This is a genomic window from Nocardioides sp. T2.26MG-1 (assembly GCF_950101795.1).
Classification (GTDB): domain Bacteria; phylum Actinomycetota; class Actinomycetes; order Propionibacteriales; family Nocardioidaceae; genus Nocardioides.
In genome coordinates, this window is sequence record NZ_CATNLZ010000035.1 from 223,250 (window position 1) to 266,147 (window position 42,898).

The window sequence follows — 42,898 nt, forward strand, 5'->3', positions numbered from 1 at the left end:
CAAGCTGGCCGCCGCGCAGGCGGTCGCGATGCTCGATCTCGAGCACGAGTCCCTGCAGGAGATGCAGCCCGCCTGACCGCGGGCTCGAAAACCGGGTGTCCGTGAGGACGTCCGGGACTAGTCTCACCCCCTTGTGAGCACCCTGGTCGAGATCGTCGCACCCCGTCGGCTCGGCACCGGGTTCCGATGGCTGCTGGCCTCCTCGTGGATCAGCAACCTCGGCGACGGCATCGCGATCGCGGCGGGTCCGCTGCTGGTCGCGTCGCTGACCCATGACCCGTTCCTCGTCGCACTCGCCGCGCTGCTGCAGTGGCTGCCGCCGCTGGTCTTCGGGCTGTACGCCGGCGCGCTCGCCGACCGGCTCGACCGCCGCCTGATCGTGGTGACCGTCGACCTGCTGCGGGCCGCCGTGCTGGCGCTGTTGACGTTCGCGATCGCCACCGACGTGGTGTCGATCGCACTGGTGCTGGTCGCGATGTTCCTGCTCGGCACTGCCGAGGTGTTCGCGGACAACACCTCCTCGACCCTGCTGCCGATGCTCGTGCACCGCGACGATCTCGGCATCGCGAACGCCCGGCTCACCTCGGGCTTCATCACCGTCAACCAGCTGGCCGGGCCGCCGATCGGCGCGGCGCTTTTCGCGGCCGGGCACGCGGTGCCGTTCGTCGCGCAGGCGGTGATGGTCGCGCTGGGGGCGATGCTGGCGGCCCGGATCGTGCTGCCGCCGCACGGCCAGGCCCACGAGGAGCGCACTCGCCTGCGCCAGGACGTGGCCGAGGCGTTCCGCTGGGTGCTGCGCCACCCCGCCGTACGCACGCTGGTGCTGACGATCTTCGTCTTCAACATCACCTTCGGCGCGGCTTGGTCGATCCTCGTCCTCTACGCCACCCAGCGGCTCGGGATGGGGGAGGTCGGCTTCGGGCTGCTGACCACGGTCTCGGCCGTCGGCGGGCTGATCGCGACCCTCTGCTACGGCTGGATCACCCGTCGGGTGAGCCTCGCGAACCTGATGCGCGTCGGGCTGGTCTTCGAGACGTTCACCCACCTCGCGCTGGCGCTGACGACCCGGCCCGTGGTCGCGATGGTGATCTTCTTCTTCTTCGGCGCCCACGCGTTCATCTGGGGCACCACCTCGACCACCGTCCGGCAGCGGGCCGTGCCCTCCGAGCTGCAGGGCCGGGTCGGCAGCGTCAACCTCGTCGGCGTGTTCGGCGGGCTGGTGATCGGCTCCGGCATCGGCGGCGGGCTCGCCCAGCACTGGGGGGTCACCGCGCCGTTCTGGTTCGCGTTCGCCGGGTCGGCGGTGTTCGTGGTGCTGATCTGGGGGCAGCTCTCGCACATCGCCCACGCCGACGGGCGGGAGCAGCCAGCGGCCGCCTGAGGGTGGTTGCATGGCCCCATGCACCCGCTGACCGACCTGTCCGACCTGGCCGAGCTGGTCGACGCCCTGCCCAGCGGCGCGGTCGTCACCGAGCCGGACGCGATGGAGAAGTACCGCTTCGACTGGTCCCGCGACCAGACCGCGGGACACCCGCTCGCGGTCGTCCGCGTCGAGGACGCCGCACAGGTGCAGACCGCGGTGCGGTGGGCTGCGGAGCACCGGGTGCCGGTGGTCCCGCGGGGCGCCGGCAGCGGCCTGTCGGGCGGCTCGACCGCGGTCGAGGGCGGCCTGGTGCTCAGCCTCGAGCGGATGCGCGCGATCGAGATCGACGTCGACTGCCGGGTCGCGGTCGTCGAGCCCGGCGCGCTCAACGCCGAGGTCAAGGCCGCCGCCGCGGAGCACGGGCTCTGGTACCCGCCCGACCCGTCGTCGTACGAGATCTGCTCGGTCGGCGGCAACGTCGCGACCAACGCCGGCGGCCTGTGCTGCGTGAAGTACGGCGTCACCACCGACTACGTGCTCGGCCTCGACGTCGTCCTCGCCGACGGCACGCTGGTCACGCTCGGCGGCAAGCGGATCAAGGACGTGGCCGGGCTGAGCCTGCTCAAGCTCTTCGTCGGCAGCGAGGGCACGCTCGGCATCGTCACCCGCGCGCTGCTGCGGCTGGTGCCGGCCCAGGAGGCACGCTCGACGCTGGTGGCGGCCTTCGGGGACGTCGGCGCCGCGGCGCGGGCCGTCGTCGCGACCGGGCGGCGGATCCGGCCCTCGATGATGGAGCTGATGGACCAGGCGGCGGTGAACGCCGTCGAGGACCACCGGCCGATGGGGCTGGACCGCACCGCCGGCGCACTGCTGGTCGCGCAGTCGGATGCCCCTGCGGCCGCGCGCGCCGTGGAGGTCGAGACGATGCGGGCGGCGTGCGAGGCGGCCGGTGCCACGGAGGTCTTCGTCACCGACGACCCGGACGAGGGCGAGCTGTTCGTCGCCGCCCGTCGCGCGGCCTTCCCCGCGATCGAGGCCCGCGGTGCGCTGCTGCTCGAGGACGTCGGCGTACCGGTGCCGCAGCTGCCCGCGCTGCTGGCGGCGATCGAGACGATCGCGGCCGAGCACGGGGTCGAGATCCCGGTCGTCGCCCACGCGGGCGACGGCAACACCCACCCGATCATCGTCTACGACGCAGGAGACGCCGACTCCGAGCGCCGCGCCCGCGCGGCCTTCGACGACGTCATGCGGGCCGCGATCGCCCTGGGTGGGACGATCACCGGCGAGCACGGCGTGGGCCGGGCCAAGAAGGCGGCGCTGCCCGACCAGCTCGGCCCCGAGGTGATGGCGCTGACCCGCCGGGTCAAGGACGCCCTCGACCCGCTGGGGATCCTCAACCCGGGCGCGATCCTCTAGCGTCGGGGCCATGATCCACGACCGCCACCTGTTCGGCCCCGGACCCACGAACCCCTACCCGGAGGCGACGCTCGCCCTCGGCGCCCCGATCCTCGGCCACCTGGACCCGGCGTTCCTCGAGCTCATGGACGACACCTGCGCGATGCTCCGCCAGGTGTGGGGCACCAGCAACGCCCGCACCCTGCCGATCTCGGCGACCGGCTCGGCCGGCATGGAAGCGGCGTTCGTCAACACCGTCCACCCCGGCGACGTCGTGGTCGTGGCCGTCAACGGCCTGTTCGGCCAGCGGATGTGCGACGTCGCGGCCCGCTGCGGCGCCGAGGTCGTGCCGGTCGAGCACGACTGGGGCCAGCCGGTCGACGTCGAGCGGGTGCTCGCCGCGCACCCGGCCCCGGCGATCATCGCCGCCGTGCACGCCGAGACCTCGACCGGTGTGCGCTCCGACATCGCCGCGCTCGGCGCCGGGAAGGGCGACGCGCTGCTGCTGGTCGACGCCGTCACCAGCATCGGCGGCATCGAGCTGCGCGCCGACGACTGGGGCGTCGACGTCGGCTACGCCGGCACCCAGAAGTGCCTCGGCGTCGCACCCGGCCTCGCGCCGTTCACGATCAACGACCGCGCCTTCGCCCGCCGGGTGGAGAGGCCGCAGTCGTGGTACCTCGACCTCGGCCTGCTCGGCGGGTACGTCGGCGAGGCCAGTGGGTCCGGCGGCCGGACCTACCACCACACCGCGCCGGTGGCGATGGTCGCGAGCCTCCATGCCGGGCTGACCCGGATCCTCGACGAGGGCCTCGAGGCCGTGTGGGCACGGCACGAGGCCGCCGGGCGACAGCTCCAGGACGGCCTGGAGGAGATGGGGCTGGAGCTGTTCGCGGCCGAGGGGCACCGGCTGCCCGAGCTCACCACCGTCAAGGTGCCCGAGGGCGTCGACTCCGCCGCGGTGCGCCGCTACCTGCTCACGAACCACGACCTCGAGATCGGCGCCGGGGCCGGGTCGTTCGCCGCGAGCGTCTGGCGGATCGGCCTGATGGGTCCCAACGCGCGCCCCGACCGGGTGCTGCTCGTGCTCGCGGCCCTCCGGGACGCGCTCGGCCGCGTCTGAGGCCCCCTGGGACCGACCCCGGAGCCGTCCGGCGGCGTACTCCCTGACGATCGGGCCCCCTGGGAACGCTCCCAAAGGGCCCGATCGTCAGGGACTACCGCGCCGAGACGCGCTCAGCCACGCGTGACGGTGATGCCACGGATCGGCGGGTGGGCCCGGTATCGTGAGCCGCGCTGAGCTTCCCCCAAGCCGCGGCTGCCATGATGGGCGGCCTTCGTCCTCAGTCGCACCGACGAGTCGCCGTGCCCGAACGAGCTGGGAGCCCGCGTTGTACCTGAAGAGCCTGACCCTCAAGGGGTTCAAGTCCTTCGCCTCCTCGACGACGCTGCAGCTCGAGCCCGGCATCACCTGCATCGTGGGCCCCAACGGCTCCGGCAAGTCCAACGTCGTCGACGCGCTGGCCTGGGTGATGGGCGAGCAGGGCGCCAAGTCGCTGCGCGGCGGCAAGATGGAGGACGTCATCTTCGCCGGCACCTCCGGCCGCCCTCCGCTGGGCCGGGCCGAGGTGCTGCTCACCATCGACAACTCCGACGGCGCGCTGCCGATCGAGTACGCCGAGGTGACGATCAGCCGCACGATGTTCCGCAGCGGCGGGTCGGAGTACGCCATCAACGGCAGCTCCTGCCGGCTGCTCGACGTGCAGGAGCTGCTCTCCGACAGCGGCATCGGCCGCGAGATGCACGTGATCGTCGGGCAGGGCCAGCTCGACACGATCCTGCACGCGACTCCGGAGGACCGCCGCGGCTTCATCGAGGAGGCCGCCGGCGTCCTCAAGCACCGCAAGCGCAAGGAGAAGGCGCTCCGCAAGCTCGACTCCACCGAGGGCAACCTCACCCGTCTCAGCGACCTGCTCACCGAGATCCGCCGCCAGCTCAAGCCGCTCGGCCGGCAGGCCGAGGTGGCCCGCAAGGCCGCCGGCGTGCAGGCCGACGTCCGCGACGCCCGGGCCCGCCTGATCGCCGACGACCTCGTCACCGCCCGCACCGCGCTCCAGCAGGAGCTCGCCGACGAGTCGATCCTCGTCGAGCGCCGCGAGCAGGTGGAGGCCGAGATCGCCAAGGCCCGCGAGGTCGAGGCGGGACTCGAGGAGGCGCTGCGCGAGGACCTGCCGGCGCTGTCGCGGGCGCAGGAGACCTGGTTCGCGCTCTCCGGGCTGCGCGAGCGGCTCCGCGGCACCCAGTCGCTCGCCGCCGAGCGGGTCCGCAACGCCGCCGGCACCGCCGACGTCGAGGAGGCCCGCTCGGGACGCGACCCCGACCAGCTCGAGGCCGAGGCCGAGCAGGTGCGCGAGCAGGAGCGGCGGATCGCCGCGGAGGTCGACGAGCACCGGGTCGCGCTCGAGCAGGCGGTCACCGCCCGCCGGGCCGCCGAGGACGCCGCGGCCGAGGAGGAGCGCCGCATCGCCGGACTCCAGCGCGCCGCCGCCGACCGCCGTGAGGGCCTCGCCCGCCTGCACGGCCAGGTCAACGCGCTCAAGTCCCGCGCCGCCGCCGCCGACGAGGAGGTCGGCCGGCTCCGGCTGGCCCGCGAGGAGGCCGTCGCCCGCGCGGACCGTGCCCAGCGCGACTTCACCTCCCTGGAGACCAAGGTCGCCGGCCTCGACGCCGGCGAGGAGGGCCTCGACGCCGAGCACGAGGCCGCCGTCGCCGAGCTCGACGACATCGAGGAGCGGCTCGCCAAGGCCCGCGACGAGGCGCTGCAGGCCGATCGCGACCGTACGGCGCTCGCCGCCCGCAAGGACGCCCTCGAGATGGGCCTCAACCGCAAGGACGGCGCCGGCGCGCTGCTGGCCGCCACCGAGTCGGTCTCGGGCCTCCTCGGCTCGGTCGCCGCACTGCTCTCGGTGCGCAGCGGCTTCGAGACCGCGGTCGCCCAGGCGCTCGGGTCGGCCGCGGACGCGGTCGCCGTCACCGATGCGGACGCCGCGGTCCGCGCGATCGCCCACCTCAAGGGCGACGACCTCGGCCGCGCCGGCATGCTGCTCGGCGGGGGACCGGTCGCCGACCGCGACTGGCCGGGACTGCCCGCGAGCGCGACGTACGCCATCGACGTCGTCGAATGCCCCGACACGCTGCGCTCGGCACTGGACCGCCTGCTGTTCAAGGTCGCGGTCGTCGACGACCTCGACGCCGCTCGCGCACTGGTCGCCGACGCACCCGACATCACCGCGGTCACCCGCGAGGGCGACGTGCTCGGCGCCCACTTCGCCTCCGGCGGCTCCTCGAGCCAGCCGACGCTGATCGAGGTCCAGGCCGCGGTCGACGAGGCGACCGAGCAGCTCGCCGAGGCGGTCGCGTCCTCGGAGCGGCTCGGCTTCGACATGTCCCGCCTGGAGAGTGAGCGGCTGGAGGCCCGGAAGCGCGTCGACGTCGCGCTCGCCAAGCTGCACGAGTCGGACGCGACGCTGGCCGCGGTCGCCGAGGAGCTCGGCCAGTACGGCTCACAGGCGCGCGCCGCCCGCGGCGAGGCCGACCGGCTCGCCCAGGCCATCGAGAAGGCCGAGGAGGCGCGCGCCCAGGCGATGACCGGGCTGGCCGACCTCGAGTCGCGGCTCGCCTCCGCCGAGGACGCCCCCGACGAGGAGCCCGACACTTCTGTCCGGGAGCGGCTGGTCGAGGAGGCCCGCACCGCCCGGCAGGCCGAGATGGACAGCCGGCTGGCGCTGCGCACCTCCGAGGAGCGCTCCCGCGCCCTGCATGGCCGCGCCGACGCGATGGTCCGTGCGGCCACGGCCGAGCGCGAGGCCCGCGCCCGGGCCGCCGAGCGGCGCGAGCGCCTGATCCGCGAGGGCCGGGCCGCCGAGGCCGTCGGCGTCGCGGTCGGCTATGTCCTCACTCGCCTCGAGGTCTCCATCCACCGCGCGACCGAGGCCCGTACCGCGGTCGAGCAGGCCCGCAGCGGGCGTGAGCAGCAGCTGCTCACCGTCCGTTCCGAGCTGCGCCGCCTCGACAAGGAGCACGACGACCTCGTCAACTCCGTGCACCGCGACGAGATGGCCCGCACCCAGCAGCGGATGCGCATCGAGCAGCTCGAGGAGCGTGCGCTCGAGGAGCTCGGCCTCGACGCCGACGCCCTGGTCGCCGACTACGGCCCCGACCAGCTGGTCCCCTTCGTCGGCGAGGTCGAGGAGGGCCAAGAGCCCCCGGAGCCGGTGCCGTTCGTGCGCGAGGAGCAGCAGAAGCGGCTGCGCGCCGCCGAGCGCTCGCTGTCGATGCTGGGCAAGGTCAACCCGCTGGCGCTCGAGGAGTACTCCGCGATGGAGGAGCGTCACAAGTTCCTCACCGAGCAGCTCGAGGACCTCAAGAAGACCCGCAAGGACCTCCTCGACATCGTCCACGAGGTCGACCAGCGCGTCGAGCAGGTCTTCACCGAGGCGTACGCCGACGTGAGCACGGCCTTCGACTCGACGTTCACCCGGCTGTTCCCCGGCGGCGAGGGCCGGCTGGTGCTGACCCAGCCCGACGACATGCTCAACACCGGCATCGAGGTCGAGGCCCGCCCCGCCGGCAAGAAGGTCAAGCGGCTCTCGCTGCTGTCCGGTGGTGAGCGCTCGCTGGTGGCGGTCGCGTTCCTGGTCGCGCTGTTCAAGGCCCGCCCGTCGCCGTTCTACATCCTCGACGAGGTCGAGGCCGCGCTCGACGACACCAACCTGGGCCGGCTGCTGGAGATCTACGAGGAGCTGCGCGAGAACTCCCAGCTGCTCGTGATCACCCACCAGAAGCGCACGATGGAGGTCGGTGACGCGCTGTACGGCGTCACCATGCGCGGCGACGGCGTGTCGGCGGTGATCAGCCAGCGGCTGCGCGACGCCGAGTCGGCCTGATGGCCGACGGGGCGCGGCCGGCCCGGCCGACGCGGTCGGCGTACGTCCACTGGGAGCGGGCGACCACCCGCTGGGCCGACATCGACGTCTACGGGCACATGAACAACGCCCGCTACTTCGAGCTGATCGACACCGTCGTCAACAACCACCTGGCCGCCGCGACCGGCACCGACATCCGCCGGCTGCCGGCGATCGGCGTGGTCGCCGAGGTGTCGTGCCGCTACTTCGCCGAGGTCGGCTACCCCGCGCCGGTCGACCTCGGGCTGGTCGTCGAGCGGGTCGGCACCTCCTCGATCGTCTACCGCGTCGGCCTGTTCCAGGGCGACGGGGACCTGGCGGCGGCCGAGGGCCGGTTCGTGCACGTGTACGTCGACGACACCGACCCGGCGCGGCCGGTGACGCCGATCCCCGGTGTGATCCGGGCCGCGGTCGAGCCGCTCCTGCGCGCCTGACCGTCGCCCTACCAGGCGTGTGGCACGGTGATGGGAGGGGTACGGCGGTCGTGTCCCCAGTCTCGGAGGTGTGCCCCGTTGTTGCCGATCGTCGTCGTGATGATGCTGATCCTCGTGCTCGCCGGCCTGGTGGTGCTCTACGTCGCCTACCCGCATCGTGGCGAGCAGATCCCCGCCGCGCCGTGGCTGGGTGAGGCGATGACGAAGGCGGTCGAGGCCGCGCCCACGATCGCGCCGGAGGAGCACGACCCCGATGAGCGCCCCGACCTCCACAGCGCGCTGCGGGGGCGCCCGCAGGCCCAGCAGGCCCCGGACGACCGGACGCATCGCGCCTAGCCTCGATCGAGGCATCGTCGACGCGCTCTGGTTGGATTGACCGCATGGACGCCGTGCTGCTGCTGATCATCGCCATCGCCGTCGTGGCGCTGGGCCTCATCGCGACGGTGGTCGGCCTGGTCGTCACCCGGCGGCGGACGCCGGCGCCGCTGCCGAACACCCACACCGGGGTGATCGTCCAGACGCCCGAGGAGGCCGAGGCCGGCGCGCCGCCGGTCGAGGTGAGCGCACCGCCGGCGACGCTCGAGCCCGAGGCACCCGCCCCGGCCGCCCCGGGCCTCGAGAGGCCCGAAGGCACCGCCTCCCGCCTGGTGCGGCTGCGCCAGCGCCTGGCCGGGTCGCAGGGCGGCCTGGGCCGCGGCCTGCTCGCGCTGCTCTCGCGCGACCGCCTCGACGAGGACACCTGGGAGTCCATCGAGGACACCCTGCTCACCGCGGACGTCGGCGTGGCGCCGACCCAGGAGCTCGTCGAGCGGCTGCGCACCCGGCTCCGGGTCGAGGGCGCCCACGACGACCTCCGCGCGGTGCTGCGCGAGGAGCTGCTGACCCTGGTCGACCCGACGATGGACCGCCGGCTGCACGTGAGCGGTCTCGACGGCATGCCCGGCGTGGTGCTGGTGGTCGGCGTCAACGGCTCGGGCAAGACCACGACCGTCGGCAAGATCTCGCGGATCCTGGTCGCCGAGTACCGCAAGGTCGTGCTCGGCGCCGCCGACACGTTCCGCGCCGCCGCCGTGGAGCAGCTGGCCACCTGGGGGGAGCGGGTCGGCGTCGACGTCGTGCGCGGCCCCGAGGGCACCGACCCCGCCAGCGTCGCGTTCGAGGCGGTCAAGGAGGGCGTGGACACCCAGGCCGACACGGTGATCGTCGACACCGCGGGCCGGCTGCAGAACAAGGCCGGGCTGATGGACGAGCTCGGCAAGGTCAAGCGGGTGATCGAGAAGCAGGCGCCGGTCACCGAGGTGCTGCTGGTGCTCGACGCCACCACCGGGCAGAACGGGCTGATCCAGGCCCGGGTGTTCAGCGAGGTCGTCAACGTCACCGGCATCGTGCTCACCAAGCTCGACGGCTCCGCCAAGGGCGGCATCGTCGTCCAGGTCCAGCGCGAGCTCGGCGTCCCGGTCAAGCTCGTGGGCCTGGGGGAGGGCGCCGACGACCTGGCGCCGTTCGACGCCGGCGCGTTCGTCGACGCGCTGCTCGGCTGAGCCGGCCGCCGCCCGGCCGTAACACGGAAGTAACACCGACCAGGGACTCGTTGCATCGCTGCAACATGCGGTGGCGGACGTCGAAACCTCCGGCCAACAAGGTGTCTGCCAATGGGGCGGACCCCGGAGCGACAGTGCGGTCGTGGCCGTGACCGCCCTCCCGAGATGTGATCCCTGGAGGTTCCGTGGACGGCTATTACGCCTTCATGCTGGTGGCGACAGCCCTCGTCCTGATGATGACCGTTCCGGCCCTGGCGCTGTTCTACGGCGGCATGAGCCGGTCGAAGTCCGTGCTGAACATGATGATGATGTCCTACGTCTCCATGGGCGTCGTGGCCATCGTCTACGTGCTCTGGGGCTGGTCGATGACGTTCGGCCCGAACGACGTCGGGAGCCTGTTCGCCAACCCGTTCGACCTGTTCGGCCTCAAGGACGTCACCTCGGACGGCTACATCGCGGTCATGTTCCAGATGACGTTCGCCGCCATCACCGCTGCGCTCATCTCGGGAGCGATCGCGGACCGGGTGAAGCTGTCGTCCTGGATCGTGTTCCTGCCGTTCTGGGTGACGCTGAGCTACTTCCCGATCGGCCACATGGTCTGGGGCGGCGGGTTCATCTCCGACCACTTCGGCGCCCAGGACTACGCCGGGGGGACCGTCGTGCACATCAATGCCGGTGTCGCCGGTCTGGTGCTGGCGCTGGTGATCGGCAAGCGGGTCGGCTTCGGCAAGGAGCCGATGCGGCCGCACAACCTGACCCTGACGATGCTCGGTGCCGGCCTGCTGTGGTTCGGCTGGTACGGCTTCAACGTCGGCTCGATCGTCCTCAGCGAGGAGTCCCTGGCGGACCCGTCGGCCCTCTCGGCGCAGTTCCAGAGTGAGACCGGCGTGACGTTCCTGAACACGACGATCGCGACCTGCGCGGCCATGCTCGCCTGGCTGCTCGTCGAGCGGATCCTGCACGGCAAGGCGACCTCGCTGGGCGCCGCCTCGGGCATCGTGGCCGGCCTGGTGGCGATCACGCCGTCGTGCGGTGCGGTCGAGCTGCCGGGTGCGATCCTCATCGGCGCTGTGGCCGGCGGCGCGTGCGCCTGGGCGGTTGGTCTGAAGTTCAAGGTCGGCCTGGACGACTCGCTCGACGTCGTCGGCGTCCACCTGGTCGGCGGCGTGATCGGCACGGTGCTGATCGGCCTGGTGTCCTCCGCGGACGCCCCGGGCGGCATCGACGGCCTGTTCTACGGCGGGGGCCTGGGCTCCCTCGGCGACCAGGTCATGGCCGCGCTGATCGCGATCGTCTGGTCGGCCGTCTTCACGGGGCTCATCGCCTTCGCGATCAAGTTCACGATCGGCTGGCGGGTGCCGGAGGAGGGTGAGGTCGACGGCATCGACTTCGCCCAGCACGGTGAGACGGCGTACGACCTGCACAGCGGGCTCGGTAGTACGGGCACCTCCACCTCCGTGCTCGCCAAGAACACGGTCTCCGAAGGAGTCAACGCATGAAGCTCGTGACCGCGGTGATCAAGCCGCACAAGTGGGAGGACGTCCGCGAGGCGCTCGAGACCTTCGGCGTGACGGGCATGACCGTCAGCGAGGTCAGCGGCTACGGGCGCCAGAAGGGGCACACCGAGGTCTACCGGGGCGCGGAGTACGACATCGCGCTCGTGCCCAAGATCCGCATCGAGATCGTGGTCGGCGACGACGATGCCGACGACGTCGTCGGCATCGTGGTCAAGACCGCGCAGACCGGGCGGATCGGCGACGGCAAGGTCTGGGTCAGCCCGGTCGAGACCGTCGTCCGGGTCCGCACCGGCGACCGGGACGCCGCCGCACTCTGAGGCGGCCCTGGGATCGCTACCGGGACACCGTGCGGCCCGGCTCCCCGCTGGGGGGCCGGGCCGCGCTGCGCGATCCGGCATGATCGGCCCCACCTGCGTCCGGCCCCGTCCTCCGCCCCTGTCCTCCGCCCCGGTCCTCCAGCGGCCGGCCCCTCGAGGGAGTAGCCATGAAGCTCGTCACCGCCGTGATCAAGCCGCACAAGTGGGAGGCCGTCCGGGTCGCCCTCGAGACCGCCGGCGTCAGCGGCATGACCGTGAGCGAGGTCAGCGGCTACGGCCGGCAGAAGGGACACAAGGAGGTCTACCGGGGGGCCGAGTACGACGTGACGCTGGTGCCCAAGCTGCGCGTCGAGATCGTGGTGGCCGACGACGACGCGGCGCCGATCGTCGACGCGATCGTCGCCTCGGGGGCGACCGGCCAGATCGGCGACGGCAAGGTGTGGGTCTCGCCGGTCGAGTCCGTGGTGCGGGTGCGCACCGGCGAGCGGGACGAGGGCGCGCTCTGAGCGCCCGGGGGCCCGCATGAGCGCCGCGGACCGGGCCCAGCGGGCCGCTGCGGCCGACGCCCTGTGCTCCGGCGCCTACGCGGACTGCGGCGGGCCCGACGTCGGTGCCGCGCTCGTCGCGGTCGGCGGCTACGGGCGCGCCGAGCTGGCGCCGTACTCCGACCTCGACGTCGTCCTCGTCTCGGACGAGGGCGTCGACATCCGGTCGGTCGCCGAGCAGGTCTGGTACCCGCTCTGGGACTCGGGCGCCAAGCTCGACCACTCGGTGCGGACGCTGCCCGAGATGCTGGCGGCCGCCGAGGGCGATCTCAAGGTCGCGCTCGGGCTGCTCGACGTGCGCCACCTGGCCGGCGACCCCGCGATCACCATGCGGCTGCGGACCACGATGCTGGCCCACTGGCGGCGCTCGGCGCGCGAGCGGCTCCCGGCGCTACGGGACCTGGTGCGCTCGCGGCACGAGCTCGTCGGCGAGCTCGCCCACCTCTCGGTGCCCGACCTCAAGGAGGCGGAGGGCGGGCTGCGCGACGCCACCGTGCTCAAGGCGCTGGTCGCGACCTGGCTGGTCGACGTGCCGCACGTCGAGGTGGAGCGCACCCGCCTCGCGCTCCTCGACGTGCGCGACATGGTGCACGAGACCGCCGGCCGGGCCAGCGACCGGATCGCGCCGGAGATGTGGAGCGACGTCGCGCACCGGCTGGGTCTCGACGACGCCCGAGCTGCCCAGGTGCACGTGCGGGAGCTCGGGCGCCGGATCACCCACCTCTCGCACCTGACGTGGCGGCGGGTCGAGGCCGTGCTGGCCCGCCCGGCGTCGTACCGCGGGGCCCGGCGGCCCGCCCTCGCCCCGCTCGCGCCCGGGGTGGCGCTCTCGGCCGGCGAGGTGGTCCTGGACGCGCGGGCGCGGCCCGCGGTCGACCCGGCCCTGCTGCTGCGCGCGGCCGCGCTGGCCGCCGAGCACGACGCCGTGCTCGCGCCGGCCACCGCGGCGCGGCTGGTGCGCGAGTGTGCGCCGCTCCCGACGCCCTGGCCGACGGAGGTGCGTCAGCTGCTCGTGCGCCTGCTCGCCTCCGGCCGCGGGCTGCTCGGCGTGTGGGAGACGCTGGAGGAGACCGGCGCCCTGGACGGGTTCCTGCCGGAGTGGGAGCGGATCCGGCTGCTGCCGCACGCTTCCGCGATCCATCGGTTCACCGTGGACCGGCACGTGGTGGAGACCTGTGTGGAGGCGTCGACGCTGATCCGCTCGGTCGCCCGGCCCGACGTGCTGATGGTGGCTGCGCTGCTGCACGACATCGGCAAGGGCAGCCTGACCGAGCACAGCGTGGCGGGGGAGCCGATCGCGCGGGCCGCCGCCGAGCGGATGGGCTTCGCACCCGACGCGGTCGACCTCATCGCCCGGCTGGTGCGCCACCATCTGCTGCTCGCGGAGACCGCCACCACCCGCGACCCCGACGACCCCGCCACCGTCGAGCTCGTCGCCTCCCGCATCGGCTCCGCCGAGGCGCTCGGACTGCTCGTGGCGCTGACCGAGGCCGACGCCCGCGCGACCGCACCTAAGGCGTGGTCGTCGTGGCGCGCGGGACTGATCCAGGACCTCGCCCGCCGGGCGAGCGCCGCGCTGGACTCGGGCGAGCCGCTGCCCGCGATCGTCGTGGACGACGTCGACGTACCGCGCGAGGTGCGCCGCGGCTCCGCGTCGATCAGCGTCGAGGCTGCCGGAGACGGCTCGCGGGTCACCGTCATCGCCCCCGACCGGGTCGGCCTGCTCGCCGACCTGGCCGCGACGCTGGCCCTCCAGCGGATCCCGGTGCGGGCGGCGCGGGCGTGGGCGCAGGACCAGTACGGCGTGTCCGTGTGGGAGGTCGGGGAGCCCGACCTCGACCCGGCCGTGCTCCGGCAGCGCTACGAGGCCGTGGTCGAGGGCCGGGTCGACGCCGCCCGTCGGCTGCGGCCCACCGGCCCCGCCGCCGCGCTCGACCCGTCGGTGGTGATCCGGCCGGAGGCCTCGGACCAGTCGACGGTGCTCGAGGTGCGCGCCGCCGACCGTCTCGGCGTCATCCACCTGGTCTGCGCGGCGCTGGCCGCCCTGGACATCGCGGTGCGCTCGGCCCACGTCGACACGCTCGGGCCTCAGGCCGTGGATGTGTTCTACCTCCAGGAGGCCTCGGCCGGCGCGCTCAGCGACCAGCGGGCGGCCGAGGCCGCGCACGCCGTACGCGCCGCGCTGACGGTGGTGGGGTGAGGCTCGCGGGGTTCGGCTGCTGACAGCCGAACCCCGCACGACACGCCGAGCGGCACCGGCGTGTCGTGAGGGTTCCGGCTGCCAGGTGAAACCTGTGGGACTCCTGAGGCGGGCCTCCCCGGGCAGGATGCGCCCGCTCGACGACCCGCCGACTAGGCTGGGGCGCGCCAGACTTGCCGCCAAGCCCGTAGGACGCATCCTTGTTCGCCACACTCTCCGACCGGCTCGCCGACACCTTCAAGAACCTCCGGGGGAAGGGCCGGCTCTCCGAGGCCGACATCGACGCCACCGCGCGTGAGATCCGGATCGCCCTCCTCGAGGCCGACGTCGCGCTGCCCGTGGTCAAGGAGTTCGTCGGCGCCGTCAAGGAGCGGGCCCGCGGCGAGGAGGTCAGCGGCGCGCTGAACCCCGCCCAGCAGGTCGTCAAGATCGTCAACGAGGAGCTCGTCGCGATCCTCGGCGGCGAGACCCGCCGGCTGCGCTACGCCAAGACCGGCCCGACCGTGATCATGCTCGCCGGCCTCCAGGGTGCCGGCAAGACGACGCTGGCCGCCAAGCTCGCGCTCTGGCTCAAGGAGCAGGGCAAGAGCCCGCTGCTCGTGGCCGCCGACCTCCAGCGACCCAACGCGGTCAACCAGCTGCAGGTCAACGGCGAGCGCGCCGGCGTCCCCGTCTTCGCCCCCGAGCCGGGCAACGGCGTCGGAGACCCGGTCGGCGTCGCGCGCGCCTCCCTCGAGGAGGCCAAGCGCAAGCTGCACGACGTCGTGATCGTCGACACCGCGGGCCGTCTCGGCGTCGACGCCGAGATGATGCAGCAGGCCGCGGACATCCGCGACGCCGTGCAGCCCGACGAGGTGCTCTTCGTCGTCGACGCGATGATCGGCCAGGACGCCGTCGTCACCGCCCAGGCCTTCCTCGACGGCGTCGGGTACGACGGCGTCGTGCTCACCAAGCTCGACGGTGACGCCCGCGGTGGAGCCGCGCTCTCGATCGCCTCGATCACCGGCAAGCCGGTGATGTTCGCGTCCAACGGCGAGAAGCTCACCGACTTCGACCTCTTCCACCCCGACCGCATGGCCTCGCGCATCCTCGACATGGGTGACGTGATGACCCTGATCGAGCAGGCCGAGAAGGCCTTCGACCAGGAGCAGGCCGCCAAGGCCGCCGCCAAGCTCACCGGGCAGGGCGGCGAGTTCACCCTCGACGACTTCCTCGAGCAGATGCAGCAGGTCCGCAAGCTCGGCTCGATGTCCAAGATCATGGGGATGCTCCCCGGGATGGGCCAGTTCCGCGAGCAGCTCGAGAACTTCGACGAGCGCGAGATCGACCGCATCCAGGCGATCATCCAGTCGATGACGCCCGCCGAGCGCGCCAACCCCAAGATCATCGACGGCTCCCGCCGGGCCCGCATCGCCCGCGGCTCCGGTCGCCAGGTCTCCGACGTCAACCAGCTCGTCGACCGTTTCTTCGAGGCCCGCAAGATGATGATGTCGCTCGCCAAGGGCGGCTCCATCCCGGGGATGCCGGGCATGCCCGGGATGCCGGGCATGGGCGGCAAGCGGACCAAGGCCAAGCAGGCCCCCAAGAAGGGCAAGGGCAAGCGGGTCTCCGGCAACCCGGCCAAGGCCGCCCAGCAGGCGGCCGCCGAGAAGGAGAAGGCCAAGGCCGCCCAGGCCAACCCGTTCGGCACCCCCGCCGGCGAGGAGGAGCTGGACTACGAGAAGGCCGCCGCCGCCCTCAACCTGCCCCAGGACTTCTCCAGGTTCCTCAAGTAGTCGACTTCGTCGACTTCGGAAGGCGTCGTGGTCGCTGTGCTCCCCGTCCTCCTGTTCCGCCGAACCAGGCTCGCTTCGCTCGCGGTTCGGTGCGGCTGATGGCAACCACGCTCGTCGTCGACGCGGCCAACGTCGTCGGCAGCCGGCCGGACGGCTGGTGGAAGGACCGGGCCGGGGCGGCCCGCCGGCTGCACGAGCGGCTGCTGGTCGCTGACACGGCGTACGACGAGGTCGTGCTGGTCCTCGAGGGCGCGGCCAAGGCCGGGGCCAGAGCCGGCCGTGACGGCCACGTGCGCACCGTGCACGCCAAGGGTCACGGGGACGACACGATCGTCGAGCAGGCCCGGGCCGCGGTCGAGCGGGGCGGCCGGGTTGCGGTCGTGACCGCCGACCGGATGCTGCAGGCCCGCGTGCAGGGCGTCGGCGCGGTCGCGCTGGGTCCGTCCTGGCTGCTCGACCAGCTCTGACCCCCCCACCGTCGAGACACCCGGAACGGCTGCGACACGCCGGGCGGGGACAGCCAGTTGTGGTGTCTCGATGGTCCCGGCACCGCCCGGGGGGGCCGGGCTCAGCCCCTCAGACCGACACCCGCGCGATCGCCAGCGACACCGCGCCGACCACCTCGGCACGGTCGCCGAGGTCGCCCGAGACCACGGTGAGGGCGGCGGCGGTGTCCGGCTGGGCGAACCGGTCGACGGCCGCGCGGATGCCCTCGCCGAGCGAGGTCGACGCCCCGAGGGACCCGCCGACGACCACCAGCTCCGGGTTGAGGTTGTTGCACAGGTCGGCGAGGGCCCGGCCCACGGCCCGTCCCGCGTCGCTGAGCACGCGCCGCACCCCGGCGTCGCCGTCGTCGTCGAGGGCGAGGATGCGCTCGATCGAGAGGGGGACGTCGTACGCCGGCTGCAGGAGCGCCAGCAGCCGCGGCGCCGACACCAGCGTCTCCAGGCAGCCGCGGTTGCCGCAGCGGCACACCTGGCCGTCCTCGTCGACCTGGACGTGGCCGAGCTCGCCCGCGATGCCGCTGGCGCCCCGGTGCAGGCGCCCGCCGAGCACGATGCCGGCCCCCAGGCCGCTGGCGACCTTGACGTAGACGAGGTCGCTCGAGCCCCGCGCGGCCCCCTGGCCGAGCTCGGCGAGCGCGCCGAGGTTGGCGTCGTTGTCCGCGAAGACCGGCACGCCCAGCCGGCGGTGCAGCTCGTCGCCGGGGGTCAGCTCGCGCCAGCCCGGCAGGATGCCGGTCCGGATGCTCGCCGAGCGCCGGTCCAGGGGAGCGGGCACGCACATGCCGACCGCGTGCAGGTCGGACAGCTCGAGCCCGGCGGCCTGCAGCGCCTGCCGCACCATCCGGGCCGCCCGGTCGAGGGCGACCGCGCCGTCCTCGTCGACGTCGACCTCGGCGGTCTCCTCGGCCAGCACGGTGCCGACCCGGTCGGCGACGGCGACGCGGACGTGACCGTGGCCGATGTCGACCCCGGCGACGCCACCGGCCGGCGTGCTGAGCGCGACGAGCAGCGGCGGGCGGCCGCTGCCGCCCTTGTGCGGTCGGCCCCGGTCGGTCGTCTCCACCACGTGCCCGGTCGAGATCAGGTCACCGACCAGGCTCGACACGGTCGTGCGGGACAGCCCGGTGCCGCGGACGAGGTCGGCCCGGCTCATCGGCCCCTCGGCCGCGAGCAGGGAGGTGATCGAGCGCCGGTTCGTGTCCCGCAGACGCTCGAGGGAGCTGGTCATCGCCATGACCACCGAGCGTAGGCACGATTCGTCCGGAAGAAGAACAAACAAGCCCCTGTTACGCGATCTTTACGCATTGACTCGGAGTATTCGCCTTCCTACGTTGGGGATCGCTTACCACTACTTGCTCGGGCAAGGAGACCCCATGTCAAGCGACCCCACCCCCCGTCCCTCCTCTCGTCCAGCCCCTCGTCCGGCCCCTCGTCGGGCCCCTCGTCGGGCCTGGCGCCGCCGTCGTCCGGCGCTGCTCGCGGCGCTCGCCGCGGGGGCCCTCGCGGCCGTGCTCCTCCAGCCCCAGACCGCGGCCGACGCCGACGAGGCCCTGCCCTACCAGGACCCCGGCCTCCCCGTGCCGCAGCGGGTCGCCGACCTGCTCGGCCGGATGTCGCTCGCGGAGAAGATCGGGCAGATGACCCAGGCCGAGCGCGTCGACGTCGACGCCGACCCGTCCCTGATCACCGACAACCGGCTCGGCAGCGTGCTGTCCGGCGGCGGCTCGGTCCCCGCCGAGAACACCCCCACGGCCTGGGCCGACATGGTCGATCGCTACCAGCAGGCGGCGCTCGACACGCCCCTCGGCATCCCCCTGCTGTACGGCGTCGACTCGGTCCACGGCCACGGCAACCTGCTGGGCGCGACCGTGTTCCCGCACAACATCGGGCTCGGCGCCACCCGTGACCCGGCGCTGGTCGAGCGGATCGGCCACATCACCGCCGAGGAGACCCGGGCTAGCGGACCGCAGTGGGTGTTCGCGCCGTGCATCTGCGTGGCCCGCGACGACCGGTGGGGCCGCACCTACGAGAGCTTCGGCGAGACCCCGTCCCTGGTGACGTCGATGGAGACCGCGATCGACGGGCTGCAGGGCGCTCCCGGCCAGCTCGACGAGCCCGACCGCGTGCTCGCCACCGCCAAGCACTTCGCGGGCGACGGCCTGACGGCGTACGACGACTCGCTCGCCGACACCGGCTCCTACCCGATCGACCAGGGCATCGACCGGGTCACCCGCGCGGAGTTCGACCGGCTCGCGCTCGCGCCGTACGTCCCGGCGATCAAGGAGCACCACGTCGGCTCGGTGATGCCGTCCTTCTCCAGCACCGACTTCAACGGCGGCGACACCGACGACGCCGTCAAGATGCACGCCAACGCCGACCTGCTCACCACGTGGCTCAAGCAGCAGCAGGGCTTCGACGGCTTCGTGATCTCCGACTGGCGCGCGATCCGGCAGCTGCCCGGCACGTACGCCGACCAGGTGAAGACGTCGGTCAACGCGGGCGTCGACATGTTCATGGAGCCGATCCAGGCACCCAACAACCCCACCGGCTGGGACGAGTTCATCCCGACGCTGACCCAGCTGGTCGACACCGACCAGGTCTCGATGGCGCGCATCGACGACGCGGTGTCGCGGATCCTCACCGCGAAGTTCGAGCTCGGTCTCTTCGAGCACCCCTTCACCGACCGCACCCACCTCGCCCAGATCGGCAGCAAGGCCCATCACGCCGTCGCCCGCCAGGCGGCCGCCGAGAGCCAGGTGCTGCTGCGCAACCAGCGGCACACGCTCCCGCTCCGCGGCAACCACGACGTGTACGTCGCGGGCAGCAACGCCGACAACATCGGCAACCAGACCGGCGGCTGGACGCTCACCTGGCAGGGCGGCTCGACCAACGTCGTGCCCGGCACCACCATCCTCGACGGCATCGAGAGGTCCGCGCGGGGCGCAGTCACCTACAGCGAGACCGCCGAGAAGCGGATCCCGCGCAAGGCCGACGGCATCGTGGTCGTCGGCGAGACGCCGTACGCCGAGGGCTTCGGCGACGTCGGCGGCCCGCAGTGGGCCTGGGACCCCGCCGACGGCGGCGTCCCGCGGCAGAAGCAGACGATGCGGCTCTCCGACGCGGACACCCGCGCGGTGCAGAAGGTCTGCGCACAGGCCAAGTCGTGCACGGTGGTCGTGGTCTCCGGACGCCCGATGGTGATCCCGCCGGCGTTGCTGCGCCAGATCGACGCACTGGTCGCCTCCTGGCTGCCCGGCAGCGAGGGCGCGGGCGTCAGCGACGTGCTGTTCGGCCGACGCCCGTTCACCGGCAAGCTGCCGGTGAGCTGGCCGCGGACCGTCGCCCAGGAGCCGATCAACGTCGGCGACCCCGGCTACGACCCGCTCTACCGCTACGGCTTCGGCCTGCGCACCCGCTGACCACGGATCGGCGGGGGGCCTGCCCCGGACGTACCGTCCCCGACGGGTACCGTCCGGGGCATGGTCGCGCCTGCGCTCCGGTTCTCCGGCCCCGTCCTGCCCGACGGTGAGCCGCGCACCCTGTCCGTGGTCGACGGCCGGGTCACCTACGACCCGGTGGCGGGCTCCGAGCGGGCCGTCGACGGCTGGATCGTGCCGGGGCTGGTCGACGCGCACTGCCACCTCGGCCTCGACGACGACGGCGCGATCTCGCGGGAGGCCACCGAGGAGCAGGCGGTCGCCGACCGGGACGCGGGCGCGCTGCTGATCCGCGACTGCGGCTCGGCGGCCGACACCAGCTGGGTCCACGAGCGCGAGGACCTGCCCCGGCTGATCCGCGCGGGACGGCACATCGCGCGTACCCGGCGCTACATCCGCAACTATGCCCACGAGGTCGAGCCCGAGGAGCTGGCGTCGGTGGTGGCCCGCGAGGCGGAGCGCGGTGACGGGTGGGTGAAGCTCGTGGGGGACTGGATCTCCCGCGACGCCGGCGACCTGGCGCCGTCCTTCCCGGAGGAGGCGTTCGCCGAGGCGATCCGGGTCGCCCACGAGCACGGTGCCCGGGTGACGGCGCACTGCTTCGGGCACGAGGTGCTCGCCGGGCTGCTGGAGGCCGGGATCGACTGCATCGAGCACGGCACCGGCCTGCACCCCGACCAGGTCGAGACGATGGCGGCCCGCGGTGTCGCCCTGGTGCCGACCGTGATGCAGCTGGACAAGTTCCCGCAGTACGCCGCGGCCGGCCGCGCCAAGTTCCCCGCCTACACCTCGACGATCACCGACCTCTACATCCGCCGCCGCGACACCGTGATGGCGGCCTACGAGGCCGGGGTCGCGCTCTACGCCGGCTCCGACGGCGGCGGCATCAGCCGGCACGGCAACATCGCCGGCGAGGTGATCGCGATGACCGCCCTCGGCCTGCCGGCCGACTACGCGCTGGGCGCGGCATCCTGGCGGGCCCGGGAGTGGCTCGGCTGGAACGCCGGTCTCGAGGAGGGCGCACCCGCGGACTTCGTCGTCTACGACACCGACCCGCTCGAGGACCTCTCGGTGCTGCTCAGGCCCGCGGCGGTCGTGCTGCGCGGCCGGGTCGTGGCCTGAGTGAGCCTCGTCAGGCCCCGCCGGGTCAGCCGGTGGGGTCGACCAGCTTGAGTCGGCCGTTGCGGACCCGGAACCAGCGCGGCTGGGCGTCGTCGTCGCCGATCAGGGCCAGCAGCCCCTCCATCTCCGAGTCGAACCAGGCGCGGTCCTCCAGGGGCGACCGGGTCGAGGTCTCCTCGGTCTGCCCGCGGTAGCGCAGCGCGAGCTGACGCCAACCCAGCGTCGAGGTGCCGGCGTACAGCATCGTCTCGATGAGCTTGACCTGCTCGGGGAGTGCGTTGGCCAGCCGGTCGTCGACGACGAGGAGGTCGCGGGACGGGTTGATCCGCAGCCCGTTGAACTCGATCCAGCTGCCGACGAACCGCACGCCGCGCTCGTGCATTCCCTCCGGGCCGTCGTGGCCGCCCTCGGCCTGGGTCGACCGGTCCGGGGCGACCAGGTGCAGGTCCGACGGCGGGGACGGGTGGGCGGCAGCCGGTTCCCAGGCCTCCGCCGAGCCGTCGGTGATCGAGGAGATCGGGCGGCGTGCGGCCGCGGCCAGGCGGGCCTGCAGCTCGCGGGGGCGGATCGGCTTGGGGACGTAGTCGTCGGCCCCCGCGTCGAAGCCGGCCAGCACGTCGTGCTCCTGCGAGCGGCTGCTGATGATCACGATGTAGGTGCTGGTCGCCTCCCGGACCCGGCGCGTGACCTCCAGACCGTCCATCCCGGGCATCGTGACGTCGATCGTCGCCAGGGTCGGGTGGTGCTCCAGCGCGAGGGCGATCCCGTCGGCGCCGTTGGTCGCGGTGACGACCTCGAACCCGGCCTGGGTCAGCACGATCTCCAGCAGGTCCACCGTGTCCTGGTCGTCGTCGATGACGAGGGCTACGGGGCGGGCTTCGACCGAGACGTGGGACACAGCAGCGAGTATCTCAGGCGCGGGCGCCCCCGGTCAGCGAACGAGGTACGGCGCGGCGTACTTCACCACGGCACGGTTGCGGCGGACCAGCTCGTCGGCGACAGGTACGCCGGTGCGCCGGTCGATCACGGTCCGCCAGATCTCGTTGCTGCGGCGTACCAACCCGTCCTCGCCCACCTCGAACCGCTCGTCGCGCGCGGCGACCGAGTAGGACACCGGCAGCTCCCGGTCGGCGCGCAGCTCGCCGTACAGGTGCCGCTCACCGACCCAGGTACGCAGCTGGAACGTCGCCGCGGTGTCGTTGCGCACCACCAGGTCGACGTAGTTGTAGACGATCGTGCAGCCCACGCCCCATGGCAGCACCCGGCCGTTGTCCGGGAACGGGTCGAAGCTGTGCTCGCTGCGCTCGAGCACGGTGAGCGGGGAGTGCAGGAACATCCAGTGCAGCAGGTTCGCCAGCTGGCAGATGCCGCCGCCGACACCCGGCACGGGCGCCCCGTCCGAGAGCCGCATGCCCTCGATGTAGCCCTTGCGGCGCGAGCAGCTGCCGACGACCTTGTTGAACGAGAACGTCTCGCCCGGCCGGATCACCAGCCGGTCGGTGCGTGCGCTCGCGAGCCTGAGGTTGACCACCTTGTTGTGCTGCAGCACCATCTCGGCACCCTCAAGCTGCCGCAGCAGCAGCGAGCCGTGGCGGTGGACCCGGACGGGCAGGTCGGCGGGGGAGCGGTACGACGCCCAGTCCGCGCCGCTCGTCAGCCACCGCGCCCGGCGTCGGGCGCGGTGCGCGAGCACCGCCGCCGGCCTCAGCCAGGGGAAGCGCTGCGAGGGAGTCATGCTGCTGGGACGCCCCCGCCCGCCGGTTGGTTGTCAGGGCGCGGCGGGGGTCCTGGCGGGCCGCACCGACCAGAGGATCCCGGTGACGAGCAGCACCGCCACGCCGGCCAGGAACAGCAGGAGCGGCACGACGATCGTGGCCAGGATGCCGACCACGAAGCTGCCGATCCGTGGGGCCGGACCGATCTCGACCGTCGACAGCGGACTCGAGTCGGTGGCGGTGCAGCTGACCTCGAGGTCGCCGGAGCCCGGATCGAAGCGCCAGGTGCCGACCCAGTCGCCGGCGGTGCCGCTGTCACGGCGGAACTCGCCTCCGGGACGCCGCAGCTCGATCTCGTCGCCGGTGGCCCGGTCGACGACGCTGCAGGAGGGCCGGGACTCGAAGTCGTAGCTCCACAGCATCAGGTCGCCGTCGGTGGAGACCTCGACCGCGTGCGCCTCGCCGTCGCGTACCACCTCGACGTCGGTCTGCAGGAACGCGGACAGCGTCCAGACGAACAGCCCGACGCCCGCCGCCACGGCCGAGAGGATCAGCGCGATCCCGAGCCCGAACCACCACGCGCTGGGCCGGGGCTTGGCTGGTCGCGGCGGGACCGGGGACGGGCCGTAGGGTGGCGGCAGCTGGGTCATGGGACGACTCTGCCCGATCTCCGGGCCGCCCGATTTTCGCCGCGACGAGCCCTCTGGCAGGATAGGCCGCTGAGTCCTGCGCGCCCGGACCCTCTCACCCGGACGCCGCAGAGCCCATCGAAGGTCCCGGCCGGTGCTTTCCCCACCTGGTCACGGTGCCCTTCACCCACACACAACTTCCGAGGAGACACCACAAACGTGGCCGTCAAGATCCGTTTGAAGCGCCTGGGCAAGGTCCGGGTGCCGCAGTACCGCATCGTCGTCGTCGACTCGCGCAAGAAGCGCGACGGACGGGTGATCGAGGAGATCGGCAAGTACCACCCGAAGGAGAACCCGTCGTACATCGACGTCGTCTCCGATCGGGCGCAGTACTGGCTCGGTGTCGGCGCGCAGCCGACCGAGGCCGTCGCCAAGATCCTCAAGATCACCGGCGACCTCCAGAAGTTCAAGGGCACGTCGGGCCAGGAGGGCACCCTCAAGGTCGCCGAGCCCAAGCGCGACAAGCTCGAGGTCTTCAACGAGGCGCTGAAGGAGGCCGCGAGCGAGCCCAAGGGCGACGCGGTGACCAAGAAGGCGGCCTCGTCGAAGAAGAAGGCCGAGGCCAAGCCCGCGGAGGCCGAGACCGAGACTGCTGCCGAGGCTCCCGCCGAGGCGCCGGCCGAGGCCGAGGCGCCCACCGAGGCCCCGGCTCCGGTCCCCGCCGACGAGACCCCCGAGGTCGCGGCCGAGGCGGCCGAGGCTGCGGAGGGCACTGAGAAGGCGGAGTCCTGAGCGGCATGCTCGCCGAGGCGCTCGAGCACCTGGTGCGCGGTGTCGTCGAACACCCCGACGACGTCAGTGTCCGCGACAAGCAGCTGCGCCGCGGCTCGATCCTCGAGGTCCGGGTGCACCCCGACGACCTCGGCAAGGTGATCGGTCGCAGCGGGCGCACGGCCACCGCGTTCCGCACCGTGATCTCCGCGCTGGCGGGTCGCGGCGGCGCGCGGATCGACTTCGTCGACGTCGACCGGCGCCCCTAGCACGAGGCGTCACCAGCACGCACGCGCACACGGGCGCCGTCCCCCTGGGACGGCGCCCGTGGCGCGTCCAGGGCCCGACAACGCGGTTGCGCGAGCGGGCCCTGCTCGGTTGGGTCGGGGGATGACGCTCACCCTCGCCGACCTGCACCCGGTGCTCGGGCTCCGCATCGCCGCGGGACCCCTCGAGCTCCGCGGGATCACCGACGACGACCTGCTCGGCCTGTGCGCCCTCGCGCGCGACGGCATCCACCCGCCGGACCAGATGCCGTTCTACGTGCCGTGGACCGACGCCGAGCCCGGCGCCCTGGTCCGCGGCACCGCGGCGTACCACTGGAGCAACCGGGCCGAGTACTCGTCCTCCGCGTGGGCCCTGGAGCTCGGGGTCTGGTACGACGGCGTGCTGGTCGGCAGCCAGGGACTCCGCACCCGACGCTTCCTCACGACGCGCACCGGGGAGACCGGGTCCTGGCTGGGACGCGCACACCAGGGCCGGGGGATCGGCACCCGGATGCGCCAGGCGATCTGCGCCTTCGCGTTCGACCACCTCGACGCTGCCGAGGTGACCTCGGGTGCGTTCGTTGACAACCCGGCCTCGCTGGCGGTCTCGCGCAAGGTCGGCTATCGGGACAACGGCCGGCAACGGCTCGAGCGCCGGCCGGGCGAGCTCGCCGTCAACCAGCAGCTGGTGCTGACCCCGGGCGCCCTGGTCCGCGGTGACCCGTTGGAGGTCGAGGGGCTGCCCGCGTTCCGACGCCTCGTCGGGCTCGACGGTGCCGACCCCCTACCCTGACCGCGTGGAGAGCATCGAGGTCCTGGTGGGCCGGATCGGCAAGCCGCACGGCCTGCGCGGCGAGGTGACCCTCGACGTGCGCACCGACGAGCCCGACCGCCGGTTCGCGCCCGGCACCGTCCTGCGGGCCGAGCCGCCCCGTGGGTCCGCGTTCGCGCAGCGCGAGCTGACCGTCGCCACGATGCGCTGGCACCAGTCGACGCTGCTCGTGCACTTCGAGGGGATCCCCGACCGCAGTGCCGCCGAGGCCGCACGCGGGATCCTGCTGCACGCCACGATCCCCGCGGACGCCTCGCCCGACGACCCCGACGAGTTCTACGACCACCAGCTGATCGGGCTGGCGGCGTACGACGTCTCGGGCGCCGCGCTCGGCGAGGTCACGGGCCTGGTGCACGGTGGTGCCCAGGACCTGCTGACGATCCGCACCCCCGACGGCCGGGACGCGCTGGTGCCGTTCGTGAAGGCGCTCGTGCCCGAGGTCGACCTCGCCGCCCACCGCCTGGTGGTCGCGGACCGGCCCGGCCTCGTCACGCCGCTGCCCGAGGACGACTGACGACGTGCGCATCGACGTCCTGACGATCTTCCCGGAGTACCTCGCCCCCCTGGGGCTCTCGCTGGCCGGCAAGGCACGCGAGAAGGGCCTCATCGACGTGCAGGTGCACGACCTGCGCCAGTGGACCCACGACCGGCACCGCACGGTCGACGACACCCCGTACGGCGGCGGCGCGGGCATGGTGATGAAGCCGGAGCCGTGGGGCGAGGCGTTCGACGACCTGCTCGGCGCGGGGCCCGCGGAGGGCGTGACGGTCGTGGTCCCCACCCCGTCGGGGCAGCCGTTCACCCAGGCGGTCGCACGCGAGCTCGCGACCCGCGAGCGGCTGGTGTTCGCGTGCGGGCGCTACGAGGGCATCGACCAGCGGGTGCTCGACGAGGTCGCGGAGCGGGCCGAGCTGCGCGAGATCTCGCTCGGCGACTACGTGCTCAACGGGGGAGAGGTGGCCGCGCTCGCGGTCACCGAGGCCGTGGTCCGGCTGGTGCCCGGCTTCATGGGCAACGCCGAGTCGCTGCTCGAGGAGTCCCACGCTCTGTCCTATTCGGGGGCGAGCCTCCTGGAGTACCCCGTCTACACCAAGCCTCCGTCCTGGCGGGGCCGCGACGTGCCCCCCGTGCTGCTGTCGGGCGACCACGCCGCGATCGCCGCGTGGCGCCGCGAGCAGGCCGAACGGCGCACAGGGCGGCGGCGCCCCGACCTGCTGCACCCCTCGACGACGCTCGAGGGCGTCGAGCTGCGCGCGGCCGTGCCGGCCGACGCCGGAGAGCTGTACGTCCTCCAGCTGGCCTGCTGGGTGCAGGAGATGCACGACAACCCCGGGGTGCGCATCCCGGCGCTCCACGAGTCGCTCGACGACGCCCGGGCGTGGCTGGCGCGCGACACCGTGGTGGTCGCCCGCGCGGCCGGGCGCCTGGTCGGCGCGGTGCGGGCCTCACTGGACGGAGAGGCGTGGGAGGTCGGGCGGCTCATGGTGGCCCCCGACCTCGCGGGCCGCGGCCTGGGACGCGTCCTCCTGGCCCGGATCGAGGGGCTGGCGCCGCCCGAGGCCACGACGTACGCCCTGTTCACCGGCGCCGGCAGCACCCGCAACCAGCGGATCTACAAGAAGGCCGGATACCGGCTCCGAGGCGAGATCGAGCCCGGCGTCGTACGGATGACCAAACCTGTCCGCAGGTGATTTCTGCGCAGCGCCCCCGCTGTGGCAGACTTGCTCCTCGGCCCAGTCGGCCAAACAAGGATCGCCCGGAGGACTCGTCCGCCGGGGGTCCGCACCGGTCCCTGCCACAGGGGGGACATGGCGCCGCCGGCCAGCACAGACTGGGTCCACAACTTCAACGGTTCCGATACCGCGGCTGACCTGTGGCACTCGCGAGGAGAGACATGAGCAACGTCATCACCGAGCTCGGCAACGCGAGCAAGCGCACCGACCTCCCCGACTTCCGGGCCGGCGACACCGTCAAGGTGCACGTGAAGGTCGTCGAGGGCAACCGGTCCCGCGTCCAGGTCTTCCAGGGCGTCGTCATCCGCATCCAGGGCTCCGGCGTGGGTCGCAGCTTCACCGTCCGCAAGGTCTCCTTCGGCGTCGGTGTCGAGCGCACCTTCCCGCTTCACTCCCCGATCTTCGAGCAGATCGAGATCGTGACCCGCGGTGACGTCCGCCGCGCCAAGCTCTACTACCTGCGCAACCTGCGCGGCAAGAAGGCGAAGATCAAGGAGCGCCGCGAGGGCTGAGGGAAATCTCAGGCAGCCTGACTACGCTCACCAGCGTGACTTCCGAAGACCGCGACTCCACGTCCGTCGCCGAACCTGACGAGACTGGGTCGCGGTCTTCGTCTGCCCAGGCACCGGCGTCGAAGCCCGCGAAGAAGAAGCACCTGCCGGTCTGGCAGGAGACGATCCTGCTCCTCGGGATCGCCGTCGTGCTCGCCATCGTGATCAAGGCGTTGTTCGTGCAGGCGTTCTACATCCCGTCGCAGTCGATGGAGCCCGGGCTGGTCAAGAACGACCGGATCCTGGTGCAGAAGGTGTCGTACTGGCTCGGTGGGAGCCCCGAGCGAGGCGACGTGGTGGTGTTCAAGGACCCGAACGGCTGGCTGTCCGCCGAGGAGTCCGCCGGCCCGACCAACGGGGTCGCGAAGCTGCTGTCCAAGGTCGGCCTCTACCCCTCGGGCGGCCACCTGGTGAAGCGGGTGATCGGCGTCGCCGGCGACACGGTCTCCTGCTGCGACGCGCAGGGCCGGATCCTGGTCAACGGCCAGCCCCTGAACGAGAAGTCCTACGCCCGCCTCGGCGGCGCCGACTGCTACGGCCCGATGGTCGACAGCTGCGGCAAGGACTGGGAGATCGGACCGATCCCCGAGGGCCGGATCTTCGTGATGGGGGACAACCGCAACAACTCCGCGGACTCCTCGTTCCACATGTGCAAACCCGAGGAGACCGACTGCACCAAGAACCCCTATGTCGACGTCGGAGACGTCGTCGGGAAGGTGTTCGTGCTGTTGTGGCCCAGCGACCACTTCAAGTTCCTGCATCGTCCCGACACCTTCGCGGACGTGCCAGACCCCTCCTAGCCGGCCGTGAGTGAGCTGCCCCGCGGATCGACGATCCGCAAAGACGCCGGGATCTACGGGTACGAGCGCGCGCTGCGTCGCCACGGCATCGAGCCGATCGCGGGCGTCGACGAGGCCGGCCGCGGGGCCTGTGCCGGGCCGCTGGTCGCCGGCGCCGCGATCCTCCCGCCCGGCAGGGCCGGCATCATCCCCGGCCTCGCCGACTCCAAGCTGCTGACCGAGAAGGCCCGCGAGCGCTGCTACGACCAGGTGGTGCGGCGAGCCCTCGCCTGGTCGGTGGTCGTCGTGTCGCACGAGGAGTGCGACCGGCTCGGCATGCACGTCGCCAACGTCGAGGCGCTGCGGCGCGCCGTCGCGCTGCTGGAGCTGCCGCCGTCGTACGTGCTCACCGACGGGTTCCCGGTCGACGGACTTGGGGTCCCCGGCCTGGCGATGTGGAAGGGCGATCGCGTCGCGGCCTGCATCGCCGCCGCCTCGGTGCTCGCGAAGGTCACCCGCGACCGGATCATGACCGAGCTCGACGCGCAGTGGCCGGCGTACGACTTCAAGACCCACAAGGGCTACATCACCGACGTGCACGCCGCCGCGCTCACCGAGCACGGGCCGTCGCCGATCCACCGGATGCGCTTCGTCAACGTCCGCCGCGCCGCCGGGATAGAGTCGACGACGTGAGCGCGGAGGACCTCGAGAAGTACGAGACCGAGATGGAGCTGACGCTCTATCGCGAGTACCGCGACGTCGTCGGGATCTTCAAGTACGTCGTCGAGACCGACCGCCGCTTCTACCTCTGCAACCAGGTCGACGTGAAGGCCCGCACCGAGGCGGGCGACGTGTTCTTCGAGGTCTCGATGAGCGATGCGTGGGTGTGGGACATGTACCGCCCGGCCCGGTTCGCCAAGAACGTGAAGGTGCTGACGTTCAAGGACGTCAACGTCGAGGAGCTGAGCCCCTCCGAGATCGACCCGCCGAAGGCCTGACCCGGCCCAGCCGGACCAGACCAGTCCTGCCGAATCGCCCGCGGACGTGGCGCGCGCCACGGCGGCCGTGGGGACCGCCCTCTGACGCCGAGGTGGACCGATGGCCGGTGGGGTGGCGCGCCGACTGCGCGAGCGGGACCGCGAACGCGGAGCTGCGGCGGTCGAGTTCGCACTGGTGGTCCCGGTGCTGCTGCTGTTGCTGTTCGGGATCATCGGCTACGGCTACATGCTGCTTCCGGCAGGCCCTGAGCCGGGTGCCGCGGAGGGCGCCCGCGCCGCGGCGGTGAAGCCGAGCGGGACCGCCACCGCGACCCTCGAGACCGCGATGCGGGCAGCAGTCGACGCCGCGTTGGGGAGCTACGGCGTGCGCTGCAACGGCCCGGCCCTCAGCACAAGGTCGATGGGGCCTGGCAGTCCGCCGGGACGTGCACGCTCACCGTCGCTGCCTGCACGAACAACGCGTCGTCCATGTGCGCCTGCTGGCGGCGACGCTCACGGTGCCGGTCAGGGTGAGGCTGGACCTCCTGTTCGGCCTGCTGCCCGTGACGATCGACGGCAGCATCGTCGCGAAGCCGACGCCGAACGGCGTCGCGACGACGGTGGCCATCTCGGTCCCGCCGCACGGCTACGACACGCCGTACTCCAACGGCGGAACGGCGGCGCAGCTCCCGGCCGCGGCTCTCGAGGCTGCGTCCGTCTCGGTCGGCTCGCTCTCGCTCGGCCAGGCGACCGCGGTCCTCAACGCCGTCGCGACCACGATCGTCACGCCGATCGTGAACGGCGTGAACGGCACGATCCTGGGTCCCGTCTCCGACCTCGTCGGTCTACGGACCGCGGACGCGGACGTCCTGCTGCTCGACCACCCGACGTGCACGAGCCCTGTACTCCGCGGCTGACGCCGCTGTCTCAGGCCGACGTGCCCACGGGCGTCGTCGCGCGGACGACCGCGGTGAGCCCGACGCCGGCCAGCGCCAGCACCACAGGCACGACCAGCAGCGCGGACTTCAGCGACGTCGCGTCCGCGATCGCCCCCACCGTCAACGGGGCGACCAGCACCGCCAGCGACGTCACTGTCACGGCACGACCGGTGGCCAGGACGGCTCGTCCGGGAGCCAGAGAGACCGCGATGGACATCCCCATCGGGAACAGGTTGCCGATCCCGAGACCCAGGGCGGTGAGTCCCAGCAGCGTCTGCGGGGTCGCCGTGGACGTCCAGAGAACGGCGAACCCGGCGCCGCTCACGGCGAGGGCGTAGCCGAGCAGCCGGGTCGGCTCGATGCGCAGGGCCAGGCGGCTGCCGAGCGTCCGGCCCACGAGCACCCCGACGAAGAAGCCGCCCATCATCGACACGGCCCGCTCGGCCGACACGTCGGCCGCCTCCTCGGCGAAGCTCGCTCCCCATCCGGTGACGCACCACTCCGCCGCCGTCGTGCAGACCAGGATCCCGGCGGCGATCCAGAACGGTCGCGGCAGTGGCTCCTTGGCGACCGAGGTGACCGGGGGAGCGGCCATCGTCAGTCCGCGGTTGCTCCACCACAGCAGCACGGGCGCGACCAGCGACAGCAGGAGCGCCGTACGCCAGCCCAGGTGCAGCACCGCGGTCAGCGACAGGGCGCCGATGAGCACGATATAGGCGACGCTGGCGGACAGGTTGGCCTCGGTGAGGGCGACGCTCCGCAAGTCGCCGTGCTGGTCGGACAGCACGGCTTGGAGGGTCACGAGCAGCAGGCCGCCGCCGGTGCCCATGACGAGGACGGAGCCGATGGTCACCACGGCCGTCTGCCCGGCGGTCAGCCCGACGGCGCCGGCGCCCATCAGCCCCGCCGAGCCCCACAGCAGGGTGCCCCGGCCGAGGAGGCGCTCCACCTGGGCGGAGACGAGCCCGCCGAGCATGCTGCCGGCGGCGAACGCCGCGACGTGCAGGCCACCGGTCGAGTAGCTGAGGCCCAGCTCCTCGCGCAGGTGCGGCACCACGAGCCCCGGCGCGGCCTGCAGGTAGGCGAACCATCCGAGCACGAGGTACATGACCCAGGTGAGACGGTCCCGGACGAACACCTGCGGCATGCGTGTAACGATACACACGTTAGGGTCGTGCCATGGCGGGAACCCTCGGAGCCAAGCGGGCGACGCTCGCCCAGGTCGCCGAGCTCGCCGGTGTCTCGGTGATGACCGCGTCGTACACCTACAACCGGCCCGAGCGGGTCTCGGAGCAGGCGCGGGGCAAGGTGCTCGCCGCGGCGGCCGAGCTGGGATACGCCGGCCCGCACCCGAGCGCCCGGTCGCTGCGGCGGGGCAGCACCCTGGCCCTCGGGGTCGTGCTCGGCGAGCACCTCACCTACGCGTTCGACGACCCGGCGGCCGTCGCCTTCATGGCCGGGATCGCCGAGGTGTGCGCCGAGCGCGGCTTCGGGATGACGATCCTGCCGATCACCGGCGCCGTGGAGGACGCCGACCGGATCGCCGATGCGGCCGTCGACGGGTTCGTGGTCTGGACGACGACCGACGACGACCCGACCCTGGCTGCGGTCCTGGCGACCCGGCGTCCCGCGGTCATCCACGGCGGCTCGCGGGTCGAGGGGCTGGTGCGGGTGAGCATCGACAACCGGGCCGCGGCGCGCGCGGTCGGTGACCTCGCCTTCGCGGGCTCGCGCCGTCCCGCGGTCGTGAGCCAGCCCGTCTCCCGCGACCGAGCCGGCACGATCACGCGGGGCGTCGACCTCGCCGACGCGCTCTTCCCGGTGACCCGCGACCGCCTGGCCGGCTATCGCGAAGCCGCCGAGGAGACAGGGACGGACTGGGCCGACGTGGTCGTCGCGGTGTGTGCCCGCAACGACGTCGCCGAGGCCGAGCGGGTCGCGACCGCGCTGCTGACCTCCGCCGAGCCGCCGGACGCGATCGCCGCGATGAGCGACCAGCAGGCGCTGGGCGTGCTGCGCGCTGCCGGTGCGCTCGGCCTGACCGTGCCGGGCGACCTCGCCGTCACCGGGTGGGACGACGTGCCCGCCGCCGCGCAGGCGGGTCTGACCACGGTGCACCAGTCACTGCGCGACCAGGGCGCGACCTGTGCGCGAATCGCGCTGGGCGGCCGCCATCGGTCCCGGTCGGCGCCCTGGTCGGTCGTGGCGCGCTCGAGCACACGGCGCACCTGACGGAGCTGGGCAGGGGCGGGGGCGGAGCCCGCTTTCCGTGCACAGCGTGGCTTCCGGCACGACTGCCCACAGCCGTGCGTCGTCGACGCGCGGGCTGTCCCTCGCCTCGGAGAGGGTCGTGCACAGGAGGTCGAGGACATGACGAGTTCGACAGCAGCGGCGATCAAGCAGGCCCTCGGGGCCTACGGCGAGACCCTCGCGATGCGGCACCTGGTGGCCCAGGGCATGGTGGTGCTCGACCGCAACTGGCGGTGCGAGGCGGGGGAGATCGACCTCGTCCTCCGCGACGGCGACGTGCTGGTCGTCTGCGAGGTCAAGACCCGCAGCAGCGTGCGCTACGGCACCCCGCACGAGGCCGTGACGGACATCAAGCTCGCGCGACTGCGGCGGCTCGCGACCCGGTGGATCGAGGAGCGCGGCGTGGCCGTCCGCGACGTCCGCATCGACATGGTCGGCATCGTCCGGCCTCGACGCGGGTCCTCGATCCTCGACCACGTGCGGGGGATCGGCTGATGCCCTTCGCGACCGCCCACACCGTCTCGCTCCACGGCGCCGTCGGCCACCTCATCGACGTCCAGGCCGACGTCTCACCGGGCCAGGTGGGGGTCACCATGGTCGGCCGGGCGGACACGATGATCAACGAGTCCCGCGACCGGTGCCGGATGGCGATCATCAACAGCCAGCTCGACTGGCCGGCCACCCGGCGGATCACGATCCTGCTGTCCCCGGCCGACCTGCTCAAGAGTGGCACCCACTTCGACATGGCGATCGCGGTGTCGGTGCTGGCGGCGGCCGGCAGCGTGCCGGCCTCCACGCTCGACGGCACCGCCTTCATCGGCGAGCTCACCCTCGACGGCAACCTGCGCGCCGCCGCCGGGGTGCTGCCGATGGTGATGGCCGCGGCCGAGCGCGGGATCCGCGCGGTCTTCGTCCCCGAGCCGCAGGCGGCCGAGGCCGCGATGGTCCCCGACATGAGCGTGATCGGGGTCCGGTCGCTGGGACAGGTCGTCGCTGTGCTCCGCGACGAGGAGGTGCCCGAGGCACCCCCGGTCGCCCCCCTCTCCGGGACGCGGCTCCTGGCGTGGCGCGGTCAGGAGCGGCTCGACGAGCTCGACCTCGCCGACCTGGTCGGCGTCGACGACGCGCGCTACGCCGTCGAGGTCGCGGCTGCGGGGGGCCACCACCTGCTGCTCTCGGGGCCCAAGGGATGCGGCAAGACCAGCCTCGCCGAGCGGATCCCGGGGATCCTCCCCGACCTCAGCCCGGCGGAGTCGCTCGAGCTCAGCGCCATCCACTCGCTGGCCGGGGCGCTCGACCCCGATGCCGGGTTCCCGACCAGACCGCCGTTCTCGGCTCCACACCACGACGCCAGCAAGGCCAGCCTCATCGGGGGTGGCCTGGGTGTGGTGCGTCCCGGTGAGGTGAGCAAGGCCCACACCGGGGTGCTGTTCCTCGACGAGTTCCCCTTGTTCCGGTCCGACGTGATCGAGGCGCTGCGCCAGCCGCTCGAGAACGGCGACGTCACGGTCGCGCGGCGCGACGAGTCGGTCACCCTTCCCGCCCGCGGCATGGTCGTGCTCGCCGCCAACCCGTGTCCCTGCGGCGACTACAGCGGCGACGTCCGGGAGAACCACTGCATCTGCCGCGAGGTCCAGCGCCGCGACTACCGCAACAAGGTGACCGGACCCGTTGCCGACCGGGTCGACATCGTCCGCCAGCTGCGGGCGCTGCGCCGGCGCGACGCTCGGCTCGACCTCGCACCGAGTGAGTCGTCGGCGGTGGTGCGGCGCCGGGTGGAGGCGGCCCGAGCCCGGCAGGCGGAGCGCTACGCGGACGAGAGCTGGCGTCTCAACGCCCACGCCCCCGGGCCGGTGCTGCGCGACCGGTGGCCGCTGACCAAGGCCGGCCAGAAGGCGGTCGACGACCAGCTCTACGCCGGCCGGCTGAGCCGCCGCGGCGCGACCCGCGTGCACCGCCTCGCGTGGACCGTCGCCGACCTGCGGGGCTTGGACCACCCCGGCCTCCACGAGGTCGACACCGCGCTGCGGCTGCGCACCGGCGAGCCGTTGCTGCTCTCGATGCTGGAGCGCACGGGATGACCGCGCTCGACGACCGGCTCGCGCGGGTTGCGATCAACGCCCTCGGTGAGCCGGGGGATCCTCGACTGCTCGACGCCGTCACCCAGCACGGTGCCCCTCGGGTCCTCGACATGCTGGTCGGCCAGCGGACGATCGACGACCTCCAGACCGACCCCGAGGCTCGGCGCTCGGCGTCCGATCCCGAGCGCACCCTCGCGGAGGCGGCGGTGCAGGGCCTGCGGTTCGTCGTCCCGGGAGATGAGGAGTGGCCCTCCCAGCTCGACGACCTGGCGCTCACCGCGCCGCTGCAGAACCGCGGCGGCGTCCCGGTCGGTCTCTGGGTGCGGGGTCCGGTCCGACTCGACCAGCTCGTCGGCTCGGTGGCGGTCGTCGGCTCCCGGTCGGCCACGACCTACGGTGCCGACGTCGCGGCCGACCTTGCGGCGGACGTGGCCGCAGCCGGCCGTTGCGTCGTGTCCGGAGCCGCCTACGGGATCGACCAGGCCGGGCACCGCGGTGCGCTCGCCGGCGGCGGGACGACCGTGGCCGTGCTCGCGTGCGGTGCCGACCGCGTCTACCCCGCCTCCCACCGCCAGCTCATCGAGCACATCGCCGCCCACGGAGCCGTGGTGTCCGAGGCCATTCCCGGGTGGGCGCCGACCCAGATCCGCTTCCTGGCGCGCAACCGCCTGATCGCGGCGCTCACCACGGGCACCGTGGTCGTCGAGGCCGCCGTGCGCAGCGGCGCCCTCAACACCGCCAACTGGGCGACCCGGCTCAACCGGCCGGTGATGGGGGTGCCGGGGCCGGTCACCAGCGCCCCGTCCCAGGGGGTGCACCAGCTGATCCGCTCCCAGGCCGCGACCCTGGTGACGTCCGGAGCGGAGGTGCTCGAGGAGGTCAGCGCCGCGGGGGAGCACCTCGTCGAGGAGCCGCGCGGACCGGTCCGTCCGCGCGACCGGCTCACCACTCGGCAGCGGCAGGTCCTCGACGCCGTCCCGGTGGTGCAGGCCGCGCCGGAGGCCTCGATCGCCCGCACCGCCGGCCTCCTGCTCGCCGACACCCGGGGCGTGCTGGCCACGCTGGCCGAGCAGGGGCTGGCCGAGCAGGTCCCAGGCGGATGGCGGCTCGCCGCGCTCGCTCGCGAGTAGCCGCCCCCGGTCTTCCTAGACTCGGCACGTGAGCGACGAGGAGCAGGCGACCGACCTGCCCGAGGCGATGACCCGGGTGCTCGGGGAGTACGAGCGGCACCTGGCCGCCGAGCGCGACCTGACCGCACACACGGTCCGGGCGTACGTCGGGGACGTGGCCGGACTGCTCGGGCACGCCGCCCGTCTCGGGCACACCGAGGCAGGTGAGCTCGACCTCCGCACCCTGCGCAGCTGGCTGGCCAAGCAGCAGAGCCTCGGTCGGTCCCGCACCACGATCGCGCGGCGGGCGACTGCCGCGCGGGTCTTCACGGCCTGGCTCGCGCGCACCGGACGGTCCCCGGTCGACGCAGGTGCCAGCCTCGGCGCCCCGAAGGCGCACCGGTCGTTGCCGCCGGTGCTGCGTGCGGACGAGGCGGCGGAGCTGGTGCGTGTGGCCGCCGAGCATGCCGACGACGGCAGCCCGGTCGGGCTGCGCGACGTCGCGATGCTCGAGCTGCTCTACGCCACCGGCATCCGGGTGGGAGAGCTGGTCGGTCTCGACATCGACGACCTCGACCGCGAGCGCAACGTCGTCCGGGTCTTCGGCAAGGGGCGCAAGGAGCGGTCCGTGCCGTTCGGCCGCCCGGCCGCGCGGGCGGTCGACTTCTGGCTCAAGCAGGGCCGTCCGCTGCTCGCGGTGCCCGGCAGCGGAGCAGCACTGTTCCTCGGTGCCCGGGGCGGCCGGATCGACCAGCGGGCCGTGCGCACGGTCGTGCACCGCCGGATCGCCGACGTGCCCGGGGCGCCGGACATCGGGCCGCACGGGCTGCGGCACACCGCCGCCACCCACCTGCTGGAGGGCGGCGCGGACCTGCGGTCGGTGCAGGAGCTCCTCGGCCACGCCTCGTTGGCGACCACGCAGATCTACACCCACGTCAGCACCGACCGCCTGCGGCGGGCCTACCAGCAGGCGCACCCGCGGGCGTAGCGCGACCACAGCACCAACGGCGCGACGAACGCGGCGTATGGCAGTGGCAGCGGCCGCCACCGCGTCGGCGAGACGCCCGTCGTGGCCGGCTCGTCGCGCCACAGGGGCAACAACCGCACCGGACCGGCCCCGATGAGGCGCAGCGGGTCGAGGTAGGTCTCGCCCCGGATCCAGCCCCAGTGCAGGCACGCCCGGGGGGGGCAGTGCGACCCGGCCGACGTCAGGTGACCCAGCGGGTCCCCGGCGGCCACCGTCGTACCGACTCCGACCGTGGCACCGACCGGTTCGTAGGTGGTGCGGGTCGAGCCGTGGTCGATGACCACGACCCCACGCCCGGCCAGCATGCCCGCCCACGTCACCCGGCCCGGGAGCGAGGCGCGGACCGTCTGGCCGGGCGACCCGAGCAGGTCCACGCCGCGGTGACCCGCACCCCAGGGGTCGCTGGGCGGGTCGAACCCGGCGACGACCTCGGGCACGGGCAGCAGCGGCCAGACCCCGACCGGATCGGCCTCGGCCGCCCGGGCCGGCGCCGCCAGCAGCAGGGCCGGGAGCAGGGCGTGCGCCACGACCAGACAGAGCAGCAGCGGGAGTCGACGAGCCATGGCCCGACCCTGCCCCGCCCGGCGCACGCCCGCATCGTGGCCGTCGGGCACGGTGGAGACGCGCGCCGCAACGCGAGGGGTGGACGATGAGCGGGCCGCGATTGGCGGGTGTCCGCCGGTGTCGACTACGCTGACCGGAGCAATCCTTGCGGATTGACTTCGCACGCTCGCAGACCGCGACGGGCCCTGCACCTCCGAGGTCCCGACCACCCGTGGGCGACGACTTTCAGTCCGTCCGGGCAACCGGACGGTCGGGTCGCGCGCGAGCGTCAGGGCAGCCGACACCCGTCGGGTGCAGCAACTGTAAACAACGACCGGGTCCGCCCCGGTCCGGCCTGCTGAAGGCCGGACGGCAACGGTGGCGGTGCCCGACACAACAGGAGAAACCATGGCAGTCGTCACCATGCGCCAGCTGCTCGAGAGCGGCGTGCACTTCGGACACCAGACCCGTCGCTGGAACCCGAAGATGAAGCGCTTCATCATGACCGAGCGCAACGGCATCTACATCATCGACCTGCAGCAGTCGCTGGCCTACATCGACCGGTCGTACGCCTTCGTCAAGGAGACCGTCGCCAAGGGCGGCACGATCATGTTCGTCGGGACGAAGAAGCAGGCCCAGGAGGCGATCGCCGAGCAGGCGACCCGCGTCGGCATGCCCTACGTCAACCAGCGCTGGCTCGGCGGCATGCTCACCAACTTCCAGACGGTGCACCAGCGGATCAACCGCCTCAAGGAGCTCGACGAGATCGACTTCGACGACGTCGCCGGCAGCAGCCGCACCAAGAAGGAGCTGCTGCAGATGCGCCGCGAGCGCGACAAGCTCAACAAGTCGCTCGGCGGCATCCGCGAGATGACGCGGACCCCCTCTGCGGTGTGGATCGTCGACACCAACAAGGAGCACCTCGCCGTCGAGGAGGCGCGCAAGCTCCACATCCCGATCATCGGCATCCTGGACTCCAACTGCGACCCCGACCTGGTCGACTTCCCGATCCCGGGCAACGACGACGCGATCCGCGCCGTGGGTCTGCTGACCCGCGTGGTCGCCGACGCCGTCGCCGAGGGCCTCATCGCCCGCTCCGGCGTCAAGGCCGGCGAGGGCACCGAGGCCGTGGGCGCCGAGGAGCCGCTGGCCGAGTGGGAGCGCGAGCTCCTGGGCGGCGAGGCCGAGCAGGCCGCTGTCGCGGCGACCGGTGGCGACGCCGCCGAGGAGACCCCGGCCGCCGAGGCGACCGGTGCCGCCAGCGAGGCCGCGGAGGCCACCGAGGCTGCTGAGGCCGCCACCGACGAGCCGGCCGCCGAGGCCGCTCCCGAGGCCGCCACGGACGAGGCTGCCGCTGAGGAGACCCCGGCTGCCGCTGAGCCGGCCGCCGAGGTCGAGGCCTGACCGGCCGGTCCGGTCACCAGGAACATCCGCGACAACCTTCCAACACTTCGAGGAAGAAGGACCATGGCGAACATCTCCGCCGCCGACGTCAAGAAGCTCCGTGAGCTCACCGGCGCCGGCATGATGGACTGCAAGAAGGCGCTCGTCGAGGCCGACGGCGACTTCGAGAAGGCCGCCGAGCTGATCCGCATCAAGCTCGGCAAGAAGATGGCCGAGCGGGGTGCCGAGCGCGAGGCATCGAACGGGCTGGTCGCCACCTCCGGCGGCGCGCTCGTCGAGCTCAACTGCGAGACCGACTTCGTGGCGAAGGGCGACGACTTCGTCGCCGCCGCGCAGCAGATCGCCGACGTCGCCAACGAGGCCAAGGCCGGCGACGCCGAGACGCTCAAGTCGGTCAAGCTGGGCGACAAGACGGTCGGCGAGGTCGTCGAGAACCTGGCGATCACCATCGGCGAGAAGATCGCCCTGGGTCGCGTCGCCTACTTCGACGGTCCGGTCGTGACCTACATGCACAAGCGTGCCGCGGACCTGCCGCCGGCCGTCGGGGTGCTCGTGGAGTACGACGGCGCCGAGGCCGGTGCCCGGGGCGCCGCGATGCAGATCGCGGCGATGCGCCCGCAGTACCTCACCCGCGACGAGGTCCCCGCGGACATCGTGGCCAAGGAGCGCGAGATCGCCGAGGCGACCTCGCGCGAGGAGGGCAAGCCCGAGCAGGCGATCGCCAAGATCACCGAGGGCCGGCTCAACGGCTTCTTCAAGGACGTCGTCCTGCTGGAGCAGCCGTCGGTCACCGAGAGCAAGCGCACCGTGAAGGCCGTCCTGGACGAGGCCGGCACCACCGTGAAGCGTTTCGCCCGTTTCGAGGTCGGCGCGTAACCGGATAGGTTCTAGCCAGACGTACACGAGGAGGCCGGTTCGATGTCAGCGACCCTGATCATCGGACCGGCCTTCTCCTGCCCCGCCCACCCGAGGAGCCGCCCGTGACCGGATACAAGCGCGTCCTGCTGAAGCTGTCGGGCGAGATGTTCGGCGGCGGCGAGGTCGGCGTCGACCCCGACGTCGTCCAGACCGTCGCCCGCGAGATCGCCGGCGTCGTCAACGCCGGCGTCCAGATCGCGATCGTCACCGGTGGTGGCAACTTCTTCCGGGGAGCCGAGCTGCAGCAGCGCGGCATGGACCGGGTCCGTGCCGACTACATGGGCATGCTCGGCATCGTGATGAACTGCCTTGCCCTCCAGGACTTCCTGGAGAAGATGGGCGTCGAGACCCGCGTCCAGACCGCGATCACCATGGGCCAGGTCGCCGAGCCGTACATCCCGCGGCGTGCGATCCGGCACATGGAGAAGGGTCGCGTGGTGATCTTCGGGGCGGGCATGGGCATGCCGTTCTTCTCCACCGACACCGTCGCCGTCCAGCGCGCCCTCGAGAGCAAGTGCGACGTCGTGCTCGTCGCCAAGAACGGCGTGGACGGCGTCTACACCGCCGACCCCCACCTCGATCCCACCGCGACCAAGTTCGACGACCTCACCTACGACGAGGCGATCGCCCGGGGTCTGAGGATCATGGACCAGACGGCGTTCGCGCTGTGCGGCGAGAACAAGCTGCCCATGGTCGTGTTCGGCATGGAGCCGGAGGGCAACATCCTGCGGGTCGTGCATGGTGAGAAGATTGGGACGCTCGTGAGCGCCGGCTGACCCAGCCCCGACGACGAGCATCGACCAGCAACGCTAGGAGCACCCGTGATCAACGACATCCTCCACGAGGCCGACGGCAAGATGGACAAGTCGGTCGAGGCGACGCGCGAGGAGTTCGCAGCGATCCGCGCCGGTCGGGTCAGCCCGAGCATGTTCAGCAAGATCGTCGTCGACTACTACGGTTCGCCGACCCCGCTGCAGCAGCTCGCGTCGTTCACCGCTCCCGAGGCCCGGATCATCCTGATCGCGCCCTACGACCAGGGCGCCATGCACAACATCATCAAGGCGATCCGCGACTCCGACCTGGGTGTCAACCCGGCCGACGACGGCAAGGTGATCCGCTGCGTGTTCCCCGAGCTGACCGAGGAGCGGCGCAAGGAGTACATCAAGGTGGCACGCACCAAGGCCGAGGAGGGCCGGGTCGCGGTCCGCAACCTGCGCCGCACCGCCAAGCAGCACCTCGAGAAGCTCGAGAAGGACGGCGAGGTCGGCAAGGACGACGTCACCGGTGCCGAGAAGCGCCTGGACGGCATGACCAAGAAGCACACCGACGTGATCGACGAGCTGCTCAAGCACAAGGAGTCCGAGCTGCTCGAGGTCTGAGCAGTCGGAACCCTCATGCCCGACGCGCCGTCCGCGAGGCCGCAGGCCAGTCCCTCACCGGTCCCACCGACCGCCAAGGACCACGGCCGCGCCGGCCGCGACCTGCGCGCCGCCGTCGCCTCCGCGGTCGTGCTGCTGAGCGCGATCGCGCTCTCGCTGCTGTTCTGGAAGACCGCCTTCATGGTGATCGTCGCCGTGGCGGTCGTGGTGGCGATCTGGGAGCTGCACCGGGGCTTCCGGGCCCTGGACATCGACCTGCCGGAGCAGCCGCTGATGGTCGGCGGCGTCGTCATGGTCGTGGTCGCGTACTTCTGGGGTGCACCGGCGCTCGTCACCGCAACCGCGGTGACGGCCCTGGTGATCATGCTCTGGCTCCTCCGGCGAGGCGTCGCCGGATACGTCCAGAACGCCACCGGGTCCGTGTTCGTCCTGGTGTACGTGCCGTTCCTCGGGTCGTTCGTCACGCTGCTGCTCTCCGAGGGTGGGGGCGCCAACGCCGCCGGGCTCGATGACGCCGGCGTACAGGGGATCGTCGCGTTCGTGCTGGTCACGATCGCCTCCGACATCGGCGGGTACGTCGCCGGTGTCCTGTTCGGGCGGCACCCGATGGCCCCGGTCATCTCGCCGAAGAAGTCGTGGGAGGGCTTCGCGGGCTCGGTGCTCTTCTGCCTGCTCGCCGGCTGGGCGCTCGTGGTCTACCTGCTCGACGGCGACTGGTGGGTCGGCCTGCTGCTCGGCCTGATCACGGTCGTGATGGCCACCCTCGGCGACCTGTGCGAGTCCGTCATCAAGCGCGACCTCGGCATCAAGGACATGAGCCAGGTCATCCCGGGCCATGGCGGACTGATGGACCGTCTCGACTCGCTGCTCGCCACGATCGCCCCGATCTGGCTGCTCCTCCACTACCTCGTGTACTGATGCTCTACCTGGTGCGGCACGGACGCCCGCTCGTCGAGCCGGGCCTGCTCCCGAGCGCCTGGGAGCTCGACCCCGCCGGCTTCGAGGACATCTGGGCGTTACGCGAGTCCGGGCGGCTGCCGGACGACGGCCACTGGTTCTGCTCGCCGGAGCCCAAGGCGGTCGCCACCGCCCAGCTGCTCACCGACGGCCCGGTCGGGATCGTCGAGGGACTGGCCGAGCAGATCCGCGACACCGGCGACTGGATCGACCGCTTCGAGGCCGTCGTACGGCGTGCCTTCGCCGACCCGACCCGGTCGGCCCACCCCGGGTGGGAGCCGCTGGCGGTGACCCGCGAGCGGGTGGCGACCAGCGTCCGCCTCCTCATCGCCGACCACCCGAGCGAGGACCTCGTGCTGGTCGGCCACGGCACCGCCTGGACCGTCCTCGCGGCCGAGCTGACCGGCGCGGAGCCGGACCTCGACCGATGGGCCCTTCTCGGCATGCCGGACGTCATCGAGGTCGATCCGGTCGTAGAGTCGCCCTGATGTCGACCGACCCGGACCACCCGAGCAGCACCGTGAACGAGGCGACGCCGGAGCCGGCGCCCGCCCCCGAGCGCGTGCCGGACTGGTGGCACCGCGACCACCCGACGTTCACCTCGCTCACCGGGTTCTTCACCGGCCTGGCGTTCGTGATCGTGGTGCCGGGCCTGTTCGCGGCGATCCTGGGCTGGATCTTCGACTACCACACCGCCGAGGACCTGTTCCCGCTGGTGCTGGTGACGCTCGTGGTGCCGATCGGGCTCGTGATCGCTCCCCGCACCCGCCGGTTCGGCCGCTACATGCTGATCGGGATGGCGGTGACCGCTCTCGTCGTGGGCGGCGTGAGCGCCGTGGTCCTCTGGTACATGGTCACCTACCAGAGCTGACCTGCGGAGCCTGGCTCCGGCGAATGGCCCGCCCACCCACCCGGATGGGATG

43 protein-coding genes and 2 pseudogenes (1 of these 45 only partly in view) are annotated in these 42,898 nt (G+C 72.6%); 39 read left to right on the forward strand and 6 right to left on the reverse strand.

Annotated features, from left to right (window positions below; all coding sequences use genetic code 11):
- The 14 genes and pseudogenes from QQZ14_RS23020 to QQZ14_RS23085 all read left to right on the forward strand — a co-directional run.
- Positions 1 to 76: the final stretch of a hypothetical protein gene (locus QQZ14_RS23020; RefSeq protein WP_284536761.1), read on the forward strand. It extends 134 nt beyond the left edge of the window; 76 of the gene's 210 nt are visible here — the last part of the coding sequence; the start codon falls outside the window, past its left edge; its stop codon occupies positions 74 to 76.
- A gap of 57 nt (positions 77 to 133) precedes the next feature.
- The gene (locus tag QQZ14_RS23025) at positions 134 to 1,381 is read left to right on the forward strand and encodes an MFS transporter (protein ID WP_284536762.1); all 1,248 of its coding nucleotides are present in this window, start codon (positions 134 to 136) and stop codon (positions 1,379 to 1,381) included.
- A gap of 18 nt (positions 1,382 to 1,399) precedes the next feature.
- Entirely contained in the window at positions 1,400 to 2,779 is a 1,380-nt protein-coding gene (locus QQZ14_RS23030; protein WP_284536763.1) for an FAD-binding oxidoreductase, read from the forward strand.
- A gap of 10 nt (positions 2,780 to 2,789) precedes the next feature.
- Complete coding sequence (locus tag QQZ14_RS23035) at positions 2,790 to 3,881, forward strand: pyridoxal-phosphate-dependent aminotransferase family protein (protein WP_284536764.1); 1,092 nt, start codon at positions 2,790 to 2,792, stop codon at positions 3,879 to 3,881.
- 268 nt (positions 3,882 to 4,149) lie between these two features.
- Positions 4,150 to 7,704, forward strand: coding sequence for a chromosome segregation protein SMC (gene smc / locus QQZ14_RS23040; RefSeq protein WP_284536765.1), 3,555 nt, complete (start codon positions 4,150 to 4,152; stop codon positions 7,702 to 7,704).
- Positions 7,704 to 8,156, forward strand: coding sequence for an acyl-CoA thioesterase (locus tag QQZ14_RS23045; RefSeq protein WP_284536766.1), 453 nt, complete (start codon positions 7,704 to 7,706; stop codon positions 8,154 to 8,156). The genes smc and QQZ14_RS23045 overlap by 1 nt, the downstream gene beginning before the upstream one ends.
- Before the next feature lie 78 nt (positions 8,157 to 8,234).
- Positions 8,235 to 8,492 (forward strand): hypothetical protein, encoded by a 258-nt coding sequence (locus QQZ14_RS23050; protein ID WP_284536767.1) that lies wholly within the window; start codon positions 8,235 to 8,237, stop codon positions 8,490 to 8,492.
- 44 nt (positions 8,493 to 8,536) lie between these two features.
- Positions 8,537 to 9,697: a signal recognition particle-docking protein FtsY gene (gene ftsY / locus QQZ14_RS23055; RefSeq protein ID WP_284536768.1), complete on the forward strand. Its 1,161-nt coding sequence runs from the start codon at positions 8,537 to 8,539 to the stop codon at positions 9,695 to 9,697.
- Positions 9,698 to 9,882: 185 nt separating this feature from the next.
- A complete protein-coding gene (locus QQZ14_RS23060; RefSeq protein WP_284536769.1) occupies positions 9,883 to 11,196 on the forward strand; it encodes an ammonium transporter in 1,314 nt (437 codons plus the stop codon).
- Positions 11,193 to 11,531, forward strand: coding sequence for a P-II family nitrogen regulator (locus QQZ14_RS23065; protein WP_284536770.1), 339 nt, complete (start codon positions 11,193 to 11,195; stop codon positions 11,529 to 11,531). Before QQZ14_RS23060 ends, QQZ14_RS23065 begins: the two co-directional genes overlap by 4 nt.
- Positions 11,532 to 11,698: 167 nt before the next feature.
- On the forward strand, positions 11,699 to 12,037 hold the full coding sequence (locus QQZ14_RS23070; protein ID WP_284536771.1) for a P-II family nitrogen regulator: 339 nt from the start codon (positions 11,699 to 11,701) through the stop codon (positions 12,035 to 12,037).
- Positions 12,038 to 12,050: 13 nt separating this feature from the next.
- Positions 12,051 to 14,276 (forward strand): annotated as a pseudogene (locus QQZ14_RS23075) ([protein-PII] uridylyltransferase); the annotation flags it as partial.
- A 200-nt stretch (positions 14,277 to 14,476) separates the two neighbouring features.
- Positions 14,477 to 16,051 (forward strand): signal recognition particle protein, encoded by a 1,575-nt coding sequence (ffh, locus tag QQZ14_RS23080; RefSeq protein ID WP_284536772.1) that lies wholly within the window; start codon positions 14,477 to 14,479, stop codon positions 16,049 to 16,051.
- Positions 16,052 to 16,149: 98 nt separating this feature from the next.
- The gene (locus QQZ14_RS23085; protein ID WP_284536773.1) at positions 16,150 to 16,518 is read left to right on the forward strand and encodes an NYN domain-containing protein; all 369 of its coding nucleotides are present in this window, start codon (positions 16,150 to 16,152) and stop codon (positions 16,516 to 16,518) included.
- Between the two features lie 109 nt (positions 16,519 to 16,627).
- Here the strand turns inward: QQZ14_RS23085 and QQZ14_RS23090 are convergent, their stop codons facing one another.
- On the reverse strand, positions 16,628 to 17,791 hold the full coding sequence (locus QQZ14_RS23090) for an ROK family transcriptional regulator (RefSeq protein ID WP_284536774.1): 1,164 nt from the start codon (positions 17,789 to 17,791) through the stop codon (positions 16,628 to 16,630).
- 274 nt (positions 17,792 to 18,065) lie between these two features.
- On the opposite strand from QQZ14_RS23090, the gene QQZ14_RS23095 reads away from it, so the two are divergent.
- Positions 18,066 to 19,976: a glycoside hydrolase family 3 protein gene (locus tag QQZ14_RS23095; RefSeq protein WP_284536775.1), complete on the forward strand. Its 1,911-nt coding sequence runs from the start codon at positions 18,066 to 18,068 to the stop codon at positions 19,974 to 19,976.
- A gap of 60 nt (positions 19,977 to 20,036) precedes the next feature.
- The gene (locus QQZ14_RS23100) at positions 20,037 to 21,116 is read left to right on the forward strand and encodes an amidohydrolase family protein (RefSeq protein ID WP_284536776.1); all 1,080 of its coding nucleotides are present in this window, start codon (positions 20,037 to 20,039) and stop codon (positions 21,114 to 21,116) included.
- Between the two features lie 25 nt (positions 21,117 to 21,141).
- Here QQZ14_RS23100 and QQZ14_RS23105 read toward each other — a convergent pair whose 3' ends face one another.
- Genes QQZ14_RS23105 through QQZ14_RS23115 form a run of 3 tightly spaced genes read right to left on the reverse strand, consistent with a single transcriptional unit; the run spans position 21,142 to position 23,481 of the window.
- Positions 21,142 to 22,014, reverse strand: coding sequence for a response regulator (locus QQZ14_RS23105; RefSeq protein WP_284536777.1), 873 nt, complete (start codon positions 22,012 to 22,014; stop codon positions 21,142 to 21,144).
- A gap of 33 nt (positions 22,015 to 22,047) precedes the next feature.
- Positions 22,048 to 22,851 (reverse strand): VanW family protein, encoded by an 804-nt coding sequence (locus QQZ14_RS23110; protein ID WP_284536778.1) that lies wholly within the window; start codon positions 22,849 to 22,851, stop codon positions 22,048 to 22,050.
- 33 nt (positions 22,852 to 22,884) lie between these two features.
- Complete coding sequence (locus QQZ14_RS23115; RefSeq protein ID WP_284536779.1) at positions 22,885 to 23,481, reverse strand: hypothetical protein; 597 nt, start codon at positions 23,479 to 23,481, stop codon at positions 22,885 to 22,887.
- A 198-nt stretch (positions 23,482 to 23,679) separates the two neighbouring features.
- Between QQZ14_RS23115 and rpsP the strand changes: the two genes are divergently transcribed.
- The 11 genes and pseudogenes from rpsP to QQZ14_RS23165 all read left to right on the forward strand — a co-directional run bounded on the left by rpsP (position 23,680) and on the right by QQZ14_RS23165 (position 30,286).
- Positions 23,680 to 24,252, forward strand: coding sequence for a 30S ribosomal protein S16 (rpsP, locus tag QQZ14_RS23120; RefSeq protein ID WP_284536780.1), 573 nt, complete (start codon positions 23,680 to 23,682; stop codon positions 24,250 to 24,252).
- Between the two features lie 5 nt (positions 24,253 to 24,257).
- Entirely contained in the window at positions 24,258 to 24,500 is a 243-nt protein-coding gene (locus QQZ14_RS23125; RefSeq protein ID WP_284536781.1) for an RNA-binding protein, read from the forward strand.
- 121 nt (positions 24,501 to 24,621) lie between these two features.
- Complete coding sequence (locus QQZ14_RS23130) at positions 24,622 to 25,290, forward strand: GNAT family N-acetyltransferase (RefSeq protein ID WP_284536782.1); 669 nt, start codon at positions 24,622 to 24,624, stop codon at positions 25,288 to 25,290.
- A 4-nt stretch (positions 25,291 to 25,294) separates the two neighbouring features.
- Positions 25,295 to 25,843, forward strand: a complete 549-nt coding sequence (rimM, locus tag QQZ14_RS23135; RefSeq protein ID WP_284536783.1) for a ribosome maturation factor RimM — start codon at positions 25,295 to 25,297, stop codon at positions 25,841 to 25,843.
- Between the two features lie 4 nt (positions 25,844 to 25,847).
- Complete coding sequence (gene trmD / locus QQZ14_RS23140) at positions 25,848 to 27,020, forward strand: tRNA (guanosine(37)-N1)-methyltransferase TrmD (protein WP_284536784.1); 1,173 nt, start codon at positions 25,848 to 25,850, stop codon at positions 27,018 to 27,020.
- Between the two features lie 203 nt (positions 27,021 to 27,223).
- A complete protein-coding gene (rplS, locus tag QQZ14_RS23145) occupies positions 27,224 to 27,574 on the forward strand; it encodes a 50S ribosomal protein L19 (RefSeq protein WP_284536785.1) in 351 nt (116 codons plus the stop codon).
- Between the two features lie 35 nt (positions 27,575 to 27,609).
- Positions 27,610 to 28,413: a signal peptidase I gene (gene lepB / locus QQZ14_RS23150; protein WP_284536786.1), complete on the forward strand. Its 804-nt coding sequence runs from the start codon at positions 27,610 to 27,612 to the stop codon at positions 28,411 to 28,413.
- Between the two features lie 6 nt (positions 28,414 to 28,419).
- Positions 28,420 to 29,085, forward strand: a complete 666-nt coding sequence (locus QQZ14_RS23155) for a ribonuclease HII (RefSeq protein ID WP_284536787.1) — start codon at positions 28,420 to 28,422, stop codon at positions 29,083 to 29,085.
- Positions 29,082 to 29,390: a DUF2469 domain-containing protein gene (locus QQZ14_RS23160; RefSeq protein ID WP_011756688.1), complete on the forward strand. Its 309-nt coding sequence runs from the start codon at positions 29,082 to 29,084 to the stop codon at positions 29,388 to 29,390. The genes QQZ14_RS23155 and QQZ14_RS23160 overlap by 4 nt, the downstream gene beginning before the upstream one ends.
- A 100-nt stretch (positions 29,391 to 29,490) precedes the next feature.
- Positions 29,491 to 29,610 (forward strand): annotated as a pseudogene (locus QQZ14_RS25470) (TadE/TadG family type IV pilus assembly protein); the annotation flags it as partial.
- 289 nt (positions 29,611 to 29,899) lie between these two features.
- Positions 29,900 to 30,286, forward strand: a complete 387-nt coding sequence (locus tag QQZ14_RS23165; RefSeq protein ID WP_284536788.1) for a hypothetical protein — start codon at positions 29,900 to 29,902, stop codon at positions 30,284 to 30,286.
- 10 nt (positions 30,287 to 30,296) lie between these two features.
- Here QQZ14_RS23165 and QQZ14_RS23170 read toward each other — a convergent pair whose 3' ends face one another.
- Complete coding sequence (locus QQZ14_RS23170) at positions 30,297 to 31,454, reverse strand: MFS transporter (RefSeq protein WP_284536789.1); 1,158 nt, start codon at positions 31,452 to 31,454, stop codon at positions 30,297 to 30,299.
- A gap of 32 nt (positions 31,455 to 31,486) precedes the next feature.
- On the opposite strand from QQZ14_RS23170, the gene QQZ14_RS23175 reads away from it, so the two are divergent.
- The 5 genes from QQZ14_RS23175 (at position 31,487) to QQZ14_RS23195 (ending at position 36,735) form a co-directional block, all read left to right on the forward strand.
- Positions 31,487 to 32,539 carry a LacI family DNA-binding transcriptional regulator gene (locus QQZ14_RS23175; protein ID WP_284536790.1) on the forward strand — a complete coding sequence of 351 codons (1,053 nt, stop codon included), beginning with the start codon at positions 31,487 to 31,489 and terminating at the stop codon, positions 32,537 to 32,539.
- A gap of 138 nt (positions 32,540 to 32,677) precedes the next feature.
- Complete coding sequence (locus QQZ14_RS23180; RefSeq protein ID WP_284536791.1) at positions 32,678 to 33,052, forward strand: YraN family protein; 375 nt, start codon at positions 32,678 to 32,680, stop codon at positions 33,050 to 33,052.
- Positions 33,052 to 34,638: a YifB family Mg chelatase-like AAA ATPase gene (locus QQZ14_RS23185; RefSeq protein ID WP_284536792.1), complete on the forward strand. Its 1,587-nt coding sequence runs from the start codon at positions 33,052 to 33,054 to the stop codon at positions 34,636 to 34,638. Before QQZ14_RS23180 ends, QQZ14_RS23185 begins: the two co-directional genes overlap by 1 nt.
- The gene (gene dprA, locus QQZ14_RS23190; RefSeq protein WP_284536793.1) at positions 34,635 to 35,768 is read left to right on the forward strand and encodes a DNA-processing protein DprA; all 1,134 of its coding nucleotides are present in this window, start codon (positions 34,635 to 34,637) and stop codon (positions 35,766 to 35,768) included. Before QQZ14_RS23185 ends, dprA begins: the two co-directional genes overlap by 4 nt.
- 67 nt (positions 35,769 to 35,835) lie before the next feature.
- On the forward strand, positions 35,836 to 36,735 hold the full coding sequence (locus QQZ14_RS23195; protein WP_446740518.1) for a tyrosine recombinase XerC: 900 nt from the start codon (positions 35,836 to 35,838) through the stop codon (positions 36,733 to 36,735).
- On the opposite strand, the gene QQZ14_RS23200 is transcribed toward QQZ14_RS23195, so the two are convergent.
- Complete coding sequence (locus QQZ14_RS23200; protein WP_284536795.1) at positions 36,708 to 37,337, reverse strand: M23 family metallopeptidase; 630 nt, start codon at positions 37,335 to 37,337, stop codon at positions 36,708 to 36,710. The genes QQZ14_RS23195 and QQZ14_RS23200 overlap by 28 nt on opposite strands.
- 388 nt (positions 37,338 to 37,725) lie before the next feature.
- Here QQZ14_RS23200 and rpsB point away from each other — a divergent pair, with 388 nt between their 5' ends.
- From rpsB to QQZ14_RS23235, 7 genes are all read left to right on the forward strand, one after another.
- Complete coding sequence (rpsB, locus tag QQZ14_RS23205; RefSeq protein WP_284536796.1) at positions 37,726 to 38,721, forward strand: 30S ribosomal protein S2; 996 nt, start codon at positions 37,726 to 37,728, stop codon at positions 38,719 to 38,721.
- A gap of 63 nt (positions 38,722 to 38,784) precedes the next feature.
- A complete protein-coding gene (gene tsf, locus QQZ14_RS23210; protein WP_284536797.1) occupies positions 38,785 to 39,597 on the forward strand; it encodes a translation elongation factor Ts in 813 nt (270 codons plus the stop codon).
- Positions 39,598 to 39,701: 104 nt separating this feature from the next.
- On the forward strand, positions 39,702 to 40,415 hold the full coding sequence (gene pyrH, locus QQZ14_RS23215; RefSeq protein WP_284536798.1) for a UMP kinase: 714 nt from the start codon (positions 39,702 to 39,704) through the stop codon (positions 40,413 to 40,415).
- 48 nt (positions 40,416 to 40,463) lie between these two features.
- Positions 40,464 to 41,018, forward strand: coding sequence for a ribosome recycling factor (gene frr / locus QQZ14_RS23220; protein ID WP_284536808.1), 555 nt, complete (start codon positions 40,464 to 40,466; stop codon positions 41,016 to 41,018).
- Between the two features lie 15 nt (positions 41,019 to 41,033).
- Complete coding sequence (locus QQZ14_RS23225; RefSeq protein ID WP_284536799.1) at positions 41,034 to 41,936, forward strand: phosphatidate cytidylyltransferase; 903 nt, start codon at positions 41,034 to 41,036, stop codon at positions 41,934 to 41,936.
- A complete protein-coding gene (locus QQZ14_RS23230) occupies positions 41,936 to 42,463 on the forward strand; it encodes a histidine phosphatase family protein (protein ID WP_284536800.1) in 528 nt (175 codons plus the stop codon). The genes QQZ14_RS23225 and QQZ14_RS23230 overlap by 1 nt, the downstream gene beginning before the upstream one ends.
- Entirely contained in the window at positions 42,463 to 42,846 is a 384-nt protein-coding gene (locus QQZ14_RS23235; RefSeq protein ID WP_284536801.1) for a hypothetical protein, read from the forward strand. The genes QQZ14_RS23230 and QQZ14_RS23235 overlap by 1 nt, the downstream gene beginning before the upstream one ends.
- The last annotated feature ends 52 nt before the right edge of the window (positions 42,847 to 42,898 follow it).

Excerpts from the sequence above, each read along its gene's own strand:
- QQZ14_RS23195 (WP_446740518.1), top strand. The coding sequence starts at position 35,836 with ATGACCCGGGTGCTCGGGGAGTACGAGCGGCACCTGGCCGCCGAGCGC.
- QQZ14_RS23225 (WP_284536799.1), top strand. The coding sequence starts at position 41,034 with ATGCCCGACGCGCCGTCCGCGAGGCCGCAGGCCAGTCCCTCACCGGTC.
- QQZ14_RS23070 (WP_284536771.1), top strand. The coding sequence starts at position 11,699 with ATGAAGCTCGTCACCGCCGTGATCAAGCCGCACAAGTGGGAGGCCGTC.
- ftsY (WP_284536768.1), top strand. The coding sequence starts at position 8,537 with ATGGACGCCGTGCTGCTGCTGATCATCGCCATCGCCGTCGTGGCGCTG.
- QQZ14_RS23175 (WP_284536790.1), top strand. The coding sequence starts at position 31,487 with ATGGCGGGAACCCTCGGAGCCAAGCGGGCGACGCTCGCCCAGGTCGCC.
- QQZ14_RS23045 (WP_284536766.1), top strand. The coding sequence starts at position 7,704 with ATGGCCGACGGGGCGCGGCCGGCCCGGCCGACGCGGTCGGCGTACGTC.
- QQZ14_RS23035 (WP_284536764.1), top strand. The coding sequence starts at position 2,790 with ATGATCCACGACCGCCACCTGTTCGGCCCCGGACCCACGAACCCCTAC.
- rplS (WP_284536785.1), top strand. The coding sequence starts at position 27,224 with ATGAGCAACGTCATCACCGAGCTCGGCAACGCGAGCAAGCGCACCGAC.
- QQZ14_RS23125 (WP_284536781.1), top strand. The coding sequence starts at position 24,258 with ATGCTCGCCGAGGCGCTCGAGCACCTGGTGCGCGGTGTCGTCGAACAC.
- tsf (WP_284536797.1), top strand. The coding sequence starts at position 38,785 with ATGGCGAACATCTCCGCCGCCGACGTCAAGAAGCTCCGTGAGCTCACC.
- QQZ14_RS23100 (WP_284536776.1), top strand. The coding sequence starts at position 20,037 with ATGGTCGCGCCTGCGCTCCGGTTCTCCGGCCCCGTCCTGCCCGACGGT.
- QQZ14_RS23090 (WP_284536774.1), bottom strand. The coding sequence starts at position 17,791 with ATGGCGATGACCAGCTCCCTCGAGCGTCTGCGGGACACGAACCGGCGC.
- dprA (WP_284536793.1), top strand. The coding sequence starts at position 34,635 with ATGACCGCGCTCGACGACCGGCTCGCGCGGGTTGCGATCAACGCCCTC.
- QQZ14_RS23230 (WP_284536800.1), top strand. The coding sequence starts at position 41,936 with ATGCTCTACCTGGTGCGGCACGGACGCCCGCTCGTCGAGCCGGGCCTG.
- QQZ14_RS23130 (WP_284536782.1), top strand. The coding sequence starts at position 24,622 with ATGACGCTCACCCTCGCCGACCTGCACCCGGTGCTCGGGCTCCGCATC.
- QQZ14_RS23065 (WP_284536770.1), top strand. The coding sequence starts at position 11,193 with ATGAAGCTCGTGACCGCGGTGATCAAGCCGCACAAGTGGGAGGACGTC.
- QQZ14_RS23085 (WP_284536773.1), top strand. The coding sequence starts at position 16,150 with ATGGCAACCACGCTCGTCGTCGACGCGGCCAACGTCGTCGGCAGCCGG.
- QQZ14_RS23170 (WP_284536789.1), bottom strand. The coding sequence starts at position 31,454 with ATGCCGCAGGTGTTCGTCCGGGACCGTCTCACCTGGGTCATGTACCTC.
- QQZ14_RS23030 (WP_284536763.1), top strand. The coding sequence starts at position 1,400 with ATGCACCCGCTGACCGACCTGTCCGACCTGGCCGAGCTGGTCGACGCC.
- QQZ14_RS23235 (WP_284536801.1), top strand. The coding sequence starts at position 42,463 with ATGTCGACCGACCCGGACCACCCGAGCAGCACCGTGAACGAGGCGACG.
- QQZ14_RS23115 (WP_284536779.1), bottom strand. The coding sequence starts at position 23,481 with ATGACCCAGCTGCCGCCACCCTACGGCCCGTCCCCGGTCCCGCCGCGA.
- QQZ14_RS23185 (WP_284536792.1), top strand. The coding sequence starts at position 33,052 with ATGCCCTTCGCGACCGCCCACACCGTCTCGCTCCACGGCGCCGTCGGC.
- rpsB (WP_284536796.1), top strand. The coding sequence starts at position 37,726 with ATGGCAGTCGTCACCATGCGCCAGCTGCTCGAGAGCGGCGTGCACTTC.
- QQZ14_RS23180 (WP_284536791.1), top strand. The coding sequence starts at position 32,678 with ATGACGAGTTCGACAGCAGCGGCGATCAAGCAGGCCCTCGGGGCCTAC.
- QQZ14_RS23110 (WP_284536778.1), bottom strand. The coding sequence starts at position 22,851 with ATGACTCCCTCGCAGCGCTTCCCCTGGCTGAGGCCGGCGGCGGTGCTC.
- QQZ14_RS23200 (WP_284536795.1), bottom strand. The coding sequence starts at position 37,337 with ATGGCTCGTCGACTCCCGCTGCTGCTCTGTCTGGTCGTGGCGCACGCC.